Below are 57,671 nucleotides of genomic sequence, written 5' to 3'. Positions count from 1 at the left end.
GGCAGCCCCGGGTTCGCGCGTCTGGTCGGTGGTGAAAGCGAATGCCTACGGCCACGGTATCGATCGTATCTGGAGCGCGCTGAGCGCGACCGACGGTTTTGCGCTACTGAATCTGGAAGAGGCCATTCTGCTGCGCGAGCGCGGCTGGAAAGGGCCGATTCTACTGCTGGAAGGATTCTTCCATGCGGACGATCTGCCGCTGCTGGATAAGTACCGGCTGACCACCAGCGTACACAGCAACTGGCAGATTAAGGCGATCCAGGATGCGAAGCTCCATGCTCCGCTGGATATCTATCTCAAGGTGAACAGCGGCATGAACCGCCTGGGCTTCCAGCCTGAGCGGGTGCATACGGTGTGGCAGCAGCTGCGCGCCATGAAGAACGTGGGCGAAATGACGCTGATGGCGCATTTTGCCGACGCGGAAAAACCCGACGGTATTGCCGATGCCATGGTCCGCATTGAGCAGGCGGCAGAAGGGCTGGATTGCCCGCGCTCGCTGTCGAACTCGGCGGCCACGCTGTGGCATCCCGAGGCGCACTATAACTGGGTGCGTCCGGGGATCGTTCTCTACGGTGCGTCTCCCTCAGGCCAGTGGCAGGATATCGCCAACAGCGGCCTGAAGCCGGTCATGACCCTGCGCAGTGAAATCATTGGCGTGCAGACGCTGAAGGCCGGGGACACGGTGGGCTACGGCAGCCGCTACCGGGCAAAGGGCGAGCAGCGGATTGGCATCGTGGCGGGCGGTTATGCAGACGGCTACCCGCGCATCGCGCCGACCGGCACGCCGGTTTGGGTCGATGGGGTTCGCACGGGAACGGTGGGCACCGTATCTATGGATATGCTGGCCGTTGACCTGACGCCATGCCCGCAGGCGGGCATTGGCTCACCGGTAGAGCTGTGGGGTAACGAAATCAAAATTGATGACGTGGCTGCCGCGGCGGGCACGGTGGGGTATGAATTGATGTGCGCGCTGGCACCAAGAGTGCCGGTTGTGACGGTGTAACTTATGTTAGCCGGGTAGCGCTAACGCTTACCCGGCCTACGTCGAGGGTTTTGTAGGCCGGGTAAGGCGAAACCGCCACCCGGCAAAAAACTACTCCGCTTCCTCTTCCATCGGCCTTAAACCGACTTTCCGCACCGCATTATCTTCTTTTTCGGCAACGGTCCAGATCATCCCGGCAAACTCAACCTGATCGCCTACGACCGGGGCAGCGCCAAGCCGCTGCTGGATGATTTCGCCCAGCGTTTGCGGGTTATCACCGTCTTCAGCACCTTCATCCAGACCGTAAATCAGCGCCACATCCGCAAATTTAGCGCTGGCTTCCAGAATAAAATCGCCGAAGAAACGCTGATCCAGCGCCACCGGAGGCGACTGGCTGAACAGCTTGCCCAGCGCGGGCAGGTCGCGCTCGCGGCCAATGACGCAGAGAATATCCCCTTCGCGCAGGCGGGTGCTGCCGGTAGGGTGCAGCAGGACATTATCGCGGAACAGGGCGGCAATGCGCGTTTCGGCCGGCATGTGCAAATCGCGCAGCGAGGCCCCCACGCACCATTTGTCGGCGCTCAGCTGATAGACGAACTGTTCCCACGGGTTCTCCGGGTGAATGTCGAGCCCCACGCGGGAGACCGGCCAGCCCACGGGAGGCACCACCACTTTGGCTTTTTTCGCCGCCCACCCGAGCGAGGTTCCCTGGAACAGCAGGGAAATCAGCACCACGAAGAACGCCACGTTAAAGAACAGCCGCGCGTTATCCAGGCCGGCCATCATCGGGAACACCGCAAGGATAATTGGCACCGCGCCGCGCAGCCCCACCCAGCTGATAAAGACCCGCTCGCGCAGGTTGAAGCCGCGAAACGGCAGCAGGCCTGCAAATACCGACAGCGGACGGGCGAAGAAGATCATCCACGCGGACAGCAGCAGCGCCGGAACGGCGATCGGCAGCAGGTCCGATGGCGTAACCAGCAGGCCCAGCACCAGGAACATGCCGATTTGCGCCAGCCACGCCAGGCCGTCGAAGTTCTGCAAAATGGCATGGCGGTTGCGAATAGGGCGGTTGCCCATCAGGAACCCGCAGAGATAGACCGCGAGAATGCCGCTGCCGTCCACTGCGGTGGTGACGGCAAAAATGAGAATGCCGCCGCTCAGCGCCAGCAGGGGGTAAAGTCCCGCCGGCAGCGAGATGCGGTTGATCATCTGCTGTAACAGGTATCCCCCCGCCAGGCCGATAACAATCCCCAGCCCGAACTGCTGCAGAATATGCCAGACGAACATCCAGCTCAGGCCCGTCTCGTGCTGCTGGATCATTTCAATCAGGGTGATGGTGAGAAACACCGCCATCGGATCGTTACTGCCGGATTCAATCTCAAGCGTGGAGCCGACGCGTTCGTTAAGCCCTTTTCCGCCGAGCAGGGAAAACACCGCTGCCGCATCGGTTGAGCCCACGATGGCGCCAATCAGCAAACCTTCCATGATATTGAGATGGAAAAGCCACGCGGCCATCATCCCGGTGAGGCCAGAGGTAATCAACACGCCGACCGTGGCGAGCGACAGCGCAGGCCCTAAGGCCACGCGGAAGGAGCTCGCCTGGGTGCGCATCCCGCCGTCCAGAAGGATCACCGCCAGCGCGAGGTTACTCACCATGTAGGCGAAGGGGTAGTTATCGAATGGGATACCGCCAATGCCATCAATGCCGGCCAGCATGCCGATGGCGAGGAAAATGACAAGAATAGGTATGCCGAGACGCGATGAAAATGAACTTAATAAAATACTGCTGGTTACAAGGACGGAACCCAAAATGAAAAGGCTGATTATCGCTGCGGCATCCAATGTTCTCTTACTCCCACCTCAATGTTAACGCTGTTACTAAAACCCTAACATATTAACAACGGCAACAGCGTTTTATTAAGGGGGTATAACGGCTTTTTTATGCCTTTATGACAGGATGACCGCTGATGGTCAGCCGACTGCCGGAATCATTGTGGATCAGGGTGGCGTGCGCCCCCAACGCCAGGGTCACGGTTTGCTGCTCATGGCCGAAATCGAGACCGGTGATGACCGGAATATCCAGCCGCGAGCGAACGAAGTCGACCATGGTCTCCAGGGAGTAACCCGCGTCATAGTCATTCGGGGCAGAGCCGCTGAAGCTGCCCAGCACAATCGCGGACTGGCGTTCAAGAATACCGGCATGATAAAGCTGCAATAGCATGCGCTCGACGCGGAACGGATGTTCGTTGATATCTTCCAGCACCAGAATGCCGTTCTCGATTTGCGGCATCCACGGCGTGCCGATGAGCGAGACCAGCATCGCCAGATTGCCGCCCCAGAGCTGGCCTTCACATTCCCAGTGCGGTCCATTGCCTTGCCACTCCACGCTGTAGGTGGAATTGCGCAGCGCGCGCCAGAAATGTTCCACGGTAAACGCATCCAGCTCCGGTGCGCCGAAGTTACCGGCCAGCATCGGACCGCTGAAGGTGATGACGTTATGCAGGGCCAGCAGCCCAAGCTGGATGACGGTGAAATCGCTGTGGCCGCAGATCAGCAGCGGATCCTGCTGCTGGCGCAGCGCCAGCCCCTGCCAGTCAATGCTCTCCAGCAGCCGGCTCGCGCCATATCCGCCTCGCACCGCAAGCACAACCCGGTTTTCGCCCGTCAGGTTCACCAGACTATTGATATCATTCAGCCTCTGCGCTTCGGTACCGGCAAAACGCTGCTGGCGGCGGGGGATAATCGTCTGATTTTCTACCTGATGGCCAGATTCCAGCAAACGCTGAACGCCCCGCTGCGCCGCGTCCTGGTTAATGCAGTAGCCCGACGGCGCGATGAGATGAAACTGAGACATGGCAATTCCTTGCTGAATGAGAAACTAATTGTCTATATCATGCCGCTTATACGCTGCCTGCTTCAAGAGGCGGCGCACCGCGATGACCGGCTATAAGGATAGATGACGTGAAATTGAGATGGTTTGCTTTTTTGATTGTGTTGCTTGCTGGCTGTAGTTCAAAACATGATTATCAAAACCCGCCCTGGAACCCGGAAGTACCGGTGAAACGGGCCATGCAGTGGATGCCGATCAGTGAGCAAGCCGGGAAGGCCTGGGGCGTCAGCCCGCGTCTCATCACGGCGATCATTGCGGTGGAGTCCGGCGGTAATCCCACGCTTGTCAGCAAATCTAACGCGGTGGGGCTGATGCAGCTTAAAGCGTCAACGGCGGGGAGAGAGGTTTATCGCTACATGGGCTGGAACGGCCAGCCGTCGACCAGCGAGCTGAAAAATCCGGAACGCAACATTTCAATGGGCACGGCCTACCTGAGCATTATGGAGCATGGCGTGCTGAAGGGGATTAAGGATCCAGAGGTGATGCAGTACGCGCTGGTGGTGTCTTACGTTAACGGTGCCGGTGCGTTGCTCAGAACCTTCTCCTCTGACCGCAAAGAGGCGATAGAAGAGATTAACGACATGGACAAAGACGAATTCTTTGAACATGTGGCGAAAAATCACCCGGCACCACAGGCGCCTCGTTATATCTGGAAAGTGCAGAAAGCGATGGATGCCATGTAATGCCGCAGACGGGCGGCGGTCACGCTGCCCGATTTCTTTACAGTACCTTATTTGCGCGTTCCCGCGCTCCCGCTCCAGGGAATAGATAATACGCTGAAGCTCACGCTCTGCGCCGGGCCCGACGTTGAGGAAACGAAAGCTCAGACGCGGCGTGGTGATGGTTTCATTTTTGCTGTCCACGACGGTGCGGTCGCTGATGGCAATCAGCTGCGCATCGAAATAAAAGCGACCCCAGCCCCCCATATCCAGTTCAATTTGCGTAAACCGCATGCCCTCTACCAGCCCGTCCGGTTTCGGCGTGTCCATCAGCGCGCCCATGCCGCCCAGCGACAGATCGAAGAGGCGGAAGCGGATCTCTTTTTTGTCAGGCATTTTGGCCTTACAAAAATAGGCGGGATGGAGCGGGGCGCTGATGCGGAAATATTCACGACGCTGAACAAACCAGAGATTGGTCGGAAGCGGGGTAACAAAAGCCGGCAGTCCCTGGTATTCGCTCAGTTCCAGCCGCGACAGGACAAACTCCACTTTGGCGCCCTGCGTTTCGGCCATCACCGCGATATTCTCCGCTTTCAGCGCCGCGCGGTTTTCATACTCCTGACTGCCTAAATCAATCACCAGCCGATCCTGCGAGGCGTCAAGGATCTTGCTGATGAACTGATTATTCGACCAGCTGATGCGCAGCGGCACTTCACCTTTTTGCAGGTCGCGTAATACCCCTAATACAGCCAGCGGATTTTGCTTGAGGAACTGCTCACTGTAATGACTCACGCCGGATGGCTCCTTGATTGATGACAGACTGTCTTAGCGTTATCGGCAATCTGCAATGAAACTTAATACAAACCGGTGAGTTTTTTTTGCCTGTTTAAGCAAAGATAAGTCGGTGAGATGAAAATGGTTTTCCGGCGATGACCTATACTTAAGTTAGCTGTGCAGAAGGTTTTCTGCGCACGCGTTAAACCTGCAAGAGGGCATCGCTATGGGTATCATCGCCTGGATTATCTTTGGTCTTATTGCTGGCGCTATCGCTAAACTGATCATGCCGGGAAACGATGGCGGCGGCTTTATTTTGACCTGTGTACTCGGGGTCGTTGGTGCGGTTGTGGGCGGCTGGCTGGCGACGATGTTTGGCTTTGGAGGCAACATAAGTGGTTTCGACCTGCACAGTTTTCTGGTCGCTGTCGTGGGTGCCATTGTGGTGCTGGGCATATTCAGGTTACTGCGACGAGCATAAATTGACATGAACGGCTCTCTGCGGAGGGCCGTTTTTTTGCCTGAGTATTGATTTGTTAATCTAAATGATAATAATTGTCGTTCCGTATTGCATCTAACAACAAGACGACATTATGAATACCTCACGTTTTACGCTTTGCGCCCTGGCAGGGGCCGTCACGCTGGCATTGCAGGTCCCGGCGTTCGCCGAAGAATCCACCATTGTCGTCACGGGCTCAGAGCAGGGCAGCGCGCTGCCGGCCTGGACGAACAGCGCCACCAAATCGGCCGTTGCCGAAGGTAAAACGCCGCAGGTCATCACGACCCTCTCTGCGCCGGAAATTGAAAAGCGTCACGCGAATTCGGTGAATGAAATCCTGCGCTATGCCCCGGGCGTCTCAACCGAGGTGCGGGGGAATACCTCCTACATGAGCGAATATAAAATTCGTGGCTTTACCGTCGACCAGGAGTTCTACAACGGGCTGCAGCTGCCCTATAACGTCACCGGCAATACCAAAGCGCGCATCGATCCGCTGCTGATCGACAGCGTTGATATCCTGAAAGGCCCGTCATCGGTCCTTTACGGCGGCGGTTCGCCGGGCGGGCTGGTAAATATTCAAAGTAAAAAACCGCAGCGGGAAGCCCGAACCGAAATCGGCGTTAACACCGGAAACCGTAATCTGAAAGAGGGCTATCTCGATTCAACCGGGCAGATTTCCGACAGCGACTGGAACTACCGTCTGCTGGGCAAAGCCACAGAAAACGACGATCAGCCGCACACCACCCGGTATGAAAACTACCTGGTTGCGCCGTCCGTCACCTGGCAGCCGGACAGCAAAACCCGCCTTACCCTGGACGCGCTGGCGCAAAACAGCCCGAGCCTGACGCCGTCTAACCCGCTGCCGCTCGCCTACCTGCGCTCAAACTATGCGGGCAAGCGCGATTATGCCGGAGACGAATGGAGCGGGTTTAAGCAGCGTCAATGGATGCTGGGCTACAGCTTTGAACATGAGTTTGACAGCGGCTGGGGCTTTAATCAGAAAGCGCGCTATTTCGATATCGATACCCACCAGCGCAGCGTCTACGCGACAGGGACGGGAAGCGAGGCGTATCAGCTCAACCGCTTTGCCTATACCACCGATGAAGACCTTAAGAGCTTCAACATCGACAACCAGGTGACCAAAACCGTTGCGCTGGGCGAGTGGAAACACCATCTGCTGGCCGGGTTTGACTATCAGAAGCTGAACTCCCATTTCCACTATCGCTACGCGTCGGCCACGCCGGGTATCGATATGCGTCATCCTGACTATTCGCAGATCCAGGAAAGCGCGCTGGGGCTGTATACCGCCCAGAAAAACCGTCTCAGCTATCAGCAGAACGGCTATTACTTACAGGATCAGGTAGAGTTTGGCGGCCTCAACCTGCTGGGCAGCCTGCGCTACGACGATTACCGCTCCGTCACCACCAACTACCTGCAAAATGGTGATAAAGCCTGGGTATCGCAGGACCGCGTCACCAAACGCCTGGGCGCGCTTTACGCCTTCGATAACGGGATTTCGCCGTTTATCAGCTATTCAGAAGGTTTTGCGCCGGTCTCACCGCAGGGCACGCTCGTGGCGAAAGACGTCAAACCGACCACCAGCAAGCAGGTGGAAGGCGGGGTGAAATATCTGCTGGCCGACTACGCCACTACCTTTACCGCCTCGGTGTTTAACATCCGTCAGAAAAATGTCGTCACCTCCGATCCGGGATTCCTGAACTATCGTCAGACCGGGGAAGTGGAATCCAAAGGGGCAGAGCTGTCCGCCATCAGCCGTCCGACGGACAACCTGACGCTGATTGCCAACTATGCGTACACCCACGCGATCAACCGGGAAGATGACAAGTACAAAGGTAAACGTCCAACGCAGGTGCCGGAGAATGCCTTTAACCTCTGGGGGGATTACACCTTTGACAACACGCCGCTGAAAGGACTGATGCTGGGAGCGGGCGCACGCTACACCGGGCCGATGGAAATCTCTCCGGCAAACGATGCGGGTAAACTGGGCGGCACCACGCAGTACGATTTGGCGGCCTCGTACCGGATGGGCGAAATCCTGCCCTCGCTGGCAGGGCTAACGCTCAAAGCCAGCGCGCAGAACATCACCAATAAAGAGACGCTGACCTGCTACGATGCGACCAACTGCTGGATTGGACGTGACAGGACGTATCAGTTAGGGGCGAGTTATAGCTTCTGACGATCGTTTCTCTTTCCCGGCGCAGAGGGATTTTCAGTAAATTTTTAACCAGTAGCGATTCTGATTTTTAAAGTGAAACGATTTATTCGCAGCGACGCCATGGTCCGGCTGTAAATCGCTGAGGCGTTTCCTGCAGGCCGGGGCGAGGCGCAGGGATGCGCCGAGAGGGCGGGCTTTACAGGGACGTTACCTCCGCCCGTCCCCGATAAGCCGGAAGGAATAAGACGAGGGCACCGCGAAGCGGCGATTTACCGCCGGGAGCCCGGGTTGCCAGGGTGGTGGCGATTGAGCCACCCTGGCACGTTCACAGGCCATGTCGTTAAAGAGTAGCAAGGAACATAAAGTGAACGGAATGACCACCGCAGCCGTATGTTCCCCTCACCCTACCCCTCTCCCCAAAGGGGCGAGGGGATTGTTCGCTACTCGCATTAATTTGTGAGGATTAGAGCCAGCACGCGTAGGCCGGGTAAGGCGTAGCCGACACACGGCAATACCCTCACTGCGCCGCAGCTTTCACCGGCGCAGCCTCATCATTCGCCGCAGGCTGATTCTCCGGCACGCTGTCGCACGGTTTTGCTTTCGGACAGACCCGATCCAGCATTTTCAGCGTCACGCCGTTGCTCCAGCCGAAGCCGTCCTGCAGCGGATACTCGCCGCCGCCGCCGCCCGTACCGGTTGTCGACACGTCATACTTCTCGACCAGTTTCTTTTCGCGGTCGTAAGTATGCTGAACGTTCTTCAGGAAGCGCCAGGTCACGTCCATCGAGACCTTCTCCTGTCCGTAATTCTGCAGCCCTTCCGCGGCCACCCACTGCAGCGGGGCCCAGCCGTTTGGCGCATCCCACTGCTGGCCGCTATTGACGGTGGTGGTCGCAATACCGCCCGGTTTCAACAGGCGCGATGAGGTTGCCGCGGCGACTTTATCGGCCCGGTCCTGCGCGGCCGCCTTCACGTAAAGCGGGAACAGGGCTGCCGCCGTGAGCTGATTACGTACCTTCTTGCTCTTGAGATCGTAATCCGCGTACCAGCCCTCTTTATCATTCCACAGGTGGCTCTCGATGGCTTTCTGACGCGCCGTCGCCAGCGCCTCGTATTTGCTTGCGCTGGCGGCGTCGCCGCTCTCCTGGCTTGCCCGCGCCAGCAGTTTTTCCATCTTGAACATCAGGGCGTTCAGGTCCACGGGAACAATGCTGGTGGTCCGGATGGTGCCGAGCTTTTGCGGATCGTCCATCCAGCGGGAGCTAAAGTCCCAGCCCGAGGCAGCAGCGGAACGCAAATCACGGTAGATCTCGGTCGCAGGCCGGTTAGGGTTACTTTTGGCGGTATTCACGTCGTCAAGCCAGGACTCCGGGCGCGGGGTGTCGCGGTCGTCCCAGTAGCGGTTGAGGATAGCGCCGTCGTCCAGCTTCACCACGCGTTTGTTAGCCTGCCCCGGCTGAAGGGCGTCGACGCCGTCCATCCAGTAGGCATACTCTTTCTCCATCTGCGGGCGGTACTTCTTCAGCGCATCGCTGTCGTGGGTCGCCAGCAGTTCAACCATCATTGAGAAAAACGGCGGCTGGGAGCGGCTCAGGTAATAGCTGCGGTTGCCGTTGGGAATGTGGCCGAAGGTATCAATCTCATACGCAAAGTTATCCACCATGTCGCTGATTTTGTCCCAGTGATCGCTCTCTGCCAGGCCCAGCATGGTGAAATAGCTGTCCCAGTAGTAGACCTCGCGGAAACGTCCGCCGGGCACAACGTAAGGTTTCGGTAACGGCAGAAGGGAATCCCATTTGTTGCTGGCTTTATCGGTGGTGCGCGTCAGCACGGGCCAGAGATCGTCAATGTGCTCACGTAAACTTTGTCCAGCAGGCGGAACATATTTTTCCCCTTCCGCAGGGAGCGTAAAGTTCATCTCGACAAAGTGGCGTAAGTCAAAGCTGGACTGCGTGTGCTGCATCCGGTAGTCCGCCAGAATCATCAGCGGGTCGCTTTTGGGGACGGCATCAGCAAAGGTTTTCTGATCGGGAAACAGTTTGGCGCTCTGCACATCGTTAAACAGAGGGCCCAGCAAAATATCGGGTGAGGTTGTCTGGGCATCGTCGGCATAACCGCAAGTCGTGACGCCGAGCAGCGCGCCTCCTAACGCAAGGGGCAAGAACGCGGGGCGTAGTGTACGAGGTCTTATCATCAGTTCGTCTCCTGTCTTCACTAAACAGCGTGACCGCTGTTGTCAATCACCTGAAAACCTTAGACGAATATTGCCCGCTTCGCGTTAATAATTGCCTGCCCGTCAGACCTCTTCCGGCGTCTGGCTGGCTTCCCGCAGCGTGCCCGGCGCATGTCCAATGATGCGCTTAAACGCCCGGCTAAACGCCGCCAGAGAGCCGTACCCCAGCCGCAGCGCGACGGTTTCAATCGGCTGATTTTCGTGGCGAATGTACTGGATGGCAAGGCGCATCCTCAGCTCGCTGAGATATTTTGCCGGGGTGGTTCCCGTCGCGGCCAGAAACCGTTCGGCGAACACGGAACGGGACGTGCCCGCTTCTTTTGCCAGATCCGCCACGCTCCAGTTCAGGCCGGGCTGCTGGTGCATGGCGTAAATGGCCCGGCTCAGGCGCGGGTCGCGCAGAACCTGCACCCAGCCGGTGGCTTTACCGCAGCCGCCTTCAACCCAGCCGCGCACGATTAACGCGGCCACCACGTCGGCCAGACGCGCAAGGATCCCGGCGTACCCGGCCTGACGCGCCACGGATTCCCGCTCCATCGCCGCCAGCAGCGGGTGGATCTCCGGCCAGGTGGACATCAGCCGGCTGACCATCATCACTTCCGGCATCGCCTTGATCAGCGGCTGCATCCCGCCCAGCTCAAAATCCATGCACCCGCTAAAGATGATGGTGTTCTCGCTTTCCGGGCAGGGTTCGCAGGTGATGGCACACACCGAGCTGCAGATGGGCTCGCTGGGAAAGGCATTGACGGGCGTAATGGTTGCCCGCTCGTCAGAGAGCAGGGCATGAGAATTACCGCAAGGAATAAAGAGGGCGTCGCCGCTGCTCAGTTCGAACGTTGCACCGCTTTCCATTCGCAGCAGGGCGCTACCGTGGCTCACAAAATGAAACTGCGCCCTACCGGGCGCCTGATGGAAGGCGACGCCAAACGGCGCGCTGGCCTGGATCCGCCGGTATTTCACACCTGACAGACGCATGCCGCGTAAAAGTTCGCTGATCAGATCGGGTGACTGTACTGTCATGGCGCAACTCCGGACGAATAATCAATAAGTGGAGATTATATGTCATAGATCGTCCAGGGTGAACCTTCTATGCTTTTGCGACAGTTGTCACATTTTTATAACGGGAGAAAAACAGATGAATTCATGTGTCGCGGCGAGCGAAGCGGTAGCGCCTGCAAAACCCGCCTGGCGGGCCGTCTATTCACTGGGGCTGGGGGTGTTTGGTTTGATTACGGCAGAATTTCTGCCCGCCAGTCTGTTAACGCCGATGGCCGCGAGCCTGGGCGTAAGTGAGGGAATGGCCGGACAGGCCGTCACCGCCACCGCGCTGGTGGCGCTGGTGACCGGACTGCTGATTACGCCGGCGACCAAAAGCATCGACCGCCGCTGGGTGCTGATGTTTTTTTCGGTCCTGCAAATTATCTCCAGCCTGCTGGTGGCCTTTGCGCCGACGCTGCACGTCCTGCTGATGGGACGCCTGCTGCTGGGGATAGCCATCGGGGGATTCTGGGCGATGTCGACGGCGACCACGATGCGTCTGGTTCCGGCGGATAAAGTGCCGAAGGCGCTGGCGGTGATCTTCTCCAGCGTATCGATAGCCACGGTGGTCGCGGCGCCGCTGGGTAGCTACCTGGGCAGCCTGATCGGCTGGCGCAACGTCTTTGTGCTCTGCATTCTGCCGAGCATGCTGGCGCTGCTGTGGCAGCTCTGGGTCCTGCCGTCCATGAAGCCGGAGAGCAGCGGCAGCCTGAGTACGCTGTTCCGCGTGCTGCGTCGTCCGGGGATGATCGGCGGCATGCTGGCGACCATCCTGATTTTCAGCGGCCATTTCGCCTTCTTTACCTACCTGCGCCCGTTCCTGGAAACGGTGGGGCAGGCGAGCGTTGAGACCATTTCGCTGATCCTGCTGGGCTTTGGGCTGGCCAACTTTGTCGGCACCTCCGTTGCCGGGCATCTGCTGGCACGAAATCTGCGCCTGACGCTGGCGCTGGTGCCGTTCGCAATGGGCGTTCTCGCGCTCACGATGGTGGCGTTTGGTCATCTGGCGATGCTGGACGGGTTCCTGGTCGCGCTGTGGGGCTTTGCATTTGGTCTGGTTCCGGTGGGCTGGTCAACCTGGCTTGCCACTACCGTTCCGGATGAAGCCGAAAGTGCAGGCGGGCTGCTGGTAGCCTCAATTCAGCTGGCAATCAGTGCCGGTGCGGCCGGGGGCGGGGCGGTATTTGATCTCAACGGCGCCAGCGGCGTATTCGCCGGAAGCGGGCTTCTGCTGGTAACGGCGATGGTGATTGTGTTTATGGGGGTGAAAGTGAAAGCAGAGTGAGCCTTTTCCCTCTCCTTGGGGAGAGGGACATCAAGGGTGTTCATTGTTCTATGCTGTTGCTCTTTCATTCCAGGTGTCTTTAAACATGATATTCCCGTCGCAATATTTCCATTCAATCGATTCATAGCGGACTTCAACTTCTTCCATATGCGCACTTGCGATACCGAGCGGGTGCAATACTGGCGAGATCCTTGTTATTTTGACGTTTTCCAGAGTGATATTGAAGTATTCGCGCTCAATACCGGCGTCATCAATTTTATACATTTTGATTAATGCCGTCTTGAAGGTTTTACCTGTACATACGGCACGAAAAAGATGGGGTGTAATGCGATCTATTTCTTTTTCAAAGGTGATTGGAACATGAAGGCGTGTCCCGGTTAGTTTTCCCGTGTTGGAACTGGTCGGGATCCAGACGGAGTGGTTAAGCGATTTTAGTTCAGTAGAGCCCAATCTGGTAGGCATTAAACACTCGCCTGAAACGGGCGCGTTATTTTCATCAGTAAACCATATATGTGCTGGTGTAGACATTTATTGATCCTTTGTTTTGTAACGAAATGCAATGAAGTACACAGCTAATACAATAACCCCAACGATTCGTAGTGCAATTTTTTCGTTTTCTATAAAACTCACCACGACAGCACCGAGAATGATGGCGAATATTCCAGTGCCATACCAAAAAAAATCATCCATAATGTCTTGTAAGAAACTTTTTAAAAATTGTTTCAAAAATGCTTTTATCGATTGCCACATTATCGCATCATTCTATTCAGCGCATCAGCAATTTCGCTATCGGATGCAGTGTTTAAGTTAAGATAACCGGCTTTCATTATCACCGGTTCAATAAGGAAATACATCATTTCCAGCTTTTCAACATACAGCGCATGGTAAAATAACGGCTGAAATTTTTTAAGTGTATTTGCGCTGTCTGCCGCATGCTGAACTATAGCGTAAAGGTTTAATACGGTAATTACACCTCCTGTGCTCAAACCAACCTTTCTCATAAATGCACTTTTTACGGCCGCGTTCATTTTATTACCATAACAGATGTATGACGTGACGGCATAAATCAAACCGCTCTTAGATACTTGCTTTACTGAATAGTTTGTTGTAAATGGTATTAATTTTTCGAGAATAATTTTTCTTTGAATAATGGATCTGTTCTGAAGCATCGTTTCAATATAAATCCTTACCATTCTAAAAATTACATCTCTATGCTTAACAAGTTCAGCGACTCCTGCTAAAAACCTCAAATCTTCCGAACCCAATTTTTTACAGACATCCTGATAATTATCAGTGAAGCAAGAGGTATAATAAAGCAATCGCGTGGTCGCATCGCCAAGATTATTTAAATATTCTATGGCACCGTCCTTTACCCCCGCGACGGCACGATCGAGCCTTAATGCAAGATCTTTATTGGAACCAATTCTTTCTATAATTTCCTTGCTGTAATACATAATATGTCCCTGTTGTGTGCAGGGTGTATCATGGTCTACGTTATCGACTAAGGACAGTGATCGGACTCGCACTTTTAAACGTAAAATAAAGAATAAATATTAACCTATTTTCTAAGTTAATTGGTGCGTTTTTATAATTGATGCGATGAATTAGAAAGAGTTAAATAATCTTGAGATTATTAAGAATTATATATTCAGCGAGGAAGGGGGAGATATTACTGAATGATGACATAATTTGTAGGCCGGGTAAGCGCATGCGCCACCCGGCATTACGGTAAGACTTACAGCCCTTTCTTATCCATCCACACCGCCAGATCCACCAGACGGTTTGAGAAGCCCCACTCGTTGTCATACCACGCCAGGATCTTCACCATGTTCCCGCCAATCACCAGCGTGGAAAGCCCGTCGATAATCGAGGAGCGTGGGTCGCCCTGGTAATCGCTGGAGACCAGCGGTTCATCGCTATAGCCCAGAATACCTTTCAGAGGCCCGCTGGCGGCCGCGTTGCGGAACGCCTCGTTCACCTCTTCGGCGGTTACGTTACGGCTCAGCGTTACCGTTAAATCCACAATCGACACCACCGGCACCGGCACGCGCAGGGAGTACCCGGTCAGTTTGCCGTCCAGAGAGGGGATCACTTTCCCCAGCGCTTTTGCCGCGCCGCTGGAGTAAGGCACAATCGACAGCGCCGCCGCGCGCGCGCCGCGCAGATCTTTCTCCGGCTGATCGTGCAGCGCCTGGCTGTTGGTGTAGGCATGCGTGGTATTCATCAGGCCATGCTCAATCCCGAACTGCTGATGCAGGACCTGAGCGGCCGGCGCCAGGCCGTTCGTGGTGCAGCTCCCGTTACTCACCACCGCGTGACGGGCGGGATCGTACTGCTCGTGATTAACCCCCATCACAATCGTCAGGTCGTCGTTCTTCCCGGGAGCGGAAATGATGACGCGCTTGGCGCCGCCGTGGGTGATATGCACCGCCGCTTTTTCCCGCTCGGTAAAGAAGCCGGTGGCCTCAATCACCACGTCAACGCCGACGTCACGCCACGGGATATTCGCCGGATCGCGTTCGCTAAATACGGCGATTCGCTGCCCGTCTACCTGCAGCGCGCCGTCTGCCGCTTCAACGGGCGCGGGAAGCGTGCCCAGAAGGGAATCATGTTTCAGCAGGTGGGCGAGGGTTTTACTGTCCGTCAGATCGTTAATGGCCACAATCTGCAGATCCGGGTTGCCCAGCGCCGCGCGCAGGAAATTACGTCCGATACGGCCGAAACCGTTAATACCGACCTTAACCATGGTGCACTCCTTATCTCTGTTGTCTGGAGTCACTGTAGGCGTCGGGCCGGTTGGCGTAAACGACAAAAAAGGATCAGATTACGCCATTTTGCGGCAGTGGAAGCGCTGGCGGTACTCGCCGGGCGTGAGGTGGAGCTGTTTCTCAAAGATGCGGCGCAGGTTAATGCTGGTGCCAAACCCGCTTTGCTCGGCAACGCGCTCAAGGGAGTCATGGGTCTGCTCAAGCAGCTGGCGGGCCGCGGCCAGACGCGCTTCGGTCACGTAGCGGGCCGGAGAAACTCCCGCGTCGCGGGTAAACACGCGGGTGAAATTACGCGGGCTCATTGCCGCTTTCTCGGCCAGATTTTCCACGCACAGGTCGGCGGTCAGGTTTTGCAGGATCCAGGTTTGCAGCTCGCCTATCGGACCGGATGTGCCGGGCTGCTGCAGGCTGTAACGGCTGAACTGCAGCTGGCCGCCGGGACGGCGCAGATACATCACCATATCCTGCGCCACGTCGCGGGCGAGGGTAAATCCGTAGTCGTCTTCCACCAGCGCCAGGGTCAGATCGAACCCGGAACTCACGCCGCCGGAGGTCCAGATGGGGCCATCCTGAATATACAGCGGACCGCCTTCGACGTGGATAGCCGGATACTGGCTTTGCATCGTCTCCAGCAGCCGCCAGTGGGTGGTCGCGCGGCGACCGTCCAGCAGGCCGGTCTGGGCCAGCAGCATCGCGCCGCCGCAGATAGAGGCTACCCGCCGGGCGTGCGGCGCAGCGAGGTGCAGCCAGTCCACCACCGCCGTGCTTTCCTGCTCGTTCATCCCGCGTCCGGTGATGATAATGGTGTCCAGCGGTTCGCGCGGATCCAGCTCCGGCAGACGATAGTCCGCCAGCAGGTTCAGGCCGGACTGGCCGTGGATCACCTGGTGAGGCTGCGTGGTGGCGATGATAATCCGGTAGCGGGGGTGGGAAAGCCCTTCCGGATGCAGCCGGTTGGCCTGCATCAGAATGTCGGCGATACCGGCGGCTTCAAAGAGCATTCCGCCGTCGGGAACAATAATCAGGATCTTCTTCATGTCCTGAAAAGTACCTTTATCACAGAATAAGTCAAGCAGCGCGTGCACCCCACGTTTCTGGCAAAGCAATGCGATTTAAGTTCTTTGTTATTTCAGGCGTTATCCACGATCGTCAGAGAATTATCTCTGGCGAAACGGCGTCTGAAGGAATGAGTCAACGAAGCTCCCTCTATTTACATCCGCAACAACGCGAACAAATCCGCCATCATGCATCGGGTTTTTTATGGCGCAGCGAACTGCCCACGTGGCTGTTGATTATCACGATTTATGCAGGCTGGTTTGCCACGCTGGCGTTCTGGCAAACGCTCGGCCTGCTGCCCGCCACGCTGCTGCTCATCGGGTTTACCGCCTGGTACATGTCCCTGCAGCATGAGCTGATCCACGGGCACCCCACGCGTTTTGCCTGGCTCAACCAGATGTTCGGCACGCTCCCGCTGGCGGTCTGGTATCCGTATGGCCTGTACCGGGACTCCCATCTCGCCCATCATCGGCACCACAGCCTGACCCATCCGGTGGATGACCCGGAGTCATACTATTTTACCGACGAGAGCTGGGCGCGCTTTTCCCCCTGGCAGAAACGTATGATTCGGGCGCGGAATACCTTCGCCGGGCGGCTGGTGCTGGCCCCGCTGCTGGATATCCTGCAGACGCTGGGCACCGCCGTGGCGGCATTTCGTCACCTTCACCTGCGGGCTATGGCGATGTGGCTGGTTCACGTTTTGCTGCTGGTGGCGCTCTTCGCCTGGATGACGCGTACCGGTTTTTCACCCGTCTGGTTTGTGCTGGCCGTCAGCTATCCGGCGCTGGCGCTGACCAAGGTCCGGTCGTTTTACGAACATCGGGCGGCGGACGATCCGCTCGCGCGCTCGGTCATTAACGAGGCCGGGTTATTCTGGCGGGTACTGTTTTTGAATCTCAACTACCATTCAGTGCATCACGATCTGCCGGGCGTTCCCTGGTACGGGCTGAAGGCCATCTACCAGCAAAACCGGGAGGCGTACCAGCAGCGAAACCACGGTTTTCTCGTCAGGGGCTATGGTGAATGGTTGCGTCAGTTCTGGGCCAGGCCCGTCGACGTCACTGTTCATCCCGCAAAACAACAGGGGGAAGGGTATGAGTAACCTGCTGGCGTTTCCCATGTACGCCGTGGATCGCGCCGACACCCGCGCGCTCTGGCTGGCGGTGCAGCGTCTGCTGGCCGCACGGGATGTGCCCGTCGATCCTGTTCCCGGCTGGCCGGAGTCTGACCTGCTGACCCACTGGCGGCAGCCTGAGCTTACCCTCAGCCAGACGTGCGGCTACCCGCTGGTCACGCAGCTCCCGGAAGTACAGGTGGTCGGCTGTTTTCACTACGCGGCGCCGGGCTGTGAAGGTATCCAGTACCGCAGCTTTCTGGCGGTGCGCGAGGAGGAGCGGCACCTCACGCTGGCGGATTTTCGCGGACGTCGGGCGGTCTGTAATTCCCCGGATTCCCAGTCCGGCTACAATGCGCTGCGAAAAATGGTGGCTCCCCTGGCGAGCGGCGGTCCCTTTTTCGCGCAAACGTACTTCAGCGGCAGCCATCGCCAGTCGCTGATTGATGTGAAACGCGGGGCGGGGGATATTGCGGCCATCGACTGCGTGACCTGGGCACTGCTGCAGCGCCATGAGCCGGAACGGCTTGCGGGGCTGGCGGTCATTGACCGCACCCCGCTGACGCCCGGACTGCCGCTGATCACCTCGCATAACACCACGCCTGAAACGCTTAACGCCATTCGCGTTGCGCTCCGCGAGCTGGTGGATGCGCCGGAATACCGGGAGGTGCGCGACGCGGTGCTGATCGGCGGTTTTAGCGTGGTGACGCGCGAGGCCTACGCCTCATTGTCCGCGTGATAAATCTCCTGCGCGTCGGTAAAACAGCGCAGCGCCAGCGAGGAGACGGGCTTCTGCCTGCGCATAATCAGGCCGACGGGAGCCTCAATGTTCGCGTCGGCGATGGGGACAATCCTGAAGTTGCTGTTCAGTGCCTCCAGCCCGTTGTTCAGCGGCATGACGGCGCAGCACACGCCGCTCTGAACCGCCTGAATGATCTGAAACGTCGAGTCGCTCTCGAAAACGGACGTCGGTTCGATGCCGGCAGATTTAAAGCTGGCCTCCATATGCGCCCGGTAGTGCATCCCTTTGGTCAGGAACCCCAGCGGAAAATCCGTCAGGTCGTGCCACGTCAGCGTTGCCTGGCCGAGCTGGAAATGGCGGACGTCGTGCAGCAGGCCCATCTTCGTTTTTGGCAGCTGGATAACTTCAAACAGGCTGGTGTCGATGCTGTTGAGGTAGCAAATCCCCAGCTCAAGCTGATTGCGGCTGACGCCGTCGGCAATCTGCGCTGAGGACATGGAATAGAGGCTGTAGGTCAGCTCCGGGTATTTTTGCGTCAGCAGACGAATAAAGATCATCGGATCCACGCTCGCCAGCGGCACCATTCCCAGACGTAATTCGCCCACCACCTGGCCTTTGCACAGCGCCGCTTCCGCCTGTAACCCGTCGTGTGCGGCAAGCAGGGCGCGGGCCCACGCGAGGATGCGTTCCCCCTCCGGCGTAAACCCTTCAAAGCGCTGCCCGCGCACGATCAGCACCAGCCCCAGCTCCTCTTCCAGGCTGCGGATGCGCATGGAGAGGGTCGGCTGGGTGACGTTGCACTGCGAGGCCGCTTTACCAAAGTGGCGGGTCTCGTCGAGCGCGATTAAATATTTTAACTGTTTAATATCCATCATTATTTCTGCGCGAGCAGCCTTACAGCATGCGGATCTCTTTCGAGCGCAGGGTGATGCGAACCGGAACGGATTTATACGACGGCGTACCGCTGTCCTTATCCAGATAATCAAGCGGCACCAGCACGTTGGCCTCCGGGTAATAGGCGCCGACGGTGCCCGGCGCGATGTTGTACGCCACCACGGTAATGTCTTTCAGACGCTGAACGCTGCCGGGGAGGGCGGTTTCGATATCCACGCGGTCGCCGTGTTCCAGGCCTGACTGCGCCATATCGTCTTCGTTCATAAACAGCACGTCGCGGCGGCCAAACACGCCGCGGTAGCGGTCGTCCAGGGCGTAAATGGTGGTGTTGTACTGGTCGTGGCTGCGCAGCGTGATTAACCGCAGAACGTGCTCACCTTCGCCGCTGGCGTTCTCGTGAACGCCGTCGAACACCGAGAACATCGCTTTTCCCGTCGCCGTTGGCCAGATGCGCTGCGTCGGCGGCAGCGGCATGCGGAAGCCCCCGGGAACGCGGATCCGTGCGTTGTAATTCTCAAAGCCCGGAATGGTCTGCTCGATCAGATCGCGGATCCGGTCGTAATCCTCAACCAGCGTCAGCCAGTCCACGCGGGTTTCCGGCAGCGTGGCTTTCGCCATGCCGGCGACGATAGCGGGTTCCGAGAGGAGCAACGGCGAGGCGGGCTTCAGCTTGCCGGACGAGGCGTGCACCATCGACATAGAGTCTTCGACGGTAATGGACTGACGGCCGGTGGCCTGGAGATCCAGCTCGGTACGGCCGAGGCACGGGAAAATAAAGGTCTCTTTGCCCACCAGAAGATGAGTGCGGTTGAGCTTGGTCCCGACGTGCACGCTCAAATCCAGGTTACCCATCGCCGGAAAACCCCGCTCGTGATCGGGCATCGCGACGGCAAAATTACCCCCGAGGCAGATGAGCGCCTTCGCGCGGCCGTCGATCATCGCCTGCGTGGCCTGCACCGCATCGTGTCCGTGGTGAGACGGCGGCTCAAAGCCGAAAACGTCCTTCAGACGGTTCAGGAAGGCCGGGGTAGGCTTCTCGCTGATCCCGACGGTGCGGTTCCCCTGAACGTTAGAGTGGCCGCGCAGGGGGCAGATTCCCGCGCCGGGCTTGCCGATGTTTCCGCGCAGCAGCAGCAGGTCAGCGATCAGGCGGACGTTTGCCGTACCTTTATTGTGCTGGGTAATGCCCATCCCGTAGGTAATGATGGTGGCATTTGATTTCGCATAGGCGTCGGCCACCTTTTTGAGCGCCGCCCGGTTCAGGCCCGACTCGCGCTCGATCTCGTCCCAGCGGGTTTGCGCGATATCGGCGGCGAAGTCCTCAATGCCCTGGGTGTGTTCGGCAATAAACGCGTGGTCGAGCACGTCACCGCGTTCGGCCTCCATTTCCAGTATATGTTTGGCAATGCCTTTCAGCGCGGCGGCATCGCCCCCGGCCTTCACCTGGAAATAGGTCGAGGCGATATCCGTTGAGCCGTAGGTCGCCATTTCAATCACGCTTTGCGGGTCGGCGAAGCGTTCGAGGGCGCGCTCGCGCAGCGGGTTAAAGACGATAATCGGCACGTTGCGACGGGCCAGCTCGTGGAGCGTCCCCATCATTCGCGGATGGTTGGTGCCGGGGTTGTGGCCGATGGAGATCACCAGCTCGGTCTTATCAAAGTCGTCCAGCGAGACGGTGCCTTTCCCGATGCCAATCGAACGCGGCAAACCGACGCTGGTGGCCTCGTGGCACATATTCGAGCAGTCGGGGAAGTTATTGGTGCCGTATTCGCGGGCGAACAGCTGGAACAGATACGCCGCTTCGTTAGAGGCGCGTCCGGAGGTATAGAACTCGACCTGGTCCGGTTCGAGCCCGCGCAATACTTCGCCGATGCGTTGAAACGCCTCTTCCCAGTCGACGGGCCGGAAGGTATCGCTTGCCCGGTCGTAGCGCAGGGGATGCGTCAGTCGACCGTAGCCTTCCAGTTCAAAGTCCGTTTTTGCCAGCAGCGAGGAGACGCTGTTTTCGGCCAGAAACGCGGGGGTAACGCGCTTGCTGGTGGCTTCCCAGGTCACGGCTTTGGCGCCGTTCTCGCAGAACTGGAACGTCGACTTGTGTTCTTTATCGGGCCACGCGCAGCCCGGGCAGTCGAAACCGTCAGGCTGGTTGGTGCGCAGCAGCGTGGCGGGAGCATCAAGGGTATCCATTTGGGTACGTACCGCGATGGCCGTCGCTTTTAACGCGCCCCAGCCTCCGGCAGGACCGTCATAGTGTCTGATACCCGGCACCGAGCGTCTTTTCTTATTCATACCCACTCCTGATCTGTTCGGTCACACAACGTCTGAACCCAAAAAAGCGCTGTACAGGACAATAAGCGAAAGCAATGACCACCGGATGGCTACGCGCATGCGGTGCGGAATAGTGCCTTATCTTAAACTCATTTTATTACAGCGGTTTATCGGATTTGATGCTTAAATATTTAAAGAAATTATAACGAAATTTTATCATTTTAATAATAAATCTTATCTATCACACGGTAGGCAAGATAGATGGAGCGAGCAGGAGAGGATGTAGCAACAATAAAATTTCGAATGAAGGCTGTGGGCGGCTGCAATAAACACGGGTCGCAGCTGGCGGGCTATTGCGAACATTTTTGGCTGCGATAATGTCAGGATGGTTAACTCAGGCTTAATGATTAAAGGATAAAATTAAGGCCTGGTCGGATAATTGTCGCAACTCGAAATATAAAGTTATTTTGAGGCGTAAAATTAACGTCGTGCAACATAAGTGAAATAGTCACATTCACGTTAACACGTGTATTCAATATTAAAGTTACCCTGATAGTGCAACAAATAATTCATCTTTCATATATTCTGCTGACCTCACCAATACGCGAATTCTACTAATTATGGTAGTGGCGATAATAGCCGTATTGCGTTAATGAAAGTGGTTCTCTTTTGTGTTTTTTGTATGTAAAACATATGGTTGCAATGTTATGTGGCTAAGAAATAAAAGGGCGTAGGTCGTATCGGGTTTTTCATAGGATTAATCCTATAATTTTCCGACTGCTTCATTTACCAACAGTTACGTACCGGTAAATATTGAATTGAGACGAAGCTCATGTAAACTTGTTTACCGTTTGTCAAAATATGTCAGGAAGACACTGGGCCTTATTTCTGAAGGGCTCGTGCGGTAGCTATGCTCTTAAAATAGTAACGCCCCGAAAATATCTTGGCTATTTTAACAATAGCATCTAAGTCAAACTTCATTCCCTTATCTTCATCATCGAAATATCGCTACGGAAAAGCATATGAAAATGCGCGTACTGTTTTCACTTCTGTTTGTAATGGCGGTGGCGGGCTGTAAAGCGCCGCAGAAACCTGTGATCAACGACGATACGATCGAGACCAGCCAGGTCAACGGCGTGACCTTAACCCACCGTCACGCTGTAACGCCGCCGGCGGAGTTCAACCCGGTCAACGAACCGTATCGCGCCATGTATCCGGCCTCCCTGATGAGCCGTCCTGACTTCGGCGGCAAAGTTATCCGCACTCTCGACACCGGAAAAACGTACGTGGTGCTGGGTCAGGTTGAACACTACTGGATGGCGCTTGCCGATGAAGGCAACGATCAGCTGATTGGTTACGTCCCGATGCGCGCCGTGATCAAGGCCGACCTGTACGACGCGGCCGTGCGTAAACAGGCCATTCGTCCGAAGGCGCGTAAAAAAGCGACCTGTGTCGACGTCGATGGCAACAGCAAAGCCTGCAAAGACAGCGCTAACGGTACCTGGATCCTGAACTAAACGGCTTTCATGAGCGCATTTTTATGAATAATAAAAATTTTCATAAGCTGTGGTTATTCTTTTACGCGGTGATTTTCGCCCTGGTCAGTGGTTGTACGTCGTCTTCACACAGCGACCCCTCCCGCTACAATCTGCAGTTTCAGGCTCATCCACAAATCAACGAATCTGCGCCGCTTAAGGTCCGGGTGTTGTTGCTGAAATCCGATGCGGATTTCATGTCCAGCGACTTCTACTCCCTGCAGAACAACGCGTCAGCCACGCTTGGCGCGAATCTGCTGAACAGCGACGTGTTCTTCCTGATGCCGGGACAGCTGTCCAAAACCCTCAGCGGGCAAAGCTCTCCGGAGGCCCGCTACATCGGCGTGATGGCGGAGTATCAGATGCTGGATGGCAAAAAATGGCGCGTTTCACTCCCTCTGCCTGTGCCTGGCGAAAATCATATCTACCAGTTCTGGAAATGGTCCGCGGATGAACTTCAGGCCAACGTTTTTCTCGACGTGAACGGCATTCGGGTCATCAGCCAGTAACGCGCTTCAACACAGGAAACACATCATCATGACGAAAGCAGAAAAGGTCGTCTGGACCGAAGGCATGTTCCTGCGTCCACACCATTTTCAGCGGACTGAAAGCTATCTGCTCAACCATGTTCGTGAATGGGGCGCGCTACAGCGGTCATATCTCTGGGGCTTTCTTGACGTGGAACTGGATGAAGCGATGCTTCGTCAGGGATGCATTGCCCTGAGCTACTGCAGTGGCTTGCTGCCGGACGGCACCTTTTTCCAGGTGCGTAACGGGCGCAACGGTCCTGTACCGCTGAAAATTCCTGACAATCTCACCAACGAAAAGGTGGTGCTCGCGCTGCCGGTTCGTCGTGGCGAGAGAGAAGAGGTGATTTTTAGCGAAGAGCCGGCCTCGCTGGCGCGCTTCATCGCTTTCGAGCAAGAGGTGGAAGACGACAACGCCATGTCGGTGGGGGATGCCACCGTCCAGTTTGGCCGTCTGCGTCTGACCCTGATGCTGGAAAAAGACCTCACGGCGGAATGGACCGCCATCGGCGTGGCGTTTGTGACGGAGAAACGTAACGATAACCACGTGCGGCTCGATAACAGCTACATCCCGCCGATGCTCAACGCCAACAACAGCCCGCAGATCTACAGCATGATCAACGATCTGCACGGTCTGCTGGTCCAGCGCAGCCAGCAAATTGGCGGTCGTCTGCGCCAGCCTGGCCGCTTTAACACCTCCGAACTGATTGAGTTCACGCTGCTGTCGCTGGTTAACCGTCATCTGGGCGAGGTTTCTCATTTAAAAACCCTCCCGCTGCTGCATCCGGAAACGCTCTGGCGCAGCTGGCTGCCGTTTGCGACCGAGCTCGCCACCTGGACGTCGCAGCGTACCGCCGAAAGCGTGCTGCCGATTTACGATCATGACGATCTGGCTAACTGCTTCAGCAAGCTGATGCTGATGCTGCGTCAGGGGCTGTCGCTGGTGATGGAAGACCACGCGATTCAGCTGCCGCTTAACGAACGCTCTCACGGCCTGAACATCGCCACGGTGCCTGAAACCAGCATGGTGCGCGAGTTCGGCTTCGTGCTGGCGGTAAAAGCCAATGTGCCAGGCGAACACCTGCAAACCCATTTCCCGGCGCAGATGAAGGTCGCGCCGGTCTCGAAAATCCGCGATCTGGTTCAGCTCCAGCTGCCGGGCATTATGCTGCGTGCCATGCCGGTCGCGCCGCCGCAGATCCCGTGGCATGCCGGCTACAGCTACTTTGAACTGGAGAAGGGCAGCGAGCTGTGGCACGAGATGGATAAGTCCGGCGCATTCGCCCTGCATCTTGCAGGGGAATTCCCGGGGCTGGATATGGAGTTTTGGGCCATCCGTAGCCCGACAGAATAATAAAGCGAGCGCTTAATATGCAGGAACGACAGGACACCGGCAGTGATGCCGCGTTTACCGGAGCCAGTAGCAACAATCAGCTGGTGGCGGCCGCCAATCCGCTGCTCAACGCGATTCCGCAGATCCGTCATTCGGTCTCCCATGACGATCAGGTGGCGTTACGCCAGCGCCTGATCGATGAGATTCGCCGTTTCGAAGTCCGCTGTCAGCAGGCGGGGCTGCCCTACGAAGTGATCGTCGGGGCGCGTTACTGCCTGTGTACGGCGCTCGATGAGGCCGCCGCGCTCACCCCCTGGGGCAGCAGCGGCGTCTGGTCAAGCAACGGTCTGCTGGTGACCTTCCATAACGAAACCTGGGGCGGCGAGAAGTTCTTCCAGCTGCTGGCGCGCCTGTCGCAGAACCCGCGCGAGCATATCCTGCTGCTGGAGATGATCAACTACTGCCTGCTGCTGGGCTTCGAAGGACGCTATCGGGTGCTGGATAATGGCCGCACGCAGCTTGAAACCATCAAGCAGCGGCTGTGGCAGATGATCCGCGGCGTGCGCGGCAGCTATCCGCCGCCGCTTTCTCCCCATCCTGAAGATCGTCCGGTGCTGCGCAAGCTCTGGCGGCCGATGGTTCCCCTGTGGGCCTGCGTGGCGCTGGCCGGGTTTATCGCCTGTCTGTTTTATATCGTGCTTAACTGGCGCCTTGGCGATAACACCAACCCGGTGCTGGCGAAGATTTACCAGTCCCAGCTGCCGGAAACCACTATTCAGCAACCGGCCCGTCAGCTACCGGCGGTGCTGAACCTGCGCGGCTTCCTGAAGCCTGAAATCGAGGCAGGCCTGGTCGCGGTGAAAGACGAAGCGGATCGCAGCGTCGTTATCCTGAAGGGCGACGGGCTGTTTGCCTCTGCCTCTACCGTCGTGCGTGACCGCTATGAACCGGTCATCAACCGCATTGCGCAGGCGATGAATAACGTCAGCGGCAAAATTCTGGTGGTGGGCTACAGCGACAACGTGCCGATCCGCAGCGCGCGCTTTGCCTCGAACTATGAACTCTCACTGGAACGCGCCCGCTCGGTACAGAAAATGCTGCAGGGAAGCCTCTCTCAGCCTGGCCGCGTGAAAGCGGAAGGGCGGGGCGAGATTAACCCGGTGGCGCCGAACACGACGCCTGAAAACCGCGCCCGTAACCGCCGTGTGGAAATTACTCTGCTGGTGTCGCCTGAAAACACTCAGGTTGAGCTGAACGGATTGCCGCAAGGAAACTAAGGATGCTGACTACACTTCTTTCCATTTTGACCAACCGCATTCTATGGAGCTTCCTCGGCGTAACGGCGCTTGCGGCGGTGATCTGGATGATTGGTCCCCTGTTGTCCATCGTGGACACCCGACCGCTCGAGTCTGAACAGAACCGCATAATCAGCATTGCCGTGGTCTATCTGCTCTGGGCGCAGGGCCACATTCTGCCGCGCCTGTACAACGCCTGGCTGAACCGCAAGCTGATGGACAAGCTCAAGGAGAACACCGCCAGCCCGGAAGCGGCGGATCCGCAGAAGCGGCTGAACAGCGAGGAGCAGATCCTCGCCAGCCGCTTTGATGAAGCCGCGCAGATGCTGAAAAAAGCGCACTTCAGCAAAGCGGGCCAGGGCGCCCAGTGGACGCAGCGCTTCAGCACGCAATATCTCTATCAGCTGCCGTGGTACGTCATTATCGGCGCGCCGGGTTCCGGTAAAACCACGGCGCTGGTTAACTCCGGGCTGCAGTTCCCGCTGGCCGATCGCTTCGGTAAGACCGCGCTGCGGGGCATTGGCGGCACGCGTAACTGCGACTGGTGGTTTACCAATGAGGCGGTGCTGCTGGACACGGCGGGCCGCTACACCACGCAGGAGAGCGAACAGGTTCAGGACGCCGGCGAATGGCTGGAGTTCATGGGGTTACTGCGTAAGTATCGCCGCCGCCAGCCGATCAACGGCGTTATCATCACCATCAGCATTTCTGACCTGCTCACCCAGTCCGCCGAGGCGTCCCGCCAGCAGGCGGTGAACCTGCGCCAGCGTCTGTCCGAGCTGCATGAACAGCTGGGTATCCGCTTCCCCGTCTACGTGATGGTGACCAAGGCCGACCTGCTTAAAGGCTTCCGCGCCTGGTTTGCCGACTACGACAAAGCGCAGCGCGACCAGATCTGGGGCTTTACGCTGCCGTGGGAGCAAACTAAACACGCCGATTACGACCTGATGGGCAACTTCCAGCAGGAGTTTTCCCTGCTCCAGCAGCGCCTCGATGCCGGGCTGCCGGAAACCATGCTGAAAGAGCATGACGCGAAAACCCGCGCTGAAGCGTATCTCTTCCCGCAGGAGTTCGCCGCGCTGCGTCCGCTGCTGGCGGACTATCTGAGCACGGTCTTCGCCCGCTCCAACTTCGAAACCGAGTTCTCTCCGCGCGGGATCTACTTCGCCAGCGGGACGCAGGAAGGCATGCCGTTCGACCGCGTGATGGGCGAACTGAACCGCGCGCTGTCGCTGCCGGAAGGGGGAGAGGCGGATAACTGGGATTCGGTCAGCAAAGAAGCGCCGATCCCGGGGGCAAAAGGTCAGAGTTTCTTCATTAAGAACCTGCTGCAAAACGTCATCTTCCAGGAAGCCGGGATCGCGGGCGAAAACCGCTGGTGGGAGCTGCGCAACCGGGCGGTGATCTGGTCCGGCTACGCGGCGCTGCTGGCCCTGCTGGTCATCCTCGGCGGTCTGTGGCTAACCAGCTATGCCAAAAACAAGGCCTATCTGGAAGAGGTGGATGCGAAGGTGCCGCTGCTGGACCAGCAGAGCAAGGCGCTGCAGAACCAGACCCAGCGTGACCTGTTCGATCTGCTGCCGCTGCTGAACGGTCTGGTCGACCTGCCGAAAAGCGACGCGTTTGATGTGAACGATCCGCCCCTATCCCGCCGTATGGGGCTCTACCGCGGAGATGACGTCAGCGATGCCTCGCAGTCTCTGTACCAGAAAGCGCTGGATCAGATGCTGTTGCCTGCCGTCGCTATGCACATCACCACCTGGCTGCGTAACGACAACGGTAGCGATGTGGAATACAGCTATGAAGCGCTGAAAGCCTATCAGATGCTCTATCAGCCGAAGCACTACGACGGCAAATTCCTGCATTCGTGGGTGATGCTCAACCTGCAGCGAAATCTGCCGCAGAACGTCACGAAGGCGCAGCTGCAGCAGCTTGAATGGCACCTGACGCAGCTGCTGGAACCGAAAATTCAGGCCTCGCCGTACGCGCAGGATGAATCGCTGGTGGCCCGCGAAAGAGCGATGATCGGCCAGCAGCCGCTCTCCACGCGCGTATACGGTCGTCTCAAACGCCTGCTGGAACATGACGAAAACCTCAAGCCGGTCTCCCTTTCCGACCTGGGCGGACCGCAGAGCGAGCTGGTGTTTTCACGCAAAAGCGGCAAGCCGGTGAGCGAAGGCGTGCCGGGTCTGTATACGCCGGACGGCTACTGGAAAAGCTTTAACGGCCAGATTGACAGCGTAACCACCGCCCTGCATGAAGACGACGCCTGGGTGCTGGGGGCCGCGACGGCGCAGGAAGATAAACAGCAGATCGATAACGCCGTGCGCCAGCTCTACATGCGCGACTTTATCGCAAACTGGGATCGCTTCCTCGCCGACATTCAGCTCAATAACAGCGCCGATCTTTCCCAGCGCATCAACACCGCGCGCCTGCTCTCTGGCGCAAACTCGCCCCTGCGTCGTCTGGTGCAGAACCTGAGCCAGGTCCTGACGCTCTCCCGCGATACCCCGGCGCCGGAAGATGCCGGTAAAGCGCAGGAGCAGAGCAACCGCGCCACCCGCACGCTGGAAGCGCTGTTCAGCAACAATGACGCTGCGCCGACCCAGGCCGCCGTGGTCACCCAGGCGCCGGAACAGCTGGTCACCGACCACTATGCGCCGATGATTGAGCTGGCGCAGCCGCTGGAGAAGGGCGGGAAGACCATTGTGTTTGATGATTTTCTCAAGCAGGTGGATGAGCTCTATCGCTACCTGACCGCGGTTCAGGATGCGGCCAACAGCGGTATGCCGGCACCGGGCGGCGAGGCGATCAGCCGTCTGCAGGCCAGCGCCGGACGCCTGCCGGGCGGGCTGCAAACCATGTTCAGCAATATGGCGGTGGGCGCCAGCAGCGATACCCAGCGCCGCGACCTCGAAAACGTGCGGAAGCGGATTAACGTTGAGGTGGGCGGATTCTGCCGTCAGGCGATCGCCGGTCGCTACCCGCTGGTGCGCAGCGCCAGCACCGAGGTCACCCCTGACGATCTCGCGCGCATGTTTGCGCCGGGGACCGGGCTGATGGACGCCTTCTTCCGCGACAATCTGACCAATAAAGTGGATACCACACAGGCAAACTGGCGCTTTATGCCGGGCATCGACGGGAAAACGCTGCCGGGAAGCGAAGGGCTGCTGAGACCCTTCCAGCAGGCCCAGTCGATTCGCGACGCCTTCTTTGCTAATGGCGCCACGACGCCGTCCTTCAAGGTGACGGTTCGCACCGTGCGAATGGATAACACCATTCTGAACCTGACGCTGGACGTTGACGGCCAGCTGCTGCGCTACAGCCACGGCCCGCAGGCCGTGCAGATCATGAACTGGCCGGGGCCGGGCGGCACTAACCAGGTACGCATGCAGCTGGGGCTGGCGAACGGCAGCACGGCGACGCTGGTCACCAACGGCGCCTGGGCGCTCAACCGCTTCTTCGATAAAGCGAGCACCAGCCCGGGCGCGGGTAGCCTGAGCCGTCAGGCCACCTTCAACGTCGACGGACATCAGGTCACGCTGGAGTTTGCGCCAAACAGCATTCGCAACCCGTTCCAGCTTCCCCGTTTCTCATGCCCATAACCGCAAGGACAGCCGTATGACGAATACCCCTGCGATGAACCGCTACAGCTGGTATGGCAAATTACCCAGCGCCGGAGATTTCCTGCAGCGTCGCTTTCCTGACACCTTACAGCGCCAGTGGTCGCACTGGTTTCAGGTTGGCCTGCTCGCCTGGCAGCAGGAAGAGCAGCGCGGTGGCGAACGCCAGTTCACCAAAGCACCGGTCTGGAATTTCGTGGTACCGCCCATGCTGGGCAGCCAGATGATCCAGATGGGCTGTCTGCTGCCCGGCCGCGACAGCGTTGGCCGACAGTATCCGGTTTGCCTGCAGCTGAGCTTCGCCCCGTCAGAGTGGTCGACCAGCCTGCTCAGCCAGGCCGAAAGCTGGTACCAGCAGATTGGGCGCCTGGGGCTGCACGCGGTGCGCAACAGTTTTTCCGCCTCGCAACTGGATGAGATGCTGATGTCCATTCCGGCGCCGCAGCCCGTCGAGCCGCAAAAGCGCTCCGACATCCTTGATGTGATTGGCTATGACGAGGACGGCCAGAGCACGCTGGGCTGGCCTCAGGCGGCCGAGTGTTTTGATCCGCTGCGTCAGACCAGCTACTGGTGGACCAACCGCTGCGACGGCTACCCGTTGTACACCCACGTGCACAGCGGTAACTTTACCGGGCAGCTTTTCACCCTGCTGTTCGACCCGGCAGGGGGCGCCCGTCCGGGGCGTCACGGTCTTTATCCGCCCATGTTTGAATAAGCAGGGATCTTATGAATATCGAAGAATTTCTCGCGCCAATAAGCCCCGAAAGACCCTGCGGCGAAAACCTGGAGTACGACGCCGACTTCCAGATCATGAATCAGGCCAGTCAGGGCAAAGCGGAACAGCAGTTTGGCGACACCATTATCCCGGCAGAGCCAGCTGACTGGAACACGGTGGAAAAATACGCCACCAGCCTGCTGACCCGCACCAAAGATCTTCGCGTACTGCTGGCGTTAACCCATGCCTGGACGCGCCGCCGCGGGCTTGCGGGCTACGCGGACGGATTGTTGCTGGTGCAGGAGGCGATCGCCCGTTACTGGGAGACGCTCTATCCGCTGCTGGAAGAGTATGGCGAAACCGATCCGTTCTATCGCATTAACGCCCTGGCGGGGCTGAGCGATAAATCCGACCTCACCGTCGCCGTGCGAAACGCCTCGCTTCTGCGGTCAAACGGCGATGAAATTTCGCTCCGGGATGCTCAGGCCCTGCTGGACGGCAGCAAGACGGAATGCCCGGACTATCCCGGCGGCCGTCCACGGCTGATTGACGAGCTGGCCCGCGGCGACCAGCCGGGAACCGCTGCGGTTATCGTCATTAACGAACGTCTGCTGGCGATTCGCGAGCTGCTCTCCGGGCATCTCGGTGAAAGCGGCGTGCCCGAGATGGAACAGCTGCTGAAAACCGTCGGGCTGGTCGCCAGCGCGTGTCAGGTCACCGACATCAGCAAGCTGCTGCCGAACCGCGAGGCGCAGGCAGAACCCCAGGCCGAGCAGCAGTCGACGGCAGCGCAGCCCGCTCAGCCGGTCACCGACTGGCGCAGCGTGCAGGTCACCAGCCGCGCCGACGCGCAGCTGATGCTGGAAAAAGCGAAGCAGTATTTTGCGCAGTACGAACCGAGCCACCCCGCACCGCTGATGATTGAACGGGTGCAGCGGCTGTCAGAACTTAACTTTATGGACATTATTCGCGACCTGGCGCCAGACGGCGTTAACCAACTTGAAAACATCTTTGGGCGCCGCGAATAACGCGTCCAGGCATTATGACGACAGGCATGGAGCCTGCCGTTTCACCTTCACCGCGCATCTTTGATGGAGAACATCATGGCAATGAGTAACAGTGGGCAGAAATTCATCGCACGTAACCGTGCCCCCCGCGTGCAGATCGAGTACGACGTAGAGATCTACGGTGCAGAACGTAAAATTCAGCTGCCGTTTGTGATGGGCGTCATGGCCGATCTGGTCGGCAAACCGGTTGAAAATCTGCCGGCCGTCGACGAGCGTAAATTCCTCGAAATCGACATCGACAACTTTGACGAACGCATGAAGGCGCTTAAGCCGCGCGTGGCGTTCCAGGTGGATAACACCCTGACCGGCGAAGGCAAGCTCAACGTGGATCTGACCTTCGACAGCATGGACGACTTCCTGCCGGATGCGGTAGCCCGCAAGGTCGAGCCGCTGAATAAGCTGCTGGAAGCGCGTACCCAGCTCTCCAACCTGCTGACCTATATGGACGGCAAAAACGGTGCGGAAGAGCTGATCGCTAAAATTCTGCAGGATCCGACGCTGCTCAAATCCCTGAGCCAGTTGCCGAAAAATGACGAAAGCGCGAAAGGTAGCGAGGAATAATCGATGAGCAACCAGACTCAACAACACGAGCAGCAGGCGGGTCAGGCGTTCAGCCAGGATGAGTTCAGCGCGCTGCTGAACAAAGAGTTCCGCCCGAAAACCGATCAGGCCCGTTCAGCCGTCGAAAGCGCGGTCAAAACGCTGGCGCAGCAGGCGCTGGAAAATACCGTCACTTTCTCCAACGACACCTACCGCACCATTCAGAACCTGATCGCTGGTATCGACGAGCAACTGTCGCAGCAGGTAAACCAGATCATTCACCACGATGAGTTTCAGAAGCTGGAGAGCGCCTGGCGCGGTCTGAGCTACCTGGTGAACAACACTGAAACTGACGAGATGCTGAAGATCCGCTTTATGAGCATCTCCAAGCAGGAGCTGGGCCGCACCCTGAAGCGCTTCAAGGGCGTGGGCTGGGACCAGAGCCCGATCTTCAAGAAAATCTACGAGCAGGAGTACGGTCAGTTCGGCGGCGAGCCGTTTGGCTGCATCGTGGGCGACTACTACTTCGACCACAGCCCGCAGGACGTTGAGCTGCTGGGCGAAATGGCGCGCATCGGCTCTGCGGCGCACTGTCCGTTTATCACCGGTACCGCACCGGGCGTGATGCAGATGGAGTCCTGGCAGGAGCTGGCTAACCCGCGCGACCTGACCAAGATCTTCCAGAACACCGAATACGCGGCCTGGCGTTCACTGCGTGAATCCGAAGATGCCCGCTATCTGGGCCTGGTGATGCCGCGCTTCCTGTCGCGCCTGCCGTACGGCATTCGCACCAACCCGGTCGACAGCTTTGACTTTGAAGAGCAGACCGACGGCGCGAACCACAACAGCTACTCCTGGGCGAACGCCGCGTACGCGATGGCCGCCAACATCAACCGTTCCTTCAAAGAGTACGGCTGGTGCACCTCGATTCGCGGCGTGGAGTCCGGCGGGGCGGTGGAAAACCTGCCGTGCCACACCTTCCCGAGCGATGACGGCGGCGTGGACATGAAGTGTCCGACCGAGATCGCCATCAGCGATCGTCGTGAAGCTGAGCTGGCGAAAAACGGCTTTATGCCGCTGGTTCACCGCAAAAACTCCGACTTTGCTGCCTTCATCGGCGCGCAGTCGCTGCAGAAACCGGCCGAGTACCACGACCCGGATGCCACCGCCAACGCGCGTCTGGCCTCTCGTCTGCCGTACCTGTTCGCCTGCTGCCGCTTTGCGCACTACCTGAAGTGCATCGTGCGCGACAAAATCGGCTCCTTCCGCGAGCGCGAAGAGATGGAGCGCTGGCTGAACGACTGGGTCATGAACTACGTCGACGGTGACCCGGCGAACTCCTCTCAGGAGACCAAGTCCCGTAAACCGCTGGCCGCAGCGGAAGTGCAGGTGCAGGAGATTGAAGACAACCCGGGCTACTACGCCGCGAAGTTCTTCCTGCGTCCACACTACCAGCTGGAAGGTCTGACCGTTTCCCTGCGTCTGGTATCCAAACTGCCGTCGCTGAAGACGAAAGACGCGTGATGAGTGTAGCCGGCCCATTGGGCCGGCAAAGTTAACTACATTGGTATAATTCATATAGAAAACCATCGATGTTCATTAACTTCAGGAGGAATCAACATTGGGAACGAGTTCACCAAAAGAAATTGCAGATGGCATGTTGAAGATTTTTGATACGCGTAAACAGAGTGGTCCAGAAATTTTCGCTCGCAGCGCGGTCGATGGTTTTATGTCAATCCCAGAAGACTTATGGATGTTAACCAAAGATTTTCTGGATACTGACCATCGGTGGCGAAATGAAACAGATAAAATTAGGTTGTTAACGCTAATCAAAAAAGGGCTTACATCAGAAGATGTGCGTCGGTTAATCAATACAGTGGTCAAACGTTATCTGTCTGGTTTATCTGAAGAGCAATCTAAGGAGCTCCTCCTAAAAGTAGGTGGGTCGCGAGTAGGTGGTATAGCCTTTAAAATGGTTTTCGTAAATGAATTAATTACTCTATTCGTTTCAAAAATTGTTCCGCGATTTCTTGTTTCTGCAGGGCTTACTGGTGTGTTAAGTGTGGGTGCTTCAATTTCTCGCTCAGTATATACCTCATACGATCTGTTAAAATTAAACAAAAATATTTACTATGAGTTGCGTGGTGCGGGTGATTTAGATTTATTATATTTTCTCGTTGAAGATAATGTTAAGCCATTTATTGAAGCTGTAAATTTCCAACAAAGTCATGGTGCTATAGATAAAGAGATTTTTAGCCGATTTTTAGCAGGAGCTACTCGTGTTTGAAAGAGCATCAAAGTACGTTATAGTCTATCTCATGCTTATTGTCTCATTTATGCTTTTTTTCTCAACTCTTGGCTATTATATTTTTGTTTTTGATTGGTCGGTAACTACCTTAGAAATAACGATAAATGCAGTTCTATTAATCATTCTTTTAGTTGCATCTATCGCTATTTACTATTTTGCGGAAAAATTAAAGTCAAGACTTTGATTTACGCAAGGACTTTAGCGAGAAGTAAAATGCCAAAAGGATGACCAGCAAAAAAATCAATTTCCCAAAAAGTAAGCCTGCAGAAGTTGTAGTGATTTTTTCTAATGAAAATACATACCAGGCTGATTGGAAAAGATCTACAGTTGTGAAAATTGCGATAACTAAAAATACGACTGTCAGTATTAATAACATTATTTTCTTCATTTTATGTTGCCTTATATGAATGATAGACGGTTGAAAATATTCTAGATGATGCAGTGAATGATTGTCTAGCGCTTAGTTACCATGAAGTGTGACTAACCATAATTTAGGGTGGTTGCAATTGCAGGCACTCTGAAGAGTCTGTACGAAGTACGAATTCGACAGGCTAGAGGCAGAGGTAAAATATGGACGGTTTTATTCAGCCCCATGCTTTCCTGTTTGCCATATAAGTGCTTTTTCGAAAGCAATATTGTTCATCCACGAAGAGTAGATATTATGGCTATTGATATGTTTCTGAAGGTCGAGGGTGTTACGGGCGAATCTAAAGATTCTAACCACACCGGCTGGACTGATATTACCTCCTTCTCTTGGGGCGCTTCCCAGCCAGGTAATATGAGCGTTGGCGGTGGCGGCGGTGCCGGTAAAGTTAACTTCAACGACCTGCACGTTAACGCGCTGATCGACAAATCCACCACCGCTATCCTGAAACACTGCGCCAGCGGCAAACACCTGACCAAAGTTGAGCTGTCCGTCTGTAAAGCCGGCGGTCAGCAGGTGGAATACTCCCGCATCACGCTGGAAGATGTGTTGGTCACCTCTGTTCAGTACACCGGTGCTGACAACGGCGATACCGTTGGTGTGACCTATGCATTCCAGGCTGCGAAAGTGAAACAGCAGTACTGGGAGCAGACCACGTCTGGTGGTAAAGGTGCTGAAAGCAGCGCTGGCTGGAACATCAAAGAAAACAAAGAAGCGTAATTGCGTATGTGGCCGGGGAATTTTCCCCGGTCATTATCAACCGGGAAGGAAGATAGCATGGCAAGTTTGCAGGAAGGAGGCGCCCGTCCTCTCACCATTGGCGAAATAGCACTGGCGCGCTCGGTTTTTGGTGACGCAATAAAGTACTCAGAAGTGAAAGTCCATAATAAAAGCTATTTGCCATTTAATATGCAGTCGACAGATGTCGCGATGACCCCCAACGGTGAGCTCTATTTTCGCGAGCCGCATTATCGGGATGACTTCTCAATAGAGGTTCCGCGATATAAACACTGGTTTATTCACGAAATGGTGCATGTATTGCAGCATCAGATTGGAATGAATGTTCGAACCCGAGGCGCATTCAGTTGGGCAGCAAGTTATAATTATTCTCTGCCCCCCGATAAAAAACTATCGGACTTTGGTATGGAGCAGCAGGCTTCTATCATTTCAGATTTTTATTTTCTGATAAATTACGGCCTGGGTGATTTCCGAAACATTGCAGGGTTTGAGGGAATTATCGGACCCGACCTGAAGGATAAATACCTGCAGGTATTATCGTTGTTTATTCAAAATCCTAAAGACCGGCGGGTATGGTTATGAAACAGTTACTCAGTGTTGTAGCAATCGCATTAACGGTGAGTGCCTGTGTATCTCATCCTGCACAATATCAGTCGCTTTCGGTTACGCTAAAGGACAACGAACCCTGCTTTGCTATTCCCGCTAACTCCGGGTTAGACGCGCCTGTCACCAGCCATTCGCCCACCATAATGAAACGCGCGGGAAATGAATGGAAAGCGGTATCGCCGCCGTCAACGTTTAGCCCTGAGGTGACGTTAACGACCCAACAGTGTCACCAGTGGAAGGGGATTGCGTGGCAAGCCGGAGAATATGATGTTGCTCTGAAAGTGTCAGGGAAAAACGATTCTATTCGCTATGCTGCCCGTTTCACCTTACAAGAAGGTCCTTCGGGCCAGTTTAAGCTTACGCAGACTGAATAGAATGTGTTAACCCCAAACGCCGCCGTTCTCGCCCCGAGAGCGGCAGCGTTTGAGCGCTAATCATACCAGCAGGAATACGCCATGCGATTCACGATTATTTCTACGAAACCCGGTCATCAGCCGCCGCAAAGCAGCTGTGATTTTTACGCCCCGGGCGGCACCATTGGGCGCGGTACGGATAACAATCTGGTGTTGCCGGATAATGACCGCACCATCTCTCGTCTGCAGGCCATTGTTCACGTTGACGCCCAGGGCGAATGCCGCGTGACCAACCGTGGCAGCGTCACCCGCGTGGTATTAAATGACATTCCGCTGGAGCGAGGGCGTCAGGTTGAGCTGCAGGATGGCGACATTCTCGGTATTGATGACTACCGCATCGAAGTGACCGAACTGATCCACGATACGCAGCCCGTGAGCCGAATGGCGGCCAGCATGCATCAGCAGGCGCGTCCGGCAGCCGCGCCCGCTGCGCAACCGAAGCCGGCGAGCGCCGCACCGCGCGGGAAGGCCGAGCCAACCGCCGTGCCAACGGAAATCTGGGATAGCCTGATGCAGGAGTTCTCCATCTCCGACAGCATCTCCAGCAACCGTACAAAACCGCAGCCTGCTGCATCGCACGATCCGTTCTCCCAGCCTGCGGCCCCGGAGCGTAACGCGGAAGATCCGCTGGCGCTGTTTAACGACAGCGATCCAAAGCTTGAGCGTAAGAACGTTGACCCGGACACGCTGTTCAGCGACGAAGCGTTGTTCAAAAAAGAGAGTATTTTTGACGACGTCACCCCGTCAACGCTGGTGCCGCCGGGCGACAATAGCCCCGTTAAGCCAGAAGACGAGGCGACGGACGAGCTCGATCCGCTGGCCCTGTTTGGCGGTAAGGCCAGCGCGCCAGCCGCGCGTAATGACGACCCGCTCGGGCTGATGGGCGCGCGCCATTGACCCATCCGGATGACATTATTGCCGAAAAGCCTGCGCCAGTGCCGGAACCTGAGCAGAAAGAGGACGTGCTGGCCGATTCTCCGCTGTTCGCTCCTGAGCCGCAGGAAGAACCGCGTGCTGAAGAAGAGCCCGCGCGGCCGGATTACGCAGGCTTCACCATGCCTACGCCGCAGGCCGTGGCGCGCAGCAGCGCTCAGGCACCGAAGGGCCGTCTGCGCATTGACCCGGTCAATAACGCCGCCGCCCCAACCGCCACGGCGAACAGCGGTGAGAAGGGCGAAGTGCTGCAAGGCGAGCTGCTGGAGGCGCTGCTGGAGGGGATGGGGCTGAGCGAAATGCAGCCCGTCCCCCAGTTTGATCGTGAAAATATGCGTCAGCTGGGGCAGATCCTCGGCATGTTCTCTCAGGGAACCGTGGCGCTGCTCTCCTCGCGCTCCATCCTCAAGCGCGGCGTGAAGGCCGATATGACCATGGTGCTGGACGATGCCAACAACCCGTTCAAGCTGTTGCCGACCGGCAAAACCGTGCTGATCCAGATGTTCGGCACCCCGATGCCGGGCTTTATGCCGCCGACCAAATCCGTGCGCGACGCGCTGATCGACCTGCAGGCGCACCAGCTGGGCATGATCTCCGGTATCCGCGCCATCATTGCCGCGATGCTGCAGTCCTTTAACCCGGAACAGCTGGAAGAGCAGGCGAAGCAGAACGGGATGACCTCTCGTCTGGCGCTGCCGGGCAGCCGCAAAGCCGCCCTGTGGGACTATTTTGTTCGCAGCTATGGCGAAACGGCTGGCGAGATTGAGGATGACTTCCACACCCTGTTCGGCGAGGCTTTCCTTCATGCGTACGACATGGAGGTGAATCAGTACAAAGACTCACAGAGCGGATCGGAAGACAAATGAATATCGCAACGGCTTCTCTCTCCCGCCAGGGGACGCGCGCCAGCAACCAGGATCAGACGGGAGAAACCATAGGGGAACGCTCGGCCTGCTTTGTCGTCTGCGACGGCATCGCGGGCCTGCCGGGCGGTGAGGTGGCTGCAGAGCTGGCCCGCAACAGCATTATCTCCCGCTTCGATGGCGACAAACATCTTAATGCGCAGCATATCCGCGACTACGTGCAGACGGCGAACCGCACCATCCTCAGCGAACAGCAGGCCGTTCAGGACTATCGCCGGATGGGCACGACGCTGGTCAGCCTGTTCATTGACCGTGATTACGGCCTGGCCTACTGGGCGCACGCCGGAGACAGCCGCCTGTACCTGTTCCGCCGGGGATGGCTGTGGCATGTGACCACCGACCACAGCCTGGTGCAGCAGATGAAAGACGCCGGTCACCAGACCGACAACCTGAACAGCAATTTGCTCTATCTGGCGCTGGGAATTGAAAACGGCGGGCCGGAAGCGAGCTACAGCGACGTGGTGCAGGTTGAAGACGGCGATGCATTCTTACTTTGCACCGACGGGTTCTGGCACGGCGTTAGCGAAGAGCAAATGAAGCAGTCGCTGCATATGGTCAATACGCCGCAGGAGTGGCTGACCTTAATGAACCAAATCATTCAAAAGAATGGCGAACAGGAGGGGAATGCTCAGGATAACTATACTGCCCTGGCGGTATGGATGGGCAACCCTCAGGACACCACTTTGCTGCACACCCTCTCTGACGCAGCACAATTTCTTCCCTGCGGAACTGATTAGACACACAAGGAACGATATGAAACTTTGGCTATCGGGTTTGGCACTTCTGGCGGTCACCTCCACCGCGCAGGCTGAGAATTTCCGCATCGTGCAGTCTCCTGCGCAGAAGCTGGATATCTGGATCGACAACATTAAAGACAACACGCCGCAGAGCTGGTGTAAGCCTGAGGTGGCGCTGCGCATTGTGGCGAACGGTAAGAAAGACGTCTCCGTGCTGGAGAACTTTGTGCCGCGTCTTGGCTCCCTGCTGGAACACCAGTGCAGCAAAGTGAATAAGCTTAGCTGGACGCTCAACGATCCGGCGGGTACCACGCTGGCGCAGGGTACGGCCGCCAAAGCGCAGGAGTGGACGCTGGTGGTGAAACAGCAGCAGGCTGCGCCTGCCGTCACCACGGCCACGTCCAGCGGCGCGTTACTGCCACCGGATCAGAACGTTGCTGCCCATACGGTTGCCGCGGACCGCACGCCGTGGCAGGAATTCACCCTGCAGGACGGCTGTCACCTGCGCACCTTCTGGGAAGGTGGCGCTTCCGCTCCGGCGCTCTTTATTCCGGATTCTGACACCACCCGCTGCGGTAACGGCAGCTGGCTGAGCGGACACACCGTGGTTTCGCAGTCCCGCAACGGCGGACAGAAAGAGATGGCGGTGACCTACATCCACGGCTTCCCGGTGACCGGGCTGAATCAAAGCGCCGATCCTGAAAACGCGCTGATCACCTCCGTCAACAAAGAGCGCATGGTGTTCAGCACGCCAGACAGCGACCAGAGCTGGATGATCCTGCCTTACGATAGCGCCCTGAACAGCTGGAAAAGCAACGGCACCGTAGCGGTGGAGATTTCCCGTGAAATCGCCAGCGACGATGCAAAACTGCAGGCGCGTATTGCGGCGGTGAAGAAAACCTGGAGCGCCTGGGTCGCACCGGGCACGCCGCTGAATATCGTTCTGATTGATACCCTGCGTCCTCAGCTGCGCGATCCGGCCGTTGGCGCATGGCGCGCGGCGAATTAAGGAGTGGCTATGAATACGCTCTATCAACACCTGGCGGGCGAGTCGCTCAGCGACGCGCTGGCGCGCCTTGAAGCTGAAATCAAAGCCCGTCCGGCAGATGCCGACCTCCGCGCCGCGTTCGTGCAGTTTTTAACCCTCAGCGGCAACTGGACGCGCGCGCTGACCCAGCTGAAAAGCTGGCTGGCGCTGAAGCCTCAGGCGAAGCCCACCGTCACGCTGCTGGAGCAATCCATTCAGGGCGAATTGCAGCGCGCGCAGGTGATGGCGGGACAGGCGCGTCCGGCTATGCCTGAAACCCAGTGGCCGTGGCTGACGACCCTGGCCGCGGCGCTGAGCGAGGAGGGCGAGCGCGCCCGGGCGCTGCGTCTGGAGGCCCTCGATCGGGCTGAGGCCACCCCCGGCCAGATTATCCTCGAAAACGAGGAGACGCAGGTGTTTGACTGGCTGATGGACGGCGACGCCCGTCTCGGCCCGGTCTGCGAAACCATCGTGAACGGCCGTTATTTCTGGCTGCCGTTCAGCGCCATCGCGGAGATCCGTTTCCAGGCGCCCGCCAGCGTGACCGATCTGGTCTGGCGTCACGCGCTGGTGCGCCTGACCGACGGTACGGAGCAGGTGTGTCAGATCCCGGCGCGTTACCCGTTTGCTGCCGATGCCACTGATGCGGTCAGGCTGGGCCGCACCACCGAATGGCAGCCGCTCGACGAAGACGGCACTCTTTACGAAGGCAGGGGCCAGAAGGCCTGGCTGAGCGAGCAAAGCGAATACCCGCTGCTGTCCTTAAGCCTCGTGACGTTTGCGACGGATGGAGCCGATGAGTAATCCCGCTGGCGAAGGCGATCTGCTGCGCAGCGGCTGGCAAGCCCGCAGCAAGCAGGAGAAGGTGGGGGCGCGCGACAAAATGCAGCCCTCGCTGCTGGATCGTCTCACCGATAATGAGCCGGAAAAAAAGCGCGAGTCGGCCAACAGCAATCTGATCACCCACGCCGCCCTGCGCCGCAACGTCCTGCGCGATCTGCAGTGGCTGTTTAACACCATCAACCACGATGCCTCCGGCGATTTGAGCGCCTTGCCGCACGTGAAGCGCTCGGTGGTCAACTTCGGCGTCGCGCCGCTGGCCGGGAAAAGAATGTCGGATATCGAATGGCACGACATTCAGCGCAAGCTCACCGAGGCCATCATCAATTTTGAGCCGCGCATTTTACCGCAGGGGCTGCAGGTCCGCTGCGTGTCGGATACCTCCTCGCTGGATCTGCACAACGTGCTCTCCATCGAGATCAAAGGGCGTTTATGGTGTGTGCCGTACCCGCTGGAGTTTCTGTTTCGTACCGATGTCGATCTGGAAAACGGCCATTTTGAACTGAAAGATGCGGGGTAATCATGGAAAGTAAACTGCTCGAATATTACAACCGCGAGCTGGCCTACCTGCGCGAAATGGGGGCCGAGTTTGCCGAACGCTATCCTAAGGTCGCCGGACGGCTGGGCATGCGCGGCATCGAAGTGGCGGACCCGTATACCGAACGTCTGATGGAGGGCTTCGCCTTCCTGACCTCACGCGTGCAGATGAAAATGGACGCGGAGTTTCCGCGCTTCTCCCAGCGTCTGCTGGAGATGATTGCGCCTAACTATCTCGCGCCCACGCCGTCGATGGCTATCGCGGAGATTGAGCCCGACAGCAGCCGGGGCGACCTGAGCAAGGGCTTCATTGTGCCGCGCGGTACCATGATGGACAGCCTGGCGCTAAAAAAAACCGGCGTGACCTGCAGCTATACCACGGCGCACGAGGTCAACCTGCTGCCGCTGAAAATCGACAAGGTCGAGCTGGGCGGCGTGCCCGCCGATCTGCCGCTCGCGCAGCTGGGGCTGAGCCAGCGGGGGATCGGCAGTGCCTTAAGGATCCGCATCGCCTGCGACGGTCCGCAAAACCTCGGGCACCTGGATTTCGACCGTCTGGAATTTTTCCTCGGCGGTCCGGACATTGAAGCGCTGAAACTGCTGGAGCTGGTGATGGAGCATCACGCCGGGATCGTCTGCCAGACGGTAAGCCCGCAGCCGCAGCGGCAGCTGCTGGCCTCGGACGCGCTGCGCCAGGAAGGCTTTGAGCCTGACCAGGCCCTGCTTCCGGACGATCTGCGCAACTTTGACGGCTATCGCCTGCTGCAGGAGTATTTCGCGTTTCCGGCCCGCTTCCGCTTCATTAGCCTGAGCGGTCTGGGCAAGCTTATCGAGCGCTGTGAAGGCGAAAAAGCCTTCGACATCTTCATTCTGCTGGATAAGTCGGATGAACAGCTGGAGCGCGTGGTCGATGCCAGCCATCTGGCGCTGCACTGTACCCCGGTCATCAACCTGTTTCCCAAGGTCGCGGCGCGTCAGAAGCTGAATGAAGGCCAGCATGAATACCATCTGGTGGTGGATAACATTCGTCCGCTGGATTATGAAATTTACGCGGTCAAAAAAATCTATGGCAGCGCGGACGGCCAGCGCGATGACCAGACGTTTCGTCCATTCTGGAGCACCTGGAGCGGCGATGCGGGCAACTACGGGGCCTATTTTTCCCTGCGCCGCGAACAGCGCGTGCTGTCCGAGCACGCCCTGCGCTACGGCACGCGCACCGGCTATATCGGTTCAGAGGTGTTTGTTTCGCTGGTGGATGAACAGCACGCCCCGTGGCAGGAAAACCTGCGCTATATCTCTGCCGAGGTGCTCTGCACCAGCCGCGATCTGCCGCTGATGCTGCAGCAGGAGCTCGGGCAGTTCATTATGGCCGACTCCATGCCGGTGAAATCCCTCACCCTGCGCAAAGGCCCAACGCCGCCGCGCCCGGCGCTGGCGGAAGGGTTCAGCACCTGGCGGCTCATCAGCCAGCTGCAGATGAACTACCTCAGCCTGATGGACAGCGAAAACGAAGACGGCGCGGCCGCGCTGCGCCAGCTGTTAGGGCTGTACGCCAACCTGGCAGAAACGCCCGTTGCGCGTCAGGTGGAAGGGGTACGCCACTGCGTGCTGGAGCCGGTTCACCGCCGCGTGCCTGAACCCGGCCCGGTCGTTTTCGCCCGCGGGATCGGCATCACCCTGACGGTCGATGAGCGTGCCTTTTCCGGCGCCAGTCCGTGGCTTTTTGGCAGCGTGATGGAACGTCTCTTTGCCCGCCTGGTGTCCATCAACAGCTTTACGGAGTTCACCCTGAAAAGTCAGCATCGCGGCGAGATTGGCTACTGGGCGCCTCGCATGGGTAAAAGGGCGCTGATATGAGTGACGCTGCCACTGCACCGCTGCGCGTGCATCGCCTGACCCGGCTGCCGGATGCGTTCTGGCACGGGGTCCGTGAGGCGCCCTGGCGCTACGATCTGTTTCAGCTGTTAAGGCGTATTGATGCCCAGGGCGGCGAACGCTACCCGCTGGGACGCGCGCCGCTGCCGAAATTTGAGCCGCTGCGCATCGGCCAGCAGCCGTCGATGAGTTTTGCACCGTCGACCCTGGCTCAGGTCCGCCAGCGGGAGGAAAGCGGGCTGCACGAGGTGTCTATCCTCAGCTTCGGCCTGTTTGGCCCGAACGGCCCGCTGCCTGTCCACATGACCGAATACGCCCGCGAGCGGATTTATCATCATCAGGACACCAGCCTCAGCGCGTTTGCCGACCTGTTCCATCACCGCCTGGCGCTGCTGTTTTACCGCGCCTGGGCGGATGCGCAGCCCACCGTCTCCCTCGATCGCGCTGATAACAGGCGCTTTGAAGGCTACCTGGCGTCGCTGATTGGCATGGGCCAGCCGGGGCAGATGAACAAAGGCAGCCTGAGCTCGCATGCCCGCTTTACCCACGCCGGACACCTGACCCGTCACGGGCGGGATCCGGAGGGGCTGGAGAAGATCCTGCGCAACTATTTTAAAGCGCCGGTCAAGCTGGTCAGCAACGTGCCGCAGTGGATGCCGCTTTCCACGCGCGAGCAGGCGCAGCTGGGAGCAGGACGCCGCATGCCGCGCATGGGGGAATCCGCTTTTCTCGGCGTTGCCGTCCGCGACGTGCAGCATAAGTTTCGCATCGAAATTGGCCCGCTGAGCGCGGAGGAGTACAACCGTTTTCTGCCGGGTGAAGCGTGGGTCACCGAGCTGCGCGACTGGGTGCGTCAGTACGCCGGGGTGGAGTTTGAATGGGAAACGCGGGTGATCCTGCGTGAAGACGCGGTGCAGGGCACCACGCTCGGCAGCAAGGGGCGATTAGGCTATAACACCTGGCTGGGCCGTCAGCCGCAGCCTGTCCCGCGTGGCGATCTGGTGTATCGCGCAGAGCGGTAATCCTTCCGTATACCGAATCATTGTTAATGGAAACTAACATGTCAGAAATTAGCCGTGCCGTGCTTTTCGGCAAACTGGATACGCTGTTATTTACCTCTCTGGAAAGCGCCACTGCGTTCTGCAAGCTGCGCGGCAACCCGTACGTTGAGCTGGTGCACTGGCTGCATCAGCTGATGCAGCAGCAGGATGGCGATCTGCAGCAGGTCATCCGCCACTTTGCTCTCGATGAACAGCAGCTGACCCGCGATATCGTGGCCGCGCTGGACGTCCTTCCGCGTGGCGCCAGTTCCGTTTCCGATCTCTCCGAGCATATCGACAGCGCCGTGGAGCGCGCCTGGGTGTTTGGATCGCTGAAGTTTGGCGTCAGCCGTATTCGCGGCGGCCATTTGCTGATCGGCATGCTGAAAACCTGGAATCTGGCCAACGTGCTGAAAAGCATCTCGTCGCAGTTCACCCGCCTTAACGTCGAGGTGCTGATTGAGCAGTTCGACGCGATTTGCGCCAACAGCAAAGAAACGCAGCAGGCCGCTGCCGCCGCAGACGCACCGGCGGGTACGGTACCGGCGGCGCAGGGGACGCTGGCCCAGTACGGCCAGGACCTGACCGCCCGCGCCCGCGAAGGGAAGATTGACCCGGTTGTCGGGCGCGACGAGGAGATCCGCCAGATGGTGGATATCCTGATGCGTCGCCGCCAGAACAACCCGCTGCTGACCGGGGAAGCCGGGGTCGGGAAAACGGCGGTGGTGGAAGGGCTGGCGCTGCGTATCGCCGACGGCGACGTCCCGGAGCCGCTGCAAAATATTCAGCTGTGGCTGCTGGATATCGGCATGCTGCAGGCAGGCGCAGGCATGAAAGGAGAGTTTGAAGCTCGTCTGCAGGCGCTCATTAACGAAGTCCAGTCCAGCGCCACGCCAATCATTCTGTTTATCGATGAGATCCACACCCTGATTGGCGCAGGCGGCCAGCAGGGGACCGGCGATGCGGCGAACCTGCTGAAGCCTGCCCTGGCGCGCGGTCAGCTGCGCACCATCGGCGCCACCACCTGGGCGGAATACAAAAAATACATCGAGAAAGACCCTGCGCTGACCCGTCGTTTCCAGACGGTGCAGGTCCACGAGCCGGACGAAGCGAAAGCCATTCTGATGCTGCGCAGCACCGTGTCGCCGCTGGAGACGCACCACCAGGTGCTGCTGCTCGACGAAGCGGTCAGCGCGGCGGTGAAGCTGTCGCATCGTTACATCCCGGCGCGTCAGCTGCCGGATAAAGCCGTTGCGCTGCTCGACACCGCCTGCGCCCGCGTCGCGGTCAGCCAGAGCGCGCCCCCTGCGCAGCTCGAAGACTGCCTGCGCCATCTTGCCGCGCTGGACGTGGAAATTGAGATTGCTGAACGCGAAGCGCGCGTGGGAGCCGGTGACGCCGATCGCGTGACCGCTTTACTCGCCGAACGCGACGCGTATGAAACAAAACGCGAAGCCCTGGCCCGGCGCTGGGAAGAAGAGCGCAGCCTGGTGCAGGAGATTATCCGCCTGCGCGCGGCGCTGTTCGCGGCGGGCGATGACGATAGCGCCGAGCTGCGCGACCAGCTGGCGGAACAGCAGCAGGCGCTGAACGCCCTGCAGGGCGATGAGCCGCTGCTGTTTGCGGCGGTGGATGAAAACGTGGTTGCCGCGGTGGTCTCTGACTGGACCGGGATCCCGCTGGGTCGGATGGTGAAAAACGAGATCGACGCGGTGCTCAACCTCGCTGACACGCTGAACCAGCGCGTTATCGGCCAGCGTCACGGCCTGGATCTTATTGCCCGCCGCGTGAAAACCTCGCGGGCGAAGCTGGACGATCCCAACAAACCGGTGGGCGTCTTTATGCTGTGCGGCCCGTCCGGGGTCGGTAAAACCGAAACCGCGCTGGCGCTCGCGGAATCCCTCTACGGCGGCGAGCAGAACGTTATCACCATCAACATGAGTGAGTTCCAGGAAGCGCACACCGTTTCCACCTTAAAAGGTGCGCCTCCGGGGTACGTAGGGTATGGTGAAGGCGGCGTGTTGACCGAGGCCGTGCGCCGCCGCCCGTACAGCGTGGTGCTGCTGGACGAAATTGAAAAAGCGCACCCGGACGTCCACGAGATCTTCTTCCAGGTCTTTGATAAAGGCTGGATGGAGGACGGCGAGGGGCGCCACATCGATTTCCGCAACACCATCATTATTCTGACCTCCAACGTCGGCACCGACCTGATTAGCGCCATGTGCGCCGATCCGGAGCTGATGCCGGAGCCTGACGCGTTAAGCGGCGCCCTGCGCCAGCCGCTGCTGGAGGTCTTCCCACCGGCGCTGCTGGGCCGCCTGCTGGTGGTGCCGTACTACCCGCTCAGCGACGAGATGCTGGGGCAGATTGTTCGCCTGCAGCTCAAGCGCATTCAGCGTCGTCTGGAAGAGAATCACAGCATTATTTCTGAGTTTGACGACAGCGTGGTGGAACAGATTGTTCAGCGCTGTACCGAGGTGGAGTCCGGCGGTCGCATGGTGGATGCTATTCTGACCAACACCTTGCTGCCTCAGATGAGCCAGATCTTACTTACCGCCAGCCGCAGCGACGAGCAGTACCGACGTCTGCACGTCACCTGCGAGCAGGGCGAGTTTCACTGTCAGTTTGCCGCGTAATAATCATCAAGAGAACTGTAAAAGATGACGGATAATGATAACAATCGGACTGTCCCAAACGCGCTCCCGGTCGGGTACCGCTTCAACGAGTTTGAAATCAAAGAGGTGATCGGCGGCGGCGGTTTTGGCATCGTCTATCGCGCGTGGGATCACCAGCTCGAACGCACTATCGCTATCAAAGAATTTATGCCTTCCTCGCTCGCCGTGCGCGGCGACGACATGACCCTTGTGCTGCGCAGCGAGCGTTTTGGCAAAGCGTTTTCCGCAGGCCTGAACAGCTTTATTCAGGAGGCGCGTCTGCTGGCGCGCTTTAACCACCCGAACCTGCTGCATGTCCTGCGTTTCTGGGTGCAAAACGACACGGCCTACATGGGGACGCTGTTTTACAGCGGCACCACGCTTTCGCGCCTGCGCGAGGAAAAGCCGGAGCTGATCAACGAGGCCTGGATCCGCCGCACGCTGCCGATGCTGTTCGGTGCGATCAAGACCATCCACAACGAAGGCTATCTGCACCGCGACATCTCGCTGGATAACATTCAGATCCAGGATAACGGCCTGCCGGTGCTGCTTGATTTCGGCTCCGCGCGCCGCACCATCGGTAACCTTTCCGATGAAACGGAAACCATGCTGCGCCCGGGCTTTGCGCCGATCGAGCAGTACACCGACGACAACGAAAGCGAGCAGGGCCCGTGGACGGATATTTACGCCCTCGGCGCGGTGCTGCGTACCCTGATTGTGGGCTCCCCGCCGCCGGTCAGCGTGGTGCGCTCTATTCAGGATACCTGCAAACCGCTGGTGGAGATCATGCCGCAGGGCTATTCCATTCCGCTGCTGCAGGCCATTGACCGCGCGCTGGCGCTGCACATGGAGGATCGTCCGCAGTCAATCGACGAGTTCGCCGCGCTGATAGAGATGCCGGTCGCCGGTATCAACGATGTGCTGACGGCGAAAAAGCCCGGCACGATGCTGGTACCGGTGGAGGAGGATCAGCCGGCTTCGCTGCTCGACTGGCGTCGCTACAAGATCCCGGGCATGGTTGCCGCAGGCGTGCTGGTCGGCGTTGTCGCCGGGGCGATGCTGTTCAGCAGCGGGAATGATGCACCAGAGCAGGCTGCGCAGGCACCGGCAGAGACGCGTCCAACCGAAACCGCCTCGAACGTCCCAGACGTGAAGCCGGAAACGGCGAAGGTTAACGAGCAGGCGACGGCCAAGCAGACTCCGCCGCCTGCCGAGAGCCCTGTTGCGCTGGTCTATATCCGCATCCTCGACGGCGAAACGCTGAAAGTGAACGGTGAGACAAAAGCGCTGCGTCCGGCGACCAACGGCTATGCATCGCTCAAGCTGCCGGCTGGTGAGGTGAAGATTGAACTCCAGGGCAACGGAAGAACGCGTGGCCAGACGCTGGATATCACCAAGCCGGGTACCTGGCTGGTGAACCCTTAGAATTACGCTCAGTCACAGATGCGAACCTCTTTTCTGAATCGCATAAGCTAGATGGAATAAAGATTATGCTCAACCGAATTACCGTTCAGCTCCCGGTGGAGGGGCTTCTGTTCTGGAAACTGACGGGCCGCGAAGCGATGTCCGAGTCGTTCGCGCTGACGCTGACCGTGCTCGGCACGGACGCGCGCATCGACCGCAGCAAGCTGCTGGGCCAGCCGGTCACGGTGACCATCCCGACGCAGAACCTGCTGACGTCCCGCTATGTTAACGGCAAGATTACCCGCGTGGCGGTCAGCGCCGTCGAACTGACGGGCACCCGCTATGCGGTGTACCAGCTGACGGTTGAGCCGGACCTGTGGCCGATGAAGCGCGACCGTAACCTGCGTATCTTCCAGGGGCAGACGGTGCCGCAGATTGTCAAAACCCTGCTGGGTGAGCATCAGGTCAACGTTGAGGATAAACTCACCGGCAGCTACCGGGTATGGGACTACTGCGTACAGTATCAGGAGTCGAGCCTGGACTTTATCAGCCGCCTGATGGAGCTGGAGGGGATTGCGTATTACTTCAGCCATGAGGCGGACAAGCATACCCTGGTACTCACCGACGCCGCCACGCAGCATCAGCCGTTTAGCGGCTATGAGGTTATTCCTTACCATCAGACGCCGTCAGGCGGCAGCACGGATGAAGAGGGCATCAGTCAGTGGGCGCTGGAGGACAGCGTGACGCCGGGAATTTACAGCCTCGACGACTATGACTTCCGCAAGCCGAACGCGTGGCTGTTCCAGGCCCAGCAGAACCCAGCGTCGCCGAAGCCGGGCAGCATTGACGTCTACGACTGGCCGGGGCGCTTTGTGGACAAAGGGCACGGGGAGTTCTATGCCCGCATCCGTCAGGAGCGCTGGCAGGTTGAGCATCAGCAGATTCAGGCCACCGCCACGGCGGCGGGGATTGCGCCAGGGCGCACCTTCACGTTAACCAACGCGCCGTTCTTCAGCGACAACGGTGAGTATCTGGTCACGGCGGCGGGTTATCACTTCGAAGAGAACCGCTACGCGAGCGGCGAGGGTGAAACCATTCACCGCACCGATTTTACGGTGATCCCGTCGGCGGTGGTCTACCGTCCGGCGCAGTCCACGGCGTGGCCGCGCACCTACGGCCCGCAGACGGCGAAAGTGGTGGGGCCGAACGGCGAGAGTATCTGGACGGACAAATACGGCCGGGTGAAGGTGAAGTTCCACTGGGACCGCCTGGCGAAGGGCGATGACACCAGCTCCTGCTGGGTGCGCGTGTCGAGCGCGTGGGCGGGCCAGGGCTACGGCGGGGTGCAGATCCCGCGCGTCGGCGATGAGGTGGTGGTGGACTTTATCAACGGCGATCCAGACCGTCCGATTATTACCGGGCGCGTGTACAACGACGCGAGCATGCCGCCGTGGGCGCTGCCTGCCGCGGCGACGCAGATGGGCTTTATGAGCCGCACGAAAGACGGTTCCGTCGACAACGCCAACGCCCTGCGGTTTGAGGACAAGGCGGGCGCAGAGCAGGTGTGGATCCAGGCCGAGCGCAACATGGACACCAGCGTTAAAAACGATGAAACGCACAGCGTCGGCGGGGCGCGCAGCCATTACGTGAAGAAAAATGAACTGCACCGCGTGGAAGCGAACCAAACCCAGGCCGTGAAAGGCGGAACCGAGATCCTGACGGGGAAAGGCAAGCTGGATGCGGCGGTGGAGCAGTACGTTATAGCTTCCGGGACGAAGCTGCGGCTGGTCTCCGGTGAGAGCGCCATTGAGCTGAACGCTAACGGCAAGATTAACCTGATCGGCAAAGAGTTTAACTTCTTCGTGGAAGGGGATGGGTATATCACCACGGGCGGTAAGCTGCATCTGAATACCTCTGGCACCAAGCCAGGCACAACGGCACCGGGATCGGGGCATAAAGGGGATATTGATGCGGCGGTGCAGGAGAAATTTACGCCGGGAAAGGAGAATAAGGCAGGTGCGGCTGCAAGCGCGCCTGCCGAAACCTCTAAAACTGCAACACCCCCATCATCAGGTGTGCCTTCAAGCGGATATGGCAAGGATGTAGATAGTCTTGTCGATAAATCACCGACCATGAAAAATGACATAGCTACGTTAAAGAAACGAGGCTGGACATTTGAAGAAGGTGAAGCAGGTAAGGGGACGTTTGCCAATCGTCAAAAGCGAGTTATTACCGTTGATAAAAACGAGCTCGGTAATCCGAATGCGGTTGTTCAGTCTCTGTCACATGAAAGTGGTCACGCTTTATATGAACCCAACATTGATTTTTCTTCGCGCGACGCCTATCTCAACAGCACACTCAGTGATGAAGGCGCTGCAACGTTGAACAATATCCGGGTCCAACGCGAAATCATAGCCAACAAGGGTGGGGATATCGGTATTGCGGGCAATCCGGCAAATCAGACACAATATAATCGTATCTATGATTCTCTCGAACGTGGGGCTATAAAGGAAAGTGAAGCGCGTACGCAGATAGGCCGTATCTTTGGCAAAGGCGAACAAACGTCCACCACGGGGCAATATTACGAAGATTATTATGGCGGTTGGTATGATAAAAATTATCCATAGTCTAAAAACGGGTGCGGTGCTTGCGGCTTTATTAACGACGGGAATGGCAGGAGGTAACATGCAGAAACAGGATCTTTGGCAGTTCATTGCAAAAATGAGCGCATCACTCAAGACGTTGTCCGTTAACAGTCTGGATAACGCTCCGTTGTCATTCAGGCTAACGAAACAGAATGAATATATCAATTTCTACAATGCCGACGATATCAAACTGGCGGATGGAACGAACATTACTGCAATTGATTTACGTTTAAGTAAAGAAAGTGACGGCATGGCGCCGTTACTGAATTTTTCACCGTCCGGCCAGTGCATCACTCTCGATACCGTTAAAAAGCATTATCCGCAACTGACGTTAACTGATTATCCACGAGGCCGCTCTGAGAACGAAGTGACCAGTTATACAGCGCCAAAAGATATGAATGGACAAAAGGTGAGCTTCAGTTTCACCGTGAAAAATCCTGACTGTCTGGGTTCAGTCGTCATAAGCGCCGAATAAGAAACGCTGCTTCCAAGTCCTGGCGGTGTTTCCAGTGGTGAGAAGCGCAATAAATATTCATTGAATGACAACTAATGTGAAAAAACACACTCCGACATTTCTTTGTTCTGCCCTGATGTTTACCTGTCTGAGCAGCAATGTGGTTTTGGCAGAAGCTATGCCGCCCGTTCTGACAAAACAGGATCTTTCCGTCAAGGTCAAAGGCCAGCCTGTCGCATTAGGCGACAGATGGACTCCTGATATTGCCCGTAAAATTGACGTGCCGCTTGAAGGCCATTTTGTCGGTGAGGTTCCTTTTGACGGAACCCAATATAAGTTCTTCCAGCATCAAAAGGCTGGTTTAGAAATATTCACTTCCAATCTCTGGTGGGATAAAGCAGAAAGAAGCGTTGATGATTATATCGTCTCCCAGATTACGCTGACTGCCTCAGATATTTTAACGCCGCGTGGAGTTCATGTGGGTTCAACAATCAGAGCACTGAACAATGCATACGGCGATGGCCAGGTTGAAAATGATTCCGGGGAACAGTGGATTTCCTATGAATTGGGTAAGAAATTGCTCTCTTTTGAGGTTAAAGACAGTAAGGTTGTGAAAATTACAATGAATTACGAAAATGGTTCTTCAGAGTGATTTATGACCAAAAAATATCTGGTAGCCATATTGTGCACGGCTTTATTGGCTGGCGTCGTTGAAGCGTCATCGGCGCTTGAATTATCGCAATACAATAAGCTCGAAACGGTTAGCCGCATCGTTAACGATAGCGAAGTGACAGACAATCTCAGGGCGTTGCTGGGAAATCATTACCAGATCTTTATTGATAACTTTGATGTCTTCGGTGAACCGCATACCACCGCAGGTGGCGGATTGTTTGTTGAAGGCTGGCTAAAAGATCTCTATCTGGAGAACGCGTCAGCGCTGGTTATCGATCCTGACGGCAAAATCTTTGCGGCCTGGGTGGTTCCGGAGTCGGACGTTATACAATATCGGTCATCTGATAATAACCCGGTTATAAATGCCGATATTCAGCAGTGGGCCGCCAGATTCAATGCGATGCATTTTGCAACGAACAACTAATCAAGATTATGCACCCGCGAAATTGGTTGTCAGCAAAGGCAGCCATGTTTTAGTCGAACAGTCAGGTCAATGGCGTAAATAATAAAACAGCCAGCCAGAGGGCCTGCATGGATTGGCCTTTTTGTTTCTCACAATATTAATCATCCCGAGTTCACTTATGAAATACACCCTCCAGGAAGGTTCGTTTTCCCTTTTTCCTGCTGCCTGGCAGGATAACAGCATGAACATTATTCGCGATGACGAAAGCGGGCTGTCCGTGGTGGTCAGCCGCGGCGTTATCCCCGATGGCAGCGACTATGAACAAGAGTTCCATCGCCAGTGGGATGTGCTGCGTCCTCAGATGGGCGAAATTGCTCAGAGCGAATTCCGGAACGTAGAAGCCGGGCCTGACGGAAAAATTAACGGGCTGGAAGTTGAAACCACCTTTGACCGTAACGGGCAGCGCCTGTGGCAAAAACAGCTGGCCGTTCAAACGCCGGGCAAACCGGTATTGATGATTTTTACCCTCTCGGCACTCAGGGCATTCACCGAAGAGGACGAGGTGCGCTGGAGCGCGCTTAAGCAGAGTCTGACGCTAAACGACAACCGGAATGTGTAAGGCATGAGCGATAACAACGCGGCCCGTAAGGGCGACGAGATTATTCACTCCAGCATTTTTGCTGACATCACCAGCATTGTGGCGGAAGGTGCCGCCTATGCGGTGATCGGCGCGGCGGTAGGCGCAGCTGCAACCGTAGCGGCGCCATTGCTGGGCGCAGGGGCGGCCGCAGCGGGCGTGGCGGCAATTGGATCCAGCTGTCTGTTAAGCGGCATCATTGGCGGCGTGCTGGCGAACGTGGCGGGGATCACCGACGATATCAGCAACGCCGCGGAAGGATTAGGCAATGCGCTTTTTCCGCCGTCGCCTGCGGGTAAAATCACTACCGGTTCGACTAACGTTCTCACCAACGCAATCCCCGCCGCGCGCGCGGCAGGCACGCTGACGCCCGCCGATACGCCGTCTCCCGAGTCGCAGTCGCCGGGCAGCTTTGCCGATTACGCGGGCATGCTGCTTTCCGCCGCCGGACAGTTTGGCAGCGAAATGTGGCAGCCGAGCGTGGCCTCTGCCGCCGCGGGAACCTCGCCGCTGGAAGAGGACAAGGTGGCGTGCGAAAAGCACTCCGGGCCGCAGTATCTGGCGGAAGGCTCTAAAAGCGTCTTCATCAACGGGCAGCCCGCGGTGCGTGCCAAAGATCGCACCACCTGCGAAGGCACCGTTTCTGACGACGTCTCCCCGAACGTGATCATCGGCGGGGACACGCTCACGGTTCGCGATATCAAAAGCGGTAAAACGCCGGGTCTGGCGCTGGGGATGATTGCGCTCTCCCTGCTGCGCGGGCGTCCGGGCAAGATCCTGAAAAACATGCCCTGCGCGCTGGCGGCGGCCGGCGGCGGGATGCTGGCCGATATGGCAGTGAATGCGGTGTTTGGCTCCTCGCACCCGGTTCACGCCGCCACCGGCGTGAAGGTGCTGAATGACGACGACGAGCTCGACTTCTCGCTGCCGGGGCGCTTTCCGCTTCGCTGGCAGCGCAGCTACAACAGCCTGACCACCCGGGAAGGGCTGTTCGGTCTGGGCTGGGCAACCACCTTTGACAGCTATCTCACGCTGGAAGACAACAACGCCACCTGGTTCGACGAAACCGGGCGCGAGCTGAGCTTCGAGCTGCCGCCGGTCGACCGCGCGTTTTACAGCATCAGCGAAGGCATTATCATCCGCCGCAATGAGAACGGCGACGTGGCGATTGCCGACGATGACGGCGCGGTGTGGCGTCTGTATAAACCGACCCGGGCGAATCCATCTATCCTGCGTCTGGCCTCCCTCAGCGACGAATACGGCAACGCGCTGCTGACGGAGTGGGACGAGCACGGCAGGCTGGTCGGCCTTCACGACGAGCCGCGGGCGATAGACGTCACCCTGCGCTACGAAGATGAACGTTTCCCGCAGCGCGTTACCGCAGCCAGCCATTTCGACGGCAGCCAGACATGGCCGCTGATGCAGTGGGGCTACGACGCGCGCGGCCAGCTGGCGAGCGCGACGGATGCCTCCGGCGTGGTGACGCGTGAATACCGCTATAACGAGCACGGGCTGATGGTCTGGCACCGGATGCCGGGCGGTCTGGAGAGCGAATACCGCTGGAAAAAATTCGATCACTGGCGCGTGGTGGAAAACCGCACCAGCACCGGCGACGGGTGCCGCTTTAGCTACGATTTAGCCGCCGGGCTGACGACCGTCGAGCACTACGACGGCCAGACGCGCCGCCACTACTGGAACGCGCAGAATCTGATTGTCCGCTACGTTGACGAGCGCGGTGAAAACTGGCGCTACGAGTGGAACGAGAACGAGCTTCTGACGCGACGCATCGATCCGCTCGGCAATGCCGTTACCTTCGTCTACGACGAAATGGGCAACCGGGTTCAGGAGATCGACGCCGACGGCAATACCCGCACCACCGCCTGGCTGGAGCACCGCGCGCTTCCTGCGGCCATTATCGAAGCCGACGGCAGCGCCACCCGGTTCTGGTACGACGAACATCACGGGCTTAAGCGCGTGGTGGACCCGATGGGGCAGACCACGCAGCTGCGCCGGGACGAGTTCGGCCAGGTCGTTGAAGAGGTCGATGCCGCCGGAAATAGCCGCTACCAGGAGTACAACGAGGCCGGGCAGATCGTTCGCTCGACGGACTGTTCCGGGCGTATTACCCGCTACCGCTATCACCCGCTGGGCTGGCTGGTAGCCGAGACTGGCGCCGACGGGGAAGAGACGCGATATCGCTACGACGCCGCAGGGCGTCCGGTGCAGCTCGATCGCCCGGAAGGCTGGACGGAATCGCTCAAATGGAACGAACGCGGCCTGCCGGTGAAGCATGCGGGCGCCGACGGTAAAGAGAGTGAGTTCAGATACGATGAGGCAGGGCGATTAACCGCGACGCGTAATACCCAGGGTGAAGAGGTCCGTCGCCGCTGGGACAGCCGCGGGCGTCTGATTGCCCTGGAAAACGAAAACGGCGAAGCGTATCAATTCCGCTGGGGCGCGGATTCGTTGCTGCTGGAAGAGGTAGGGCTCGATGGCGTGGCCTCGCAGTATCGCTACGATGCCTGCGGACGCACGATAGCGCGCACGTTTGCCGCCGGTCATCCTGAGGCCATCACCCACGCCTTCGCCTGGAGCGCGAGCGGCCAGCTGGTCGCCCGCACCACGCCGGAGGGGCAGACACGCTATCACTACACGGCGTCCGGGCTGTTAAGCCGGATTGGGCTGCATCCTGCGCTTGCAGCCGACGCGTGGACCACCGCGGCAGAGCAGGAGCTGGCCTTTGAGTATGACGCGCTCGGTCGCGTGACGCGCGAGGCGGGCGAGCACGGCGAGCTGGCGTGGGAGTATGACGCGCTGGGCAACCGGACCTCTATTACGCTGCCCGATGGCCGTGAGCTGAAGCAGTTTTACTACGGCAGCGGGCATCTGCTCAGCATTGCTCTCGATAAGCTGTCGGTCTCCGACTTTACCCGCGACGAACTCCACCGGGAGACCAGCCGCACTCAGGGGCTGCTGACCACCCGCAGCGAATACGATCGCCTTGGCCGACTGCATCGCCGGGACGTATTTACCGGCAATGCGCAGCGCCCGTCGCCGCGCCGCTGGTCCCGCCGCTGGGATTACGACTACCGCAATAACCTGGTGCGGGAAGAGCGGGACGATAACCCGTTCAGCTGGTACCGCTGGCAGTACGACAGCGCCGGGCGTCTGCTCGTTCAGGACGGCACGCTACCCGGACAGGAGCAGTGGCGCTGGGACGCTGCCGGCAACCCGCTCGAAGGTTCCGCTGAGAAGGTCACGCACAACCGCCTGACGCAGCTGAACGGCATTCGCTGGCGTTATGACATCCACGGCCGCACCGTGGAGAAAGATAACGGTCAGACCCGCTGGCACTACCGCTACGACGGTGAGCATCGCCTGACGGAGGTCATCAGCCAGCCGCGGGACCGCAACAAGCCGCAGACGCAGGTCAGCTTCCGCTACGATCCGCTCGGGCGACGCATCAGCAAAACGCGACGCCAGATGCTGGGCGGACAGCCAACCGGCAAGCCGGTCACCACCCGGTTTGTCTGGGAAGGGTTCCGTCTGCTGCAGGAGGTGCACGGGGATGTGCCGCTGACCTACGTCTACAGCGATCAGGACAGCTACGATCCGCTGGCGCGTATTGATGGCGTGGATGATCCGGAGATCTTCTGGTTCCACTGCCAGCCCAACGGCACGCCGGAGCGGATGACGGATATCGAAGGGCAGGTGCGCTGGGAAGGGGTGAACAGCGCCTGGGGCAAGCTGCTGCGGGAAAGCGAGACGCAGGTATCAGGATATTCTCAGAACCTGCGCATGCAGGGGCAATACCTGGACCGTGAGACAGGGCTGCACTACAATCTGTTCCGGTATTATGACCCGGACTGCGGGCGGTTTACGCAGCAGGACCCGATAGGGCTGGCGGGGGGGATAAACCTTTACCAGTATGCGCCGAATGCGCTGGGGTGGGTGGATCCGTGGGGGTTGAGTTGCCGTAAAAAATTTATGGGAAGAACCCCGGGAAAAAATAGTAAAACTGGACGTGAAGTAATCGCACGAATGCGAGGAGAAGGACGTATTCGTGGTACGGGCGATAGGATGCAATTTAAAAGCTCAACTGATGGTAAATGGTACCGTATTCAGGATGCGGACATGGCCCACTTAACAGATGCAGTTAAATACTGGAATCAGAAGGGTGGCTACTATGGTCCTAAATCTCGTGAGGTCAGAGCCTTTATGAGAGATTCCAGAAATTATGAGCTTGAATATTATGGCCACAATCGGTCTCAGGGAGCGCTGCTACCTGATAGATATAAAGATTCCGCTGATTTTATTGGCCCACAGGAAAAATCCCAATATTTCCAATGAAGGAGCATTGTTCCATGAAAGATCTTGAAGACCCA

Annotated in this window: 46 protein-coding genes and 2 pseudogenes (2 of these 48 cut by a window edge); 36 read left to right on the top strand and 12 right to left on the bottom strand. The window is 57.9% G+C overall.

Annotated features, from left to right (window positions below; genetic code table 11):
• Positions 1-1,003 carry the 3' portion of a catabolic alanine racemase DadX gene (gene dadX, locus ACZ6J2_RS04595; protein ID WP_039263625.1) on the top strand. Its footprint begins 68 nt before the window's first position, so the window shows 1,003 of its 1,071 coding nt (coding positions 69-1,071); its start codon lies off the left edge, out of view; the stop codon is at positions 1,001-1,003.
• A gap of 90 nt (positions 1,004-1,093) precedes the next feature.
• Here the strand turns inward: dadX and ACZ6J2_RS04590 are convergent, their stop codons facing one another.
• Both ACZ6J2_RS04590 and ldcA read right to left on the bottom strand, forming a co-directional pair.
• The gene (locus ACZ6J2_RS04590) at positions 1,094-2,827 is read right to left on the bottom strand and encodes a potassium/proton antiporter (protein ID WP_471724955.1); all 1,734 of its coding nucleotides are present in this window, start codon (positions 2,825-2,827) and stop codon (positions 1,094-1,096) included.
• 97 nt (positions 2,828-2,924) lie between these two features.
• Entirely contained in the window at positions 2,925-3,839 is a 915-nt protein-coding gene (ldcA, locus tag ACZ6J2_RS04585; RefSeq protein WP_471724954.1) for a muramoyltetrapeptide carboxypeptidase, read from the bottom strand.
• Positions 3,840-3,946: 107 nt separating this feature from the next.
• On the opposite strand from ldcA, the gene emtA reads away from it, so the two are divergent.
• Complete coding sequence (emtA, locus tag ACZ6J2_RS04580) at positions 3,947-4,558, top strand: membrane-bound lytic murein transglycosylase EmtA (protein ID WP_064672703.1); 612 nt, start codon at positions 3,947-3,949, stop codon at positions 4,556-4,558.
• A 37-nt stretch (positions 4,559-4,595) separates the two neighbouring features.
• Here the strand turns inward: emtA and ycgR are convergent.
• A pseudogene (ycgR, locus tag ACZ6J2_RS04575) lies at positions 4,596-5,326 on the bottom strand (flagellar brake protein YcgR).
• A 208-nt stretch (positions 5,327-5,534) separates the two neighbouring features.
• On the opposite strand from ycgR, the gene ACZ6J2_RS04570 reads away from it, so the two are divergent.
• Both ACZ6J2_RS04570 and ACZ6J2_RS04565 read left to right on the top strand, forming a co-directional pair.
• Positions 5,535-5,789, top strand: a complete 255-nt coding sequence (locus ACZ6J2_RS04570) for a GlsB/YeaQ/YmgE family stress response membrane protein (protein WP_008502662.1) — start codon at positions 5,535-5,537, stop codon at positions 5,787-5,789.
• 112 nt (positions 5,790-5,901) lie between these two features.
• Positions 5,902-8,004: a TonB-dependent siderophore receptor gene (locus ACZ6J2_RS04565; RefSeq protein WP_471724952.1), complete on the top strand. Its 2,103-nt coding sequence runs from the start codon at positions 5,902-5,904 to the stop codon at positions 8,002-8,004.
• Between the two features lie 496 nt (positions 8,005-8,500).
• Here the strand turns inward: ACZ6J2_RS04565 and ACZ6J2_RS04560 are convergent, their stop codons facing one another.
• On the bottom strand, positions 8,501-10,177 hold the full coding sequence (locus ACZ6J2_RS04560) for an alpha,alpha-trehalase (RefSeq protein WP_471724951.1): 1,677 nt from the start codon (positions 10,175-10,177) through the stop codon (positions 8,501-8,503).
• Positions 10,178-10,279: 102 nt separating this feature from the next.
• Complete coding sequence (locus tag ACZ6J2_RS04555) at positions 10,280-11,236, bottom strand: AraC family transcriptional regulator (protein ID WP_471724950.1); 957 nt, start codon at positions 11,234-11,236, stop codon at positions 10,280-10,282.
• 115 nt (positions 11,237-11,351) lie between these two features.
• On the opposite strand from ACZ6J2_RS04555, the gene ACZ6J2_RS04550 reads away from it, so the two are divergent.
• A complete protein-coding gene (locus ACZ6J2_RS04550) occupies positions 11,352-12,539 on the top strand; it encodes an MFS transporter (RefSeq protein WP_047647475.1) in 1,188 nt (395 codons plus the stop codon).
• Positions 12,540-12,587: 48 nt separating this feature from the next.
• On the opposite strand, the gene ACZ6J2_RS04545 is transcribed toward ACZ6J2_RS04550, so the two are convergent.
• The 5 genes from ACZ6J2_RS04545 to ACZ6J2_RS04525 form a co-directional block, all read right to left on the bottom strand.
• Entirely contained in the window at positions 12,588-13,067 is a 480-nt protein-coding gene (locus tag ACZ6J2_RS04545; protein ID WP_471724948.1) for an Hcp family type VI secretion system effector, read from the bottom strand.
• Positions 13,068-13,289: a hypothetical protein gene (locus tag ACZ6J2_RS04540; protein ID WP_471724947.1), complete on the bottom strand. Its 222-nt coding sequence runs from the start codon at positions 13,287-13,289 to the stop codon at positions 13,068-13,070.
• The gene (locus tag ACZ6J2_RS04535; RefSeq protein ID WP_471724946.1) at positions 13,289-13,993 is read right to left on the bottom strand and encodes a hypothetical protein; all 705 of its coding nucleotides are present in this window, start codon (positions 13,991-13,993) and stop codon (positions 13,289-13,291) included. Before ACZ6J2_RS04535 ends, ACZ6J2_RS04540 begins: the two co-directional genes overlap by 1 nt.
• Before the next feature lie 281 nt (positions 13,994-14,274).
• Positions 14,275-15,285 (bottom strand): type I glyceraldehyde-3-phosphate dehydrogenase, encoded by a 1,011-nt coding sequence (gap, locus tag ACZ6J2_RS04530; protein ID WP_047061064.1) that lies wholly within the window; start codon positions 15,283-15,285, stop codon positions 14,275-14,277.
• A 78-nt stretch (positions 15,286-15,363) separates the two neighbouring features.
• The gene (locus tag ACZ6J2_RS04525; RefSeq protein ID WP_471724944.1) at positions 15,364-16,344 is read right to left on the bottom strand and encodes a GlxA family transcriptional regulator; all 981 of its coding nucleotides are present in this window, start codon (positions 16,342-16,344) and stop codon (positions 15,364-15,366) included.
• Positions 16,345-16,493: 149 nt separating this feature from the next.
• Between ACZ6J2_RS04525 and ACZ6J2_RS04520 the strand changes: the two genes are divergently transcribed.
• Positions 16,494-17,465 carry a fatty acid desaturase gene (locus tag ACZ6J2_RS04520; RefSeq protein WP_471724943.1) on the top strand — a complete coding sequence of 324 codons (972 nt, stop codon included), beginning with the start codon at positions 16,494-16,496 and terminating at the stop codon, positions 17,463-17,465.
• Positions 17,458-18,216 (top strand): phosphate/phosphite/phosphonate ABC transporter substrate-binding protein, encoded by a 759-nt coding sequence (locus tag ACZ6J2_RS04515; protein WP_471724941.1) that lies wholly within the window; start codon positions 17,458-17,460, stop codon positions 18,214-18,216. Before ACZ6J2_RS04520 ends, ACZ6J2_RS04515 begins: the two co-directional genes overlap by 8 nt.
• On the opposite strand, the gene ACZ6J2_RS04510 is transcribed toward ACZ6J2_RS04515, so the two are convergent.
• Both ACZ6J2_RS04510 and ACZ6J2_RS04505 read right to left on the bottom strand, forming a co-directional pair.
• Positions 18,195-19,091 (bottom strand): LysR family transcriptional regulator, encoded by an 897-nt coding sequence (locus ACZ6J2_RS04510; RefSeq protein WP_471725072.1) that lies wholly within the window; start codon positions 19,089-19,091, stop codon positions 18,195-18,197. The two genes, ACZ6J2_RS04515 and ACZ6J2_RS04510, sit on opposite strands and share 22 nt — an antisense overlap.
• Positions 19,092-19,113: 22 nt before the next feature.
• A complete protein-coding gene (locus ACZ6J2_RS04505) occupies positions 19,114-21,402 on the bottom strand; it encodes an FdhF/YdeP family oxidoreductase (protein ID WP_471724939.1) in 2,289 nt (762 codons plus the stop codon).
• A 1,001-nt stretch (positions 21,403-22,403) separates the two neighbouring features.
• Between ACZ6J2_RS04505 and ACZ6J2_RS04500 the strand changes: the two genes are divergently transcribed.
• The 29 genes and pseudogenes from ACZ6J2_RS04500 to ACZ6J2_RS04360 form a co-directional block, all read left to right on the top strand.
• Positions 22,404-22,898 (top strand): hypothetical protein, encoded by a 495-nt coding sequence (locus tag ACZ6J2_RS04500; RefSeq protein WP_033145802.1) that lies wholly within the window; start codon positions 22,404-22,406, stop codon positions 22,896-22,898.
• Between the two features lie 23 nt (positions 22,899-22,921).
• Entirely contained in the window at positions 22,922-23,425 is a 504-nt protein-coding gene (gene tssJ, locus ACZ6J2_RS04495) for a type VI secretion system lipoprotein TssJ (protein ID WP_023312162.1), read from the top strand.
• Between the two features lie 28 nt (positions 23,426-23,453).
• Positions 23,454-24,797: a type VI secretion system baseplate subunit TssK gene (tssK, locus tag ACZ6J2_RS04490; protein WP_029740099.1), complete on the top strand. Its 1,344-nt coding sequence runs from the start codon at positions 23,454-23,456 to the stop codon at positions 24,795-24,797.
• A 17-nt stretch (positions 24,798-24,814) separates the two neighbouring features.
• Positions 24,815-26,053 (top strand): DotU family type VI secretion system protein, encoded by a 1,239-nt coding sequence (locus tag ACZ6J2_RS04485; RefSeq protein ID WP_471724937.1) that lies wholly within the window; start codon positions 24,815-24,817, stop codon positions 26,051-26,053.
• 2 nt (positions 26,054-26,055) lie between these two features.
• Complete coding sequence (gene tssM / locus ACZ6J2_RS04480) at positions 26,056-29,676, top strand: type VI secretion system membrane subunit TssM (RefSeq protein WP_471724936.1); 3,621 nt, start codon at positions 26,056-26,058, stop codon at positions 29,674-29,676.
• Positions 29,677-29,692: 16 nt separating this feature from the next.
• On the top strand, positions 29,693-30,409 hold the full coding sequence (gene tagF, locus ACZ6J2_RS04475) for a type VI secretion system-associated protein TagF (RefSeq protein ID WP_471724934.1): 717 nt from the start codon (positions 29,693-29,695) through the stop codon (positions 30,407-30,409).
• Between the two features lie 11 nt (positions 30,410-30,420).
• Positions 30,421-31,437: a type VI secretion system protein TssA gene (tssA, locus tag ACZ6J2_RS04470; protein ID WP_471724933.1), complete on the top strand. Its 1,017-nt coding sequence runs from the start codon at positions 30,421-30,423 to the stop codon at positions 31,435-31,437.
• A gap of 75 nt (positions 31,438-31,512) precedes the next feature.
• Positions 31,513-32,037, top strand: coding sequence for a type VI secretion system contractile sheath small subunit (gene tssB, locus ACZ6J2_RS04465; RefSeq protein ID WP_008502644.1), 525 nt, complete (start codon positions 31,513-31,515; stop codon positions 32,035-32,037).
• A 3-nt stretch (positions 32,038-32,040) separates the two neighbouring features.
• Positions 32,041-33,540, top strand: coding sequence for a type VI secretion system contractile sheath large subunit (gene tssC / locus ACZ6J2_RS04460; protein ID WP_023336028.1), 1,500 nt, complete (start codon positions 32,041-32,043; stop codon positions 33,538-33,540).
• Positions 33,541-33,637: 97 nt separating this feature from the next.
• Positions 33,638-34,303 carry a hypothetical protein gene (locus ACZ6J2_RS04455; RefSeq protein WP_471724931.1) on the top strand — a complete coding sequence of 222 codons (666 nt, stop codon included), beginning with the start codon at positions 33,638-33,640 and terminating at the stop codon, positions 34,301-34,303.
• A gap of 682 nt (positions 34,304-34,985) precedes the next feature.
• The gene (locus ACZ6J2_RS04450) at positions 34,986-35,468 is read left to right on the top strand and encodes an Hcp family type VI secretion system effector (protein ID WP_008502640.1); all 483 of its coding nucleotides are present in this window, start codon (positions 34,986-34,988) and stop codon (positions 35,466-35,468) included.
• A 57-nt stretch (positions 35,469-35,525) separates the two neighbouring features.
• Positions 35,526-36,068: a hypothetical protein gene (locus tag ACZ6J2_RS04445; RefSeq protein WP_202771470.1), complete on the top strand. Its 543-nt coding sequence runs from the start codon at positions 35,526-35,528 to the stop codon at positions 36,066-36,068.
• Complete coding sequence (locus ACZ6J2_RS04440) at positions 36,059-36,466, top strand: putative T6SS immunity periplasmic lipoprotein (RefSeq protein WP_471724929.1); 408 nt, start codon at positions 36,059-36,061, stop codon at positions 36,464-36,466. Before ACZ6J2_RS04445 ends, ACZ6J2_RS04440 begins: the two co-directional genes overlap by 10 nt.
• An 81-nt stretch (positions 36,467-36,547) precedes the next feature.
• A pseudogene (gene tagH, locus ACZ6J2_RS04435) lies at positions 36,548-38,304 on the top strand (type VI secretion system-associated FHA domain protein TagH).
• Positions 38,301-39,098, top strand: coding sequence for a PP2C family protein-serine/threonine phosphatase (locus ACZ6J2_RS04430; RefSeq protein WP_014884226.1), 798 nt, complete (start codon positions 38,301-38,303; stop codon positions 39,096-39,098). Before tagH ends, ACZ6J2_RS04430 begins: the two are co-directional and overlap by 4 nt.
• A gap of 16 nt (positions 39,099-39,114) precedes the next feature.
• A complete protein-coding gene (locus tag ACZ6J2_RS04425; RefSeq protein WP_471724928.1) occupies positions 39,115-40,107 on the top strand; it encodes a hypothetical protein in 993 nt (330 codons plus the stop codon).
• Positions 40,108-40,116: 9 nt separating this feature from the next.
• The gene (locus tag ACZ6J2_RS04420) at positions 40,117-40,929 is read left to right on the top strand and encodes a type VI secretion system accessory protein TagJ (RefSeq protein WP_471724927.1); all 813 of its coding nucleotides are present in this window, start codon (positions 40,117-40,119) and stop codon (positions 40,927-40,929) included.
• On the top strand, positions 40,922-41,485 hold the full coding sequence (gene tssE / locus ACZ6J2_RS04415) for a type VI secretion system baseplate subunit TssE (RefSeq protein ID WP_033145789.1): 564 nt from the start codon (positions 40,922-40,924) through the stop codon (positions 41,483-41,485). Before ACZ6J2_RS04420 ends, tssE begins: the two co-directional genes overlap by 8 nt.
• Positions 41,486-41,487: 2 nt before the next feature.
• Positions 41,488-43,359, top strand: coding sequence for a type VI secretion system baseplate subunit TssF (gene tssF / locus ACZ6J2_RS04410; protein ID WP_471724926.1), 1,872 nt, complete (start codon positions 41,488-41,490; stop codon positions 43,357-43,359).
• Positions 43,356-44,399 (top strand): type VI secretion system baseplate subunit TssG, encoded by a 1,044-nt coding sequence (gene tssG / locus ACZ6J2_RS04405; RefSeq protein ID WP_471724924.1) that lies wholly within the window; start codon positions 43,356-43,358, stop codon positions 44,397-44,399. The genes tssF and tssG overlap by 4 nt, the downstream gene beginning before the upstream one ends.
• Before the next feature lie 38 nt (positions 44,400-44,437).
• The gene (gene tssH, locus ACZ6J2_RS04400; protein ID WP_471724922.1) at positions 44,438-47,053 is read left to right on the top strand and encodes a type VI secretion system ATPase TssH; all 2,616 of its coding nucleotides are present in this window, start codon (positions 44,438-44,440) and stop codon (positions 47,051-47,053) included.
• A gap of 24 nt (positions 47,054-47,077) precedes the next feature.
• Entirely contained in the window at positions 47,078-48,496 is a 1,419-nt protein-coding gene (locus tag ACZ6J2_RS04395; protein WP_471724921.1) for a serine/threonine protein kinase, read from the top strand.
• Positions 48,497-48,561: 65 nt separating this feature from the next.
• On the top strand, positions 48,562-51,102 hold the full coding sequence (locus ACZ6J2_RS04390; protein WP_471724920.1) for a type VI secretion system Vgr family protein: 2,541 nt from the start codon (positions 48,562-48,564) through the stop codon (positions 51,100-51,102).
• A complete protein-coding gene (locus tag ACZ6J2_RS04385; protein ID WP_233469291.1) occupies positions 51,071-51,595 on the top strand; it encodes a hypothetical protein in 525 nt (174 codons plus the stop codon). The genes ACZ6J2_RS04390 and ACZ6J2_RS04385 overlap by 32 nt, the downstream gene beginning before the upstream one ends.
• Positions 51,596-51,671: 76 nt before the next feature.
• Positions 51,672-52,226 carry a hypothetical protein gene (locus ACZ6J2_RS04380; RefSeq protein WP_233476948.1) on the top strand — a complete coding sequence of 185 codons (555 nt, stop codon included), beginning with the start codon at positions 51,672-51,674 and terminating at the stop codon, positions 52,224-52,226.
• A gap of 3 nt (positions 52,227-52,229) precedes the next feature.
• Positions 52,230-52,670 (top strand): hypothetical protein, encoded by a 441-nt coding sequence (locus ACZ6J2_RS04375; protein ID WP_471724918.1) that lies wholly within the window; start codon positions 52,230-52,232, stop codon positions 52,668-52,670.
• Between the two features lie 157 nt (positions 52,671-52,827).
• Positions 52,828-53,268 (top strand): DcrB-related protein, encoded by a 441-nt coding sequence (locus ACZ6J2_RS04370; protein ID WP_471724917.1) that lies wholly within the window; start codon positions 52,828-52,830, stop codon positions 53,266-53,268.
• Between the two features lie 3 nt (positions 53,269-53,271).
• Positions 53,272-57,636: an RHS repeat-associated core domain-containing protein gene (locus tag ACZ6J2_RS04365; protein ID WP_471724916.1), complete on the top strand. Its 4,365-nt coding sequence runs from the start codon at positions 53,272-53,274 to the stop codon at positions 57,634-57,636.
• Between the two features lie 14 nt (positions 57,637-57,650).
• Positions 57,651-57,671, top strand: partial view of a hypothetical protein gene (locus tag ACZ6J2_RS04360; protein WP_471724914.1) — the 5' portion only. Its footprint extends 405 nt past the window's final position; only the first 21 of its 426 coding nucleotides appear in the window; its start codon is at positions 57,651-57,653; its stop codon lies off the right edge, out of view.

Source organism: Enterobacter sp. E14S (assembly GCF_055666685.1).
This window is presented reverse-complemented; position numbering and strand designations above follow the sequence as displayed.

What these genes read in the sequence shown, in the direction of transcription:
- ldcA (WP_471724954.1), bottom strand. Translation starts at nt 3,839, where the DNA reads ATGTCTCAGTTTCATCTCATCGCGCCGTCGGGCTACTGCATTAACCAG.
- ACZ6J2_RS04570 (WP_008502662.1), top strand. Translation starts at nt 5,535, where the DNA reads ATGGGTATCATCGCCTGGATTATCTTTGGTCTTATTGCTGGCGCTATC.
- ACZ6J2_RS04565 (WP_471724952.1), top strand. Translation starts at nt 5,902, where the DNA reads ATGAATACCTCACGTTTTACGCTTTGCGCCCTGGCAGGGGCCGTCACG.
- ACZ6J2_RS04560 (WP_471724951.1), bottom strand. Translation starts at nt 10,177, where the DNA reads ATGATAAGACCTCGTACACTACGCCCCGCGTTCTTGCCCCTTGCGTTA.
- ACZ6J2_RS04555 (WP_471724950.1), bottom strand. Translation starts at nt 11,236, where the DNA reads ATGACAGTACAGTCACCCGATCTGATCAGCGAACTTTTACGCGGCATG.
- ACZ6J2_RS04550 (WP_047647475.1), top strand. Translation starts at nt 11,352, where the DNA reads ATGAATTCATGTGTCGCGGCGAGCGAAGCGGTAGCGCCTGCAAAACCC.
- ACZ6J2_RS04545 (WP_471724948.1), bottom strand. Translation starts at nt 13,067, where the DNA reads ATGTCTACACCAGCACATATATGGTTTACTGATGAAAATAACGCGCCC.
- ACZ6J2_RS04540 (WP_471724947.1), bottom strand. Translation starts at nt 13,289, where the DNA reads ATGTGGCAATCGATAAAAGCATTTTTGAAACAATTTTTAAAAAGTTTC.
- ACZ6J2_RS04535 (WP_471724946.1), bottom strand. Translation starts at nt 13,993, where the DNA reads ATGTATTACAGCAAGGAAATTATAGAAAGAATTGGTTCCAATAAAGAT.
- gap (WP_047061064.1), bottom strand. Translation starts at nt 15,285, where the DNA reads ATGGTTAAGGTCGGTATTAACGGTTTCGGCCGTATCGGACGTAATTTC.
- ACZ6J2_RS04525 (WP_471724944.1), bottom strand. Translation starts at nt 16,344, where the DNA reads ATGAAGAAGATCCTGATTATTGTTCCCGACGGCGGAATGCTCTTTGAA.
- ACZ6J2_RS04520 (WP_471724943.1), top strand. Translation starts at nt 16,494, where the DNA reads ATGAGTCAACGAAGCTCCCTCTATTTACATCCGCAACAACGCGAACAA.
- ACZ6J2_RS04515 (WP_471724941.1), top strand. Translation starts at nt 17,458, where the DNA reads ATGAGTAACCTGCTGGCGTTTCCCATGTACGCCGTGGATCGCGCCGAC.
- ACZ6J2_RS04510 (WP_471725072.1), bottom strand. Translation starts at nt 19,091, where the DNA reads ATGGATATTAAACAGTTAAAATATTTAATCGCGCTCGACGAGACCCGC.
- ACZ6J2_RS04505 (WP_471724939.1), bottom strand. Translation starts at nt 21,402, where the DNA reads ATGAATAAGAAAAGACGCTCGGTGCCGGGTATCAGACACTATGACGGT.
- ACZ6J2_RS04500 (WP_033145802.1), top strand. Translation starts at nt 22,404, where the DNA reads ATGAAAATGCGCGTACTGTTTTCACTTCTGTTTGTAATGGCGGTGGCG.
- tssJ (WP_023312162.1), top strand. Translation starts at nt 22,922, where the DNA reads ATGAATAATAAAAATTTTCATAAGCTGTGGTTATTCTTTTACGCGGTG.
- tssK (WP_029740099.1), top strand. Translation starts at nt 23,454, where the DNA reads ATGACGAAAGCAGAAAAGGTCGTCTGGACCGAAGGCATGTTCCTGCGT.
- ACZ6J2_RS04485 (WP_471724937.1), top strand. Translation starts at nt 24,815, where the DNA reads ATGCAGGAACGACAGGACACCGGCAGTGATGCCGCGTTTACCGGAGCC.
- tssM (WP_471724936.1), top strand. Translation starts at nt 26,056, where the DNA reads ATGCTGACTACACTTCTTTCCATTTTGACCAACCGCATTCTATGGAGC.
- tagF (WP_471724934.1), top strand. Translation starts at nt 29,693, where the DNA reads ATGACGAATACCCCTGCGATGAACCGCTACAGCTGGTATGGCAAATTA.
- tssA (WP_471724933.1), top strand. Translation starts at nt 30,421, where the DNA reads ATGAATATCGAAGAATTTCTCGCGCCAATAAGCCCCGAAAGACCCTGC.
- tssB (WP_008502644.1), top strand. Translation starts at nt 31,513, where the DNA reads ATGGCAATGAGTAACAGTGGGCAGAAATTCATCGCACGTAACCGTGCC.
- tssC (WP_023336028.1), top strand. Translation starts at nt 32,041, where the DNA reads ATGAGCAACCAGACTCAACAACACGAGCAGCAGGCGGGTCAGGCGTTC.
- ACZ6J2_RS04450 (WP_008502640.1), top strand. Translation starts at nt 34,986, where the DNA reads ATGGCTATTGATATGTTTCTGAAGGTCGAGGGTGTTACGGGCGAATCT.
- ACZ6J2_RS04445 (WP_202771470.1), top strand. Translation starts at nt 35,526, where the DNA reads ATGGCAAGTTTGCAGGAAGGAGGCGCCCGTCCTCTCACCATTGGCGAA.
- ACZ6J2_RS04440 (WP_471724929.1), top strand. Translation starts at nt 36,059, where the DNA reads ATGGTTATGAAACAGTTACTCAGTGTTGTAGCAATCGCATTAACGGTG.
- ACZ6J2_RS04430 (WP_014884226.1), top strand. Translation starts at nt 38,301, where the DNA reads ATGAATATCGCAACGGCTTCTCTCTCCCGCCAGGGGACGCGCGCCAGC.
- ACZ6J2_RS04425 (WP_471724928.1), top strand. Translation starts at nt 39,115, where the DNA reads ATGAAACTTTGGCTATCGGGTTTGGCACTTCTGGCGGTCACCTCCACC.
- ACZ6J2_RS04420 (WP_471724927.1), top strand. Translation starts at nt 40,117, where the DNA reads ATGAATACGCTCTATCAACACCTGGCGGGCGAGTCGCTCAGCGACGCG.
- tssE (WP_033145789.1), top strand. Translation starts at nt 40,922, where the DNA reads ATGAGTAATCCCGCTGGCGAAGGCGATCTGCTGCGCAGCGGCTGGCAA.
- tssF (WP_471724926.1), top strand. Translation starts at nt 41,488, where the DNA reads ATGGAAAGTAAACTGCTCGAATATTACAACCGCGAGCTGGCCTACCTG.
- tssG (WP_471724924.1), top strand. Translation starts at nt 43,356, where the DNA reads ATGAGTGACGCTGCCACTGCACCGCTGCGCGTGCATCGCCTGACCCGG.
- tssH (WP_471724922.1), top strand. Translation starts at nt 44,438, where the DNA reads ATGTCAGAAATTAGCCGTGCCGTGCTTTTCGGCAAACTGGATACGCTG.
- ACZ6J2_RS04395 (WP_471724921.1), top strand. Translation starts at nt 47,078, where the DNA reads ATGACGGATAATGATAACAATCGGACTGTCCCAAACGCGCTCCCGGTC.
- ACZ6J2_RS04390 (WP_471724920.1), top strand. Translation starts at nt 48,562, where the DNA reads ATGCTCAACCGAATTACCGTTCAGCTCCCGGTGGAGGGGCTTCTGTTC.
- ACZ6J2_RS04385 (WP_233469291.1), top strand. Translation starts at nt 51,071, where the DNA reads ATGGCGGTTGGTATGATAAAAATTATCCATAGTCTAAAAACGGGTGCG.
- ACZ6J2_RS04375 (WP_471724918.1), top strand. Translation starts at nt 52,230, where the DNA reads ATGACCAAAAAATATCTGGTAGCCATATTGTGCACGGCTTTATTGGCT.
- ACZ6J2_RS04370 (WP_471724917.1), top strand. Translation starts at nt 52,828, where the DNA reads ATGAAATACACCCTCCAGGAAGGTTCGTTTTCCCTTTTTCCTGCTGCC.
- ACZ6J2_RS04365 (WP_471724916.1), top strand. Translation starts at nt 53,272, where the DNA reads ATGAGCGATAACAACGCGGCCCGTAAGGGCGACGAGATTATTCACTCC.